Source organism: Streptomyces sp. NPDC001858, from assembly GCF_053594615.1.
The window spans coordinates 223895-281565 of sequence record NZ_JBSFEV010000011.1; the positions used below are offsets into that span (position 1 = coordinate 223895).

General features: G+C 73.6%; 42 protein-coding genes (2 of these 42 running past the window's edge). 18 read left to right on the top strand and 24 right to left on the bottom strand.

The window, feature by feature from the left end; all coding sequences use genetic code 11:
- Nucleotides 1-851: the final stretch of an acyl-CoA dehydrogenase family protein gene (locus tag ACWCPF_RS18990; protein WP_451046178.1), read on the top strand. The gene continues 877 nt to the left of window position 1, outside the view; the window shows 851 of its 1728 coding nt (coding positions 878-1728); the start codon falls outside the window, past its left edge; its stop codon occupies nucleotides 849-851.
- A 196-nt stretch (nucleotides 852-1047) separates the two neighbouring features.
- Here ACWCPF_RS18990 and ACWCPF_RS18995 read toward each other — a convergent pair whose 3' ends face one another.
- A complete protein-coding gene (locus ACWCPF_RS18995) occupies nucleotides 1048-1629 on the bottom strand; it encodes an Rv1733c family protein (protein ID WP_451046179.1) in 582 nt (193 codons plus the stop codon).
- A 223-nt stretch (nucleotides 1630-1852) separates the two neighbouring features.
- On the opposite strand from ACWCPF_RS18995, the gene ACWCPF_RS19000 reads away from it, so the two are divergent.
- From ACWCPF_RS19000 to ACWCPF_RS19015, 4 genes are all read left to right on the top strand, one after another.
- Nucleotides 1853-3004: a WD40/YVTN/BNR-like repeat-containing protein gene (locus ACWCPF_RS19000; protein ID WP_451046180.1), complete on the top strand. Its 1152-nt coding sequence runs from the start codon at nucleotides 1853-1855 to the stop codon at nucleotides 3002-3004.
- Nucleotides 3005-3145: 141 nt separating this feature from the next.
- Nucleotides 3146-3823, top strand: coding sequence for a uracil-DNA glycosylase (locus ACWCPF_RS19005; RefSeq protein WP_451046181.1), 678 nt, complete (start codon nucleotides 3146-3148; stop codon nucleotides 3821-3823).
- Nucleotides 3820-4827 (top strand): N-acetylglucosamine kinase, encoded by a 1008-nt coding sequence (locus ACWCPF_RS19010; protein WP_451046182.1) that lies wholly within the window; start codon nucleotides 3820-3822, stop codon nucleotides 4825-4827. The genes ACWCPF_RS19005 and ACWCPF_RS19010 overlap by 4 nt, the downstream gene beginning before the upstream one ends.
- A 208-nt stretch (nucleotides 4828-5035) precedes the next feature.
- Nucleotides 5036-5959 (top strand): sirohydrochlorin chelatase, encoded by a 924-nt coding sequence (locus tag ACWCPF_RS19015; protein WP_451046183.1) that lies wholly within the window; start codon nucleotides 5036-5038, stop codon nucleotides 5957-5959.
- A 118-nt stretch (nucleotides 5960-6077) separates the two neighbouring features.
- Here ACWCPF_RS19015 and ACWCPF_RS19020 read toward each other — a convergent pair whose 3' ends face one another.
- The 16 genes from ACWCPF_RS19020 to ACWCPF_RS19095 all read right to left on the bottom strand — a co-directional run bounded on the left by ACWCPF_RS19020 (nucleotide 6078) and on the right by ACWCPF_RS19095 (nucleotide 24645).
- Nucleotides 6078-7124, bottom strand: coding sequence for a lactonase family protein (locus ACWCPF_RS19020; RefSeq protein WP_451046184.1), 1047 nt, complete (start codon nucleotides 7122-7124; stop codon nucleotides 6078-6080).
- Nucleotides 7125-7266: 142 nt separating this feature from the next.
- A complete protein-coding gene (locus ACWCPF_RS19025) occupies nucleotides 7267-9582 on the bottom strand; it encodes an FUSC family protein (RefSeq protein ID WP_451046239.1) in 2316 nt (771 codons plus the stop codon).
- Nucleotides 9583-9793: 211 nt separating this feature from the next.
- Entirely contained in the window at nucleotides 9794-10528 is a 735-nt protein-coding gene (gene fabG, locus ACWCPF_RS19030; protein ID WP_451046185.1) for a 3-oxoacyl-ACP reductase FabG, read from the bottom strand.
- A 1-nt stretch (nucleotide 10529) separates the two neighbouring features.
- The gene (locus ACWCPF_RS19035; protein ID WP_451046186.1) at nucleotides 10530-12110 is read right to left on the bottom strand and encodes an MFS transporter; all 1581 of its coding nucleotides are present in this window, start codon (nucleotides 12108-12110) and stop codon (nucleotides 10530-10532) included.
- A complete protein-coding gene (locus tag ACWCPF_RS19040; RefSeq protein ID WP_451046187.1) occupies nucleotides 12107-13543 on the bottom strand; it encodes a class-II fumarase/aspartase family protein in 1437 nt (478 codons plus the stop codon). The genes ACWCPF_RS19035 and ACWCPF_RS19040 overlap by 4 nt, the downstream gene beginning before the upstream one ends.
- Before the next feature lie 56 nt (nucleotides 13544-13599).
- A complete protein-coding gene (locus ACWCPF_RS19045; RefSeq protein WP_451046188.1) occupies nucleotides 13600-15480 on the bottom strand; it encodes an FAD/NAD(P)-binding protein in 1881 nt (626 codons plus the stop codon).
- Nucleotides 15477-16394 (bottom strand): NAD-dependent epimerase/dehydratase family protein, encoded by a 918-nt coding sequence (locus ACWCPF_RS19050; RefSeq protein ID WP_451046189.1) that lies wholly within the window; start codon nucleotides 16392-16394, stop codon nucleotides 15477-15479. The genes ACWCPF_RS19045 and ACWCPF_RS19050 overlap by 4 nt, the downstream gene beginning before the upstream one ends.
- 3 nt (nucleotides 16395-16397) lie before the next feature.
- The gene (locus tag ACWCPF_RS19055; protein WP_451046190.1) at nucleotides 16398-16958 is read right to left on the bottom strand and encodes a hypothetical protein; all 561 of its coding nucleotides are present in this window, start codon (nucleotides 16956-16958) and stop codon (nucleotides 16398-16400) included.
- A complete protein-coding gene (locus ACWCPF_RS19060) occupies nucleotides 16955-18655 on the bottom strand; it encodes a class I adenylate-forming enzyme family protein (RefSeq protein ID WP_451046191.1) in 1701 nt (566 codons plus the stop codon). The genes ACWCPF_RS19055 and ACWCPF_RS19060 overlap by 4 nt, the downstream gene beginning before the upstream one ends.
- Nucleotides 18642-19490 carry a hypothetical protein gene (locus ACWCPF_RS19065; protein ID WP_451046192.1) on the bottom strand — a complete coding sequence of 283 codons (849 nt, stop codon included), beginning with the start codon at nucleotides 19488-19490 and terminating at the stop codon, nucleotides 18642-18644. Before ACWCPF_RS19065 ends, ACWCPF_RS19060 begins: the two co-directional genes overlap by 14 nt.
- A complete protein-coding gene (locus tag ACWCPF_RS19070; RefSeq protein ID WP_451046193.1) occupies nucleotides 19487-20662 on the bottom strand; it encodes a beta-ketoacyl-[acyl-carrier-protein] synthase family protein in 1176 nt (391 codons plus the stop codon). The genes ACWCPF_RS19065 and ACWCPF_RS19070 overlap by 4 nt, the downstream gene beginning before the upstream one ends.
- Nucleotides 20652-20930 (bottom strand): acyl carrier protein, encoded by a 279-nt coding sequence (locus tag ACWCPF_RS19075; protein WP_451046194.1) that lies wholly within the window; start codon nucleotides 20928-20930, stop codon nucleotides 20652-20654. The genes ACWCPF_RS19070 and ACWCPF_RS19075 overlap by 11 nt, the downstream gene beginning before the upstream one ends.
- Nucleotides 20927-21202 (bottom strand): acyl carrier protein, encoded by a 276-nt coding sequence (locus tag ACWCPF_RS19080; protein WP_451046195.1) that lies wholly within the window; start codon nucleotides 21200-21202, stop codon nucleotides 20927-20929. The genes ACWCPF_RS19075 and ACWCPF_RS19080 overlap by 4 nt, the downstream gene beginning before the upstream one ends.
- A gap of 57 nt (nucleotides 21203-21259) precedes the next feature.
- Nucleotides 21260-22642, bottom strand: coding sequence for a class I adenylate-forming enzyme family protein (locus ACWCPF_RS19085; protein ID WP_451046196.1), 1383 nt, complete (start codon nucleotides 22640-22642; stop codon nucleotides 21260-21262).
- A gap of 6 nt (nucleotides 22643-22648) precedes the next feature.
- Nucleotides 22649-23833 carry a 3-dehydroquinate synthase II family protein gene (locus tag ACWCPF_RS19090; RefSeq protein ID WP_451046197.1) on the bottom strand — a complete coding sequence of 395 codons (1185 nt, stop codon included), beginning with the start codon at nucleotides 23831-23833 and terminating at the stop codon, nucleotides 22649-22651.
- Nucleotides 23830-24645 (bottom strand): 2-amino-3,7-dideoxy-D-threo-hept-6-ulosonate synthase, encoded by an 816-nt coding sequence (locus ACWCPF_RS19095; protein WP_451046198.1) that lies wholly within the window; start codon nucleotides 24643-24645, stop codon nucleotides 23830-23832. Before ACWCPF_RS19095 ends, ACWCPF_RS19090 begins: the two co-directional genes overlap by 4 nt.
- 495 nt (nucleotides 24646-25140) lie before the next feature.
- On the opposite strand from ACWCPF_RS19095, the gene ACWCPF_RS19100 reads away from it, so the two are divergent.
- From ACWCPF_RS19100 to ACWCPF_RS19110, 3 genes are all read left to right on the top strand, one after another.
- Entirely contained in the window at nucleotides 25141-26544 is a 1404-nt protein-coding gene (locus ACWCPF_RS19100) for an MFS transporter (protein ID WP_451046199.1), read from the top strand.
- A gap of 104 nt (nucleotides 26545-26648) precedes the next feature.
- Nucleotides 26649-27125, top strand: a complete 477-nt coding sequence (locus ACWCPF_RS19105) for an Lrp/AsnC family transcriptional regulator (protein WP_450951755.1) — start codon at nucleotides 26649-26651, stop codon at nucleotides 27123-27125.
- A 127-nt stretch (nucleotides 27126-27252) separates the two neighbouring features.
- Nucleotides 27253-30057, top strand: a complete 2805-nt coding sequence (locus ACWCPF_RS19110) for a beta-L-arabinofuranosidase domain-containing protein (protein ID WP_451046200.1) — start codon at nucleotides 27253-27255, stop codon at nucleotides 30055-30057.
- A gap of 38 nt (nucleotides 30058-30095) precedes the next feature.
- Here the strand turns inward: ACWCPF_RS19110 and ACWCPF_RS19115 are convergent, their stop codons facing one another.
- Complete coding sequence (locus ACWCPF_RS19115; RefSeq protein WP_451046201.1) at nucleotides 30096-30914, bottom strand: LysR family substrate-binding domain-containing protein; 819 nt, start codon at nucleotides 30912-30914, stop codon at nucleotides 30096-30098.
- 58 nt (nucleotides 30915-30972) lie between these two features.
- Between ACWCPF_RS19115 and ACWCPF_RS19120 the strand changes: the two genes are divergently transcribed.
- Nucleotides 30973-31362: a DUF5997 family protein gene (locus ACWCPF_RS19120; RefSeq protein WP_451046202.1), complete on the top strand. Its 390-nt coding sequence runs from the start codon at nucleotides 30973-30975 to the stop codon at nucleotides 31360-31362.
- Between the two features lie 48 nt (nucleotides 31363-31410).
- Here ACWCPF_RS19120 and ACWCPF_RS19125 read toward each other — a convergent pair whose 3' ends face one another.
- A complete protein-coding gene (locus ACWCPF_RS19125) occupies nucleotides 31411-32214 on the bottom strand; it encodes an EamA family transporter (RefSeq protein ID WP_451046240.1) in 804 nt (267 codons plus the stop codon).
- Between the two features lie 206 nt (nucleotides 32215-32420).
- Between ACWCPF_RS19125 and ACWCPF_RS19130 the strand changes: the two genes are divergently transcribed.
- The 8 genes from ACWCPF_RS19130 to ACWCPF_RS19165 all read left to right on the top strand — a co-directional run bounded on the left by ACWCPF_RS19130 (nucleotide 32421) and on the right by ACWCPF_RS19165 (nucleotide 46961).
- The gene (locus ACWCPF_RS19130) at nucleotides 32421-33284 is read left to right on the top strand and encodes a LysR family transcriptional regulator (protein ID WP_451046203.1); all 864 of its coding nucleotides are present in this window, start codon (nucleotides 32421-32423) and stop codon (nucleotides 33282-33284) included.
- 88 nt (nucleotides 33285-33372) lie between these two features.
- Nucleotides 33373-33762 (top strand): cold-shock protein, encoded by a 390-nt coding sequence (locus tag ACWCPF_RS19135; RefSeq protein ID WP_450947492.1) that lies wholly within the window; start codon nucleotides 33373-33375, stop codon nucleotides 33760-33762.
- 100 nt (nucleotides 33763-33862) lie between these two features.
- The gene (locus ACWCPF_RS19140; RefSeq protein WP_451046204.1) at nucleotides 33863-34717 is read left to right on the top strand and encodes a DUF4132 domain-containing protein; all 855 of its coding nucleotides are present in this window, start codon (nucleotides 33863-33865) and stop codon (nucleotides 34715-34717) included.
- Nucleotides 34714-39726: a hypothetical protein gene (locus tag ACWCPF_RS19145; protein WP_451046205.1), complete on the top strand. Its 5013-nt coding sequence runs from the start codon at nucleotides 34714-34716 to the stop codon at nucleotides 39724-39726. The genes ACWCPF_RS19140 and ACWCPF_RS19145 overlap by 4 nt, the downstream gene beginning before the upstream one ends.
- A gap of 35 nt (nucleotides 39727-39761) precedes the next feature.
- A complete protein-coding gene (locus tag ACWCPF_RS19150) occupies nucleotides 39762-40931 on the top strand; it encodes an ATP-binding protein (protein WP_451046206.1) in 1170 nt (389 codons plus the stop codon).
- A gap of 5 nt (nucleotides 40932-40936) precedes the next feature.
- Nucleotides 40937-44527, top strand: a complete 3591-nt coding sequence (locus ACWCPF_RS19155; RefSeq protein ID WP_451046207.1) for a vWA domain-containing protein — start codon at nucleotides 40937-40939, stop codon at nucleotides 44525-44527.
- A complete protein-coding gene (locus ACWCPF_RS19160; protein ID WP_451046208.1) occupies nucleotides 44524-46341 on the top strand; it encodes a hypothetical protein in 1818 nt (605 codons plus the stop codon). The genes ACWCPF_RS19155 and ACWCPF_RS19160 overlap by 4 nt, the downstream gene beginning before the upstream one ends.
- 92 nt (nucleotides 46342-46433) lie before the next feature.
- Nucleotides 46434-46961 (top strand): DinB family protein, encoded by a 528-nt coding sequence (locus ACWCPF_RS19165; RefSeq protein ID WP_451046209.1) that lies wholly within the window; start codon nucleotides 46434-46436, stop codon nucleotides 46959-46961.
- 3 nt (nucleotides 46962-46964) lie between these two features.
- Here ACWCPF_RS19165 and ACWCPF_RS19170 read toward each other — a convergent pair whose 3' ends face one another.
- Complete coding sequence (locus tag ACWCPF_RS19170) at nucleotides 46965-48413, bottom strand: alpha-amylase (RefSeq protein WP_451046210.1); 1449 nt, start codon at nucleotides 48411-48413, stop codon at nucleotides 46965-46967.
- Nucleotides 48410-51145 carry an MGH1-like glycoside hydrolase domain-containing protein gene (locus ACWCPF_RS19175; protein WP_451046211.1) on the bottom strand — a complete coding sequence of 912 codons (2736 nt, stop codon included), beginning with the start codon at nucleotides 51143-51145 and terminating at the stop codon, nucleotides 48410-48412. The genes ACWCPF_RS19170 and ACWCPF_RS19175 overlap by 4 nt, the downstream gene beginning before the upstream one ends.
- A gap of 272 nt (nucleotides 51146-51417) precedes the next feature.
- Between ACWCPF_RS19175 and ACWCPF_RS19180 the strand changes: the two genes are divergently transcribed.
- Nucleotides 51418-53859: a CBM35 domain-containing protein gene (locus tag ACWCPF_RS19180; protein ID WP_451046212.1), complete on the top strand. Its 2442-nt coding sequence runs from the start codon at nucleotides 51418-51420 to the stop codon at nucleotides 53857-53859.
- A 76-nt stretch (nucleotides 53860-53935) separates the two neighbouring features.
- Here the strand turns inward: ACWCPF_RS19180 and ACWCPF_RS19185 are convergent, their stop codons facing one another.
- The 3 genes from ACWCPF_RS19185 to ACWCPF_RS19195 form a co-directional block, all read right to left on the bottom strand.
- Nucleotides 53936-55387, bottom strand: a complete 1452-nt coding sequence (locus tag ACWCPF_RS19185; RefSeq protein ID WP_451046213.1) for a cytochrome — start codon at nucleotides 55385-55387, stop codon at nucleotides 53936-53938.
- Nucleotides 55388-55531: 144 nt separating this feature from the next.
- Complete coding sequence (locus ACWCPF_RS19190; protein WP_451046214.1) at nucleotides 55532-57451, bottom strand: BTAD domain-containing putative transcriptional regulator; 1920 nt, start codon at nucleotides 57449-57451, stop codon at nucleotides 55532-55534.
- Nucleotides 57452-57520: 69 nt separating this feature from the next.
- Nucleotides 57521-57671: the 3' portion of a hypothetical protein gene (locus tag ACWCPF_RS19195; RefSeq protein ID WP_451046215.1), read on the bottom strand. 32 nt of this gene lie beyond the right edge of the window; only the last 151 of its 183 coding nucleotides appear in the window; its start codon lies off the right edge, out of view; its stop codon occupies nucleotides 57521-57523.

The window sequence follows — 57671 nt, forward strand, 5'->3', positions numbered from 1 at the left end:
GCTCCAACGCGTCCTCCGAGCCCGAGTTCGACGGGACCGTGGCCTGGCTGGTCGGGCCCGAGGGACAGGGTGTGAAGACCATCATCGAGATGGTCAACTGCACCCGCCTGGACTGCGTGATGATGTCGGCGACGCTGATGCGCAAGACGCTCGTCGAGGCGGGCCATCACGTATGGCACCGCAGCGCGTTCGGCGCGCGGCTGCTGGACCAGCCGCTGATGCGCAACGTGCTGGCCGACCTGGCGCTGGAGTCGGAGGCCGCCACCACGCTCACGCTGCGGCTGGCCGGGGCGGCCGACCGGGCGGTGCGCGGGGACGCCGGCGAGCAGGCCTTCCGGCGGATCGCGACCGCTGTCGGCAAGTACTGGGTGACGAAGCGGGGTCCGGCTTTCACGGCGGAGGCCCTGGAGTGCCTGGGCGGCAACGGGTACGTGGAGGACTCCGGGATGCCCCGGCACTACCGCGAGGCGCCGCTGCTGTCGATCTGGGAGGGCTCGGGCAACGTCAACGCCCTCGACGTGCTGCGGGCGTTGAGCCGCGAGCCGGCCACCGCGGACGCCCTCTTCGGCGAACTCGCCCTGGCGCAGGGGGCGGACGCCCGCCTCGACGCGGCGGTCGTACGGCTGAAGGCCCGGCTGGGCGAGGCGACGCCGGCCGGGGCCCGCCGTCTGGTGGAGCAGATGGCTCTCACCCTCCAGGCCTCCCTCCTGGTCCGGCACGCCCCGCCGGCCGTCGCCGACGCCTTCTGCGCGACCCGGCTGGCCGGCGACTGGGGCCACGGCTTCGGCACCCTCCCGGACGGCGCCGGCCTCGGCACGATCCTGGAACGGAGCCTTCCCGCGATGAACTGACCCGCGGGCGCAGAGCTGGGGCACGGAAGCGCTCCGCTGGAAGTGCCGCGATGTGTCGTCGTTCTGCTGCGGCGCCGTCGTGGCTGGTCGCGCAGTTCCCCGCGCCCCTAAAGAGGCGCTGCCGAACCGCTGCCGACTTCGCCCGGCCCGCTCCCAGGCCCGGCGGGCGCGGCCCTCGGGCTACGACTCGGCCGGGTCAGCCCGTCGGGCGGCCCCAGAGGGCTGCGAAGCGGGCCCAGTCGGTGTCCCACTGGTCGACGCGTCGGCGCTCCAGGCGGCCCCGCAGGACCCGGCCGCCCGCGAGGGGCAGCGCGGCCGCGCCGACGCCTGCCAGGCCGCCGACGAGGGACGCGCGCAGTCTGGCCTGGGCCGCGGTGGCCGGTTGGGTCACCAGGCGGCCCTGCCGGTCCGTCCAGACCGTGACCGGGGTGCCGACGGCGCTGCCGGGGCCGACCCGGACCTGGCCGGTGTGCCCGGAGCCGTCCGGGCCGGTCCAGCCGACCTTGGCCCACACCCGATCGCCGCTGGAGGAACCGCTCGCCGAGGCCTTGCCCGGGGCCTGCTCGGTCAGTCGCCCCACCAGGGGCCGCCACTCGACGCGTTCGCGCGCGAGGCCGTTCTCGACGGACCCCGCGGTCGCCCACCCCGCCAGCACCCCGGCGAGAAGGGTCAGCGCCCACACGCCGAGCACCACCCAGGACTCCACCGTGTCGGCGCGACGCTTGAGCGGATTGCGTCGCCAGCGCCACAGCCACACCTTCGGACCACGGAACGCCATCGAAGGCTTCCTCCTCATGAACACCTGAACATCCCGGCTGCCCTCCCATACGCGGCGGGCGGGCCCGATGCTCAGCGAGCGCCTGGTCCGGACGGTCCCACGCACGTCCCAGGCGCCTCGGCGGCCGCGCGGACAGACCGGCGAAAGCGGGTGATCTACGGCGGTCGCAGCCCGCCGTGACCGCTGTGACCTGCGGCGACGGTGTTTCCAGAGGTGACTGTCAGTGGCGGGGTGCAGACTGGCCGGTGTCTGGGACGAAGACGTCGAAGACGCAGCGGAGGTGATCGGCATGACCGAGGTACTGCTCGCCGTGGGCACGCGCAAGGGCCTGTTCATCGGGCGTCGGCGAGGTGGCGCCTGGGAGTTCGACGAAAGCCCCTACTTCAACGCGCAGGCGATCTACTCGGTCGCCGTCGACACCCGCGGCGACCGCCCGCGGCTGCTGGCCGGCGGCGACAGCGCGCACTGGGGCCCATCGGTGTTCCACTCCGACGACCTCGGCCGGACGTGGACCGAACCGGCCAGACAGGCTGTCAGGTTCCCGCAGGACACGGAGGCCTCGCTGGAGCGGGTCTGGCAGCTGCACCCGTCGGCCGCCGAGCCGGACGTGGTGTACGCGGGCACGGAACCGGCCGCGCTGTACCGCTCGGAGGACCGGGGCGAGAGCTTCGAGCTGGTCCGCCCGCTGTGGGAGCATCCGACCCGCTCGCAGTGGGTGCCGGGCGGTGGCGGGGAGGGCCTGCACACGGTCCTCACCGACGAGCGTGACCCGAAGTCCGTGACCGTGGCCGTGTCGACCGCGGGCGTGTTCCGCACGACCGACGGCGGCGCGAGCTGGGAGCCCTCCAACTCCGGTGTCTCCGCGGTGTTCCTGCCGGATCCGAACCCGGAGTTCGGCCAGTGCGTGCACAAGGTCGCACGGGACGCGGCGAACCCGGACCGTCTCTACCTCCAGAACCACTGGGGCGTCTACCGGAGCGACGACGCGGGCGGGCGGTGGACGGACATCGGCGCGGGCCTGCCCTCCACGTTCGGCTTCGCCGTCGCCACGCACCCCCGCCGCGGGGACACGGCGTACGTGTTCCCGATCAACGCCGACGCGGACCGGGTCCCCGCCGAGCGCCGGTGCCGGGTCTTCCGTACGGCGGACGCGGGGCGCAGTTGGGAGCCGCTCACGGCCGGGCTGCCGCAGGAGGCCCACTACGGCACGGTCCTGCGGGACGCGCTCCGCACGGACGACGCGGATCCGGCCGGGGTGTACTTCGGCAACCGCAACGGCGAGGTGTTCGCCTCCGCCGACGACGGCGACAGCTGGCGGCAGTTGGCCGCGCATCTGCCGGACGTGCTGTGCGTCCGGGCCGCGGTGGTCGGATGAGGCCAACGGGATCGGCAGGTTGGGCAAGTTCGGCGGGATCGACGGGATCGGCGGGATCATGGACCGGGTCCGGGTGGGGGCGGGCGTCCGGCCTTGGCCACTGGTTGATCACCGCCGTGTGTACGGCAGTAGGGTGACGCCGTGGCACCACGACCCTTGAATGAGATCGTCGAACCGGGCTGGGCGAAGGCCCTCGAACCCGTCGCCGGAAAGATCGCCGAGATGGGCGACTTCCTGCGCGCGGAGATCGCCGCGGGACGCACCTACCTCCCTGCCGGACAGAACGTCCTACGGGCCTTCCAGCAGCCCTTCGACGACGTCCGCGTCCTGATCGTCGGACAGGATCCGTATCCGACGCCCGGGCACGCGGTGGGACTGTCGTTCTCGGTCGCCGCGGAGGTCCGGCCGCTGCCCGGCAGCCTGATCAACATCTACCGGGAGCTGAACACCGACCTGGGCCTGCCCCAGCCGTCCAACGGCGACCTGACGCCGTGGACGCAGCAGGGGGTGCTGCTGCTCAACAGGGCGCTCACCACCGCCCCGCGCAAGCCGGCCGCGCATCGCGGCAAGGGCTGGGAAGAGGTCACCGAACAGGCGATACGGGCGCTGGCGGCCCGCGGCAAGCCTCTGGTGTCCATCCTGTGGGGGCGCGACGCCCGCAATCTGCGTCCGCTGCTGGGGGAGCTGCCCGCGGTGGAGTCCGCGCACCCCTCCCCCATGTCGGCGGACCGCGGTTTCTTCGGCTCTCGGCCGTTCAACAGGGCCAACGACCTGCTGGTCCGGCAGGGAGGCCAACCGGTGGACTGGCGCCTGCCGTGACCAGCGGCTCCCGCGCCCGGTCCCGCCCCGCCCCGGATTCCCATCGCGGCATCCTGGCCGTGGATTCCGGCGGGTCCGGTCTGCGGGTCGCCCTGGGAACCGCCGGGCGGGGCGCACTCGCCCGGCGAGCGTCCGAGGTGCCGGTGGGCATGGGCGCGCGGGGCATCGACCCGGATGAGCTGATGACTCAACTGGTGCCGCTGGTACGGGCATTGAGGGAAGAGACCGGGGCGCCGCCGCCGACCACGGCCGTCGTGGGCGCGGCGGGGCTCGGCACGCTGGGCGAGGCCCTGCGCGCCGAGCTTCCCGGCGCGCTGGCCCGGGAGTTCGGCGTCCGGACGACCGCGCTCGCGGCCGACGCCGTCACCGCCTACGTCGGCGCGCTCGGGTCGCGGCCGGGCGCCGTGGTGGCGGCCGGCACCGGCCTGATCGCGATCGGCACCGACCTGACGGCATGGCAGCGGGCGGACGGCTGGGGCCACCTGCTGGGCGACTGCGGGAGCGGCGCGTGGATCGGACGGGCCGGACTGGAAGCCGCGCTGCGCGCCCACGACGGGCGTCCCGGCGGGTCGGCTGCTCTCCTGGCCTGCGCCGAACAACAGTTCGGGCCGATGGCCGGGCTGCCCGGTCAGCTCTACCCCCGCGCGGACCGTGCTGCCGCGCTCGCCGCGTTCGCGCCGCAGGTCGCGGCGTGCGCCCAGGACGACCCGGTCGCCGCCGGCATCCTGCGCGCGGCGGCCCGGCATCTCGCGGAGTCGGCCGCCGCGGTGTGTCCGCCCGGCGGAGCGTCCCGGATCGCCCTGACCGGGGGCCTGTTCCGGATCGGCGAGGCCCTGCTCGGCCCCGTGGCGGAGGAACTCGCGAGACGGTTGCCGCACGCCGTGCGGGTGCCGCCCGAGGGCGATCCGCTGGACGGCGCCGTGCGCATCGCCACCGCGCTGGCGACGGACACGCTCACGCTGCCGAGCGAGAACACGCTGCTGACGGTGGTGCGGAGGGCGTGACGCATCGTGATGCATCGCGCGTAGGGGCCGTACGTCATGGCCCAAATGGGGGATTGGCTCGGATTACCTCCTTCGAGGGCAAGTCGCCCGGAAAACACTCTGATCACTTCTGATCCGCACGTAACTCATCAGACAAAACCGGACGGATACCGCTCACGTGCACCCTCCCCGAACAGGGGAGCCCAAGAAGCCAGTAACATGCGTCGCCATGAGCTCCCCCACTGGGCCCGCGTCCGGCCTGCCAGTACGAATGCCGCGACCTCGCCAGCCCGGGCGGCACCGCCGACCCGAGCCTTTGGCGGCTCCCGAGGGCGCGCCCGCGCTCGTGCTCGCGGTGCCGGGCACGCCCAGCACGGCCACGCGCGGCCTCGCCGAGGAGATCGTGAGCATCGCCCGCTCCGAGCTTCCCGGCCTCGACGCGCGCATCGGATACCTCGACGGGGACGACAGCGAGTTCCCCACGCTCCAGGCCGTGCTCGCGTACGCCGCCGAAGAGCGCACCGCCCGCTTCGAGCAGGCCCGTGCCGCCGGTCTGGACGTCAAGGAGCCCGACGGCCCCGTGGCCGTCGTCGTGCCGCTGCTGGCCGGCCCCGACAGCGCGCTGCTGCGCCAGGTCCGCCAGGCCGTCATGGAGAGCCGGATCGCGGCCGAGCTGACCGATGTGCTCGGCCCGCACCCGCTGCTCGCCGAGGCGCTGCACGTGCGGCTGTCCGAGGCCGGGCTGGCCCGCGCGGACCGCGCCCGGCTGTTCACCGTGGCGACGGCCGCGGACGGCATCGTCCTGGCCTCCGTCGGCGGCGAGGAGGCCGTGCAGGCCGCCGGGATCACCGGCATGCTGCTCGCCGCGCGGCTCGCCGTGCCGGTGATGGCCGCGGCGCTCGACCAGGAGGGCTCCATCGCCTCCGTCGCCGAGCAGCTGCGCTCGTCGGGCTCGCAGCAGCTGGCGCTGGCGCCGTACCTGATCGGCCCGGAGATCGACGCCACGCTGGTCCAGGAGGCGGCCAAGGAGGTCGGCTGCGCGGCGGCCGAGGCACTCGGCCCGTACCCGGCCATCGGCAAGCTGGCGCTGGCCAAGTACACGACCGCCCTCGGCATCGCCCCGCCGCAGCCGCAGGGCGCGCCGGTGCGCTGAAGCCGGAAGCGTTCGTCGGAACGCCGTACCACGCGAGGGGCCCGCTCCATCAGGAGCGGGCCCCTCGCGTGCTCGGCCCTGCCGCCGCACCCGGCGGGCGGGGCTCAGGGCTCGGGGCTCAGCCGAGGACCACGCAGGACGCTGCCGGGACCGGGATCGAGCCGCCGCGGCGGGGCAGTCCGGTCGCCCGGTCCACGCTGAACCAGGTGACGTCGCCGGAGCGCTCGTTCGCGACGTAGAGGAAGTCGCCGGACCCGGAGACCGCGAGGGCGCGCGGCCAGTGCCCGGCGCAGGGCACGGTGCCGACCAGCCGCAGCGTCTCCCCGTCGTCCGCGACGGCGAACACGGACAGGACGTCCTCGCCGCGGGTGGCCGTCCAGGCGAACCGGCCGTCGGGCGAGACGACGAGGCCCGAGGGATAGGCGTCCCCGGCCGGTGCGCCGGGCAGCACGGCGGTCTCGGCCAGCGGCTTCAGCGAGCCGTCCGAGGCTTCCCAGCGGCACACGGTGACCGTCGGGGTGAGTTCGTTGACGACGTAGGCGTACCGGCCGCCCGGGTGGAACGCCAGATGGCGCGGCCCGGAGCCGGGGCGCAGCGCGTGCTCGCGGTGCAGGACGGGGCTGCCCTCGCGCAGGGCGCACACCCGCACGGAGTCCGTCCCCAGGTCCACGCTGACCGCCCAGCGCCCGCTCGGGTCGGGCTGCACCTGGTGGGCGTGCGGGGCCTGCTGGCGCCGGGTGTGCGGGCCGGAGCCGGTGTGCCGCAGGACGCCGGAGGCGACGCGGGCGAGGGTGCCGTCGGCGTGGACCGGGACGGCGCTGACGCTGCCGGAGCCGTAGTTGGCGGTGAGGACGTGTCCGTCGAACACGGCGAGGTGGGTGGGGCCGCTGCCGTCCACCGGCACGGGCGGTCCGGCCGGTTCGGGCACGTCGCCGGTGACCCGGTAGGCGGCCACCGCGCCGTCCGCCGTCTCGCTGACCGCGTAGAGCGTGTCCCCGGTGGCCGACAGGGCCAGATAGGAGGGGTCCGGTACGCCGTTCACGCTGCTCAACGGGGTCAGTGCGCCATTGGCCGGGTCCACGGCGGCGGCCACGATCCCGGGCCCTCCAGCCGCCGTGAACGAGCCGATGAACGCCCGCCGTCGCCTTCCGCCGAGGTCTGCCACCGCTGTCCCCTCCCGGGTCGCCGCTGTCGCTGCTGACGCTGTTGCTCGGGGTGACCGTAGCAGTCGATCACGAGCGGTCTAGACCAGGCACGCGATCCCGCCCGCCGCGACTCGCCACACCCAGGCAACCGGCCGACGCCACTCAGGCACCCATCGGAACCCGACCGGAACGGCGAAGCGGCCCGGCAAGTTCGAGGAGAGCCAGCTCCAGGGCGTGCAAGTGGGACAGGGCATGCGCGTGGGGAAGGACGTGCGGCTGGGGAAGAGCGTGCGCGTGGAGCTGGGCCAGACCGTGAGGGTGGGCTAGGACGTGCGGGTGGGCCGTGCTCGGCCCGGCCGAAGCACCGCGCAGCGGCTCGGCGGCGGTCTGCGCGGCGCGCCACCGTCCGTCAGCCGACCCGGCGACGGGCTGCGCCGAACGGAACCATCCCTCGGCCGGCCCGGCGGCGGCGGTCTGCGCCGGGCGAAACCGTCCGTCGACCGGCCCGGCGGCAGGCTGCGCGGGGCGGAACTGTCCGTCAGCCGACCCGGCGGCGGCGGTCTGCGCCAGGCGGAACCGTCCCTCGGCCGGCCGGGCGAAGGCGGGCGGCACGGGGCGGAACCCTCCGTCAACCGGCCCAGCGAAGGCGGTCTGCGCCGGACGGGACCCCTCATCGACCGGCCCGGCGCCGGTCTGCGCGGCGCGGAACCGTCCGTCAGCCAGCCCCGCAGCGGCGGTCTGCACGGCGCAGAACCCTCCGTCGACCGGCCCAGGAGCGGCGGTCTGCGCCGGACGGGACCCTCCGTCGACCGGCCCGGCGGCGGGCTGCGTGGCGCGGAACCGTCCGTCAGCCGGCCCAGCGGCAGCGGTCCGCGCCGGGCGGACCCGTCCCTCGGCCGGCCCCGCGGCGGCGGCCCGCGCCAGGCGGGACCGTCCCTCGGCCAGCCCCGCAGCGGCGGTCTGCGCCGGACAAAACCCTCCGTCGACCGGCCCGGCGGCGGGCTGCGTGGCGCGGAACCGTCCGTCAGCCAGCCCCGCGGCGGCGGTCTGCGCCAGGCGGAACCGTCCCTCGGCCGGCCCCGCGGCGGTGGCCCGCGTCGGGCGGGACCGTCCCTCGGCTGGGTCGGCCGTCAGTGCCTCGACTGTGGACTCGACGCGGCGGCAGGCGGTGGCGAGGCGGGTGTCGTGTGAGGCCTCGGGGTCCGCGGCAACGCCGGCCAGGGCGCGCACCTCGCGGGCGCAGTCGTCGAGCAGGGCGAGCACGTGCCGGGCCCGCGCCCCGCGCGCCCGCAGGGGGCTGAGCGGATGCACCAGCGGGGCCAGCGACAGCCGGACCCGGGCGAGGATCTGCTCCAGCTCGGCCACGCGCCGGGCCGGGTCCGCCGTCGGAGAGCCGGCGAGCCGGGCGCCGGCCTCGGCGGTGCAGGCGTGCACACAGCGCAGCGCCCGTTCCACCCAGGCGTCGGTGACGGAGTGCGTGGTCACCGGGAGCACCAGCAGCACCGCCAGCACCGCGCCCAGCGCCCCGACGGCCGTCTCGGTCACCCGCAGGGCGAGCAGGGCCGGATCGAGCAGACCGAGCAGTCCGTAGAGGGCGCTGGCCAGGACCGTGACGGCGAGCATCATCCAGGTGTAGGAGACGGCGGCGGAGTAGAAGATGCCGAAGACGCTGATCGCGACGATCACCGCGGTCGCCACCGGATCCCCGTGCAGGGGCACGGCCACCAGCAGGCCCAGGGCGATCCCGATGACGGTCCCGAGGAATCGCCGGAACCCCCGCACCAGCGTCTCACCGCGCGAGGTGGTGTTCACGAACACCCACCAGGTCGCGCCCACCGCCCAGTACCACCGCTGGTCCGACAGCGCCTGTCCGACGACGAGGGCGATCCCGGCCGCGACCGTCGCCTGCATCGCCTGCCGTGTCGTGATCCGCGCCAGGCCCGTGCCGCCGGTCGGCGGGACGACGGCCGGCGGCACGGGTGAGCGGCGCTCGTAGCACCACAGGCCGAAGCGCACCGCCGAAGCCGCCCCCAGCGACATCAGCACCGCCGCGTACAGCTCGGGCAGCTGGGCGGGGACGGTCTGCAGGAACTGGGCGGCGAAGAAGGTCATGAACGCGAACACGCCGAGCGAGTGCCCGCGCGGCCCCCAGCGCCGCACGTACGCCCCGGCCCCGACGACGGCGAGGAAGGCCAGGTCACGGGCGACGGGCGTGTCGTGCAGGACGGCCGCGAGAGCGAGCACCGGCAGTCCGACGACGGGGAGCAGCGCGGTCGTGACGGCCTGCCCCCGCACCGTCGGGTCGGTCACCGTGAACAGGGCGAGCAGCGCGGCCAGACCGCCGGTGACGGCGGCTGCCAGCGAATGCCCGGCCAGGCCGCACAGCGCGACGGCGAGCCCGATGCCGAGCACCGCCCGGGAGGCGAACCGCAGCCGCGCGCGCCCCGGATCCGGTGCGACGAACGCCCTCTTCAGCACACTGCCCCGCCCTTTCCCCATCTGATGCACGCTGTTGCACCCTGCCCTGACCCACGGCATGAGAAAGGCGCCGCGGGGTCCGCAGCGCCATCGACGGGGACATCTCAGCATCAGGAGGGCTGATGGTTCAACCGGTGGGAAATCCACTGGGCCAATGGCTCAGTGCGGACGGGACTTCCCGCGCCGTCGGTCGACCAACGGCCCACTCGGTTCAGTGCCCGAGTCCGGCGCCTCCGTCGACCGGTATGACCGCGCCGCGCACGTACCCGGCGCCGATGCCGGCCAGGAACGCGACCGCGTCGGCGACCTCGTCGGGGTGGGTCAGGCGGCCCGCCGGGGTCCGGCTGAGCAGGTTGCGGCGCTGCTCCTCGGTGAGCGCGCGGCTCATGTCCGTCTCGGTCAGTCCGGGGGCGACCACGTTGCAGGTGATGTCCCGGGCGCCGAGTTCATGGGTCAGTGAGCGGGCGAACCCGACCAGCCCCGCCTTCGCCGCCGCGTAGTCGGTCTGTCCGGCGGCCCCGTGCAGGGCCGCGGTGGAGGACATCAGCACGATCCGGCCGTGGCCCTGCCCGAGCATCCCGCGCAGCGCGCGCCTGACCACCCGGAAGGCTCCGGTGAGGTTGGTGTCGATCACCGAGGTGAAGTCCTCCTCGCTCATCCGCACCAGCAGTCGGTCGCCGGTGACGCCCGCGTTGGCGACCAGCACCGTGACCGGGCCGTGGGCGGCCTCGGCCTCCTCGAAGGCCCGGTCGACCTGCGAGCCGTCCGTCACATCGCAGCGGACGGCGAGGAGACCGGCGTCCGGGGGCGGCCGCTCGCCGCGGCAGGTGACCGCGACCCGGTCTCCCGCCGCGGCGAAACGGCGGGCTACGGCCAACCCGATGCCCCGGTTCCCGCCGGTCACGAGGACCGACCGAGCGGCCGTGCGCGCGTCGCCCCCGGTCATCTCAGTTCCCTCCGTTCCCTTCACTCGCGCCGTGCGCGGCCCCGCGCGGGCGCAGGCCGACAGCGGCCACGACGCATCCGACGAAGGCCAGGACCGCGATCCAGAAAGTGGCCGCGTACATCGCGTCGAGGAAGGCGCGGTCGGCCGTGGCGGCCAGCTCCGGCAGCCGCAGCGAACCGGCCAGCGAGCGGGCCGCCTCGGCCGAGGTCCGGGCCTGTTCCGCGGCCCCGGGTGACAGCCCCTGCGCAGCCGTGGGCAGGGTGGCGTCCGCCATGCGCGCCCGGTAGACGCCGGAGAGGATCGAGCCGGCCATGGCCACCCCGAGCGTCCCGCCGACCTGCCGGGTGACGCTGTTGACGGCCGATCCGGCGCCCGCGAGCCGCGCGGGCACCGCGCTCATCATCACGGCCGTGACCGGCGTGCCGACCAGTCCCATGCCGAAGCCCTGGACCCACAGCAGCGCGGCGACGACCGGGATCGGGGTCCGTCCGTCGCACCACAGATAGCCGACGTAGGTGGCGGCCGTGACGAGGACTCCGGCCGCGACCGTCCAGCGGGCGGACAGCAGTCTGCTCATCGCCGGGGAGGCCTGGCTGCCCAGGAGGATGCCGACCGCGGCGGAGATCATCACGGTTCCGGCGTGGGCCGGGGAGAGGCCGCGGGGCCCCTGGAGGTAGAAGGCCGCGTAGAACAGATGCCCGGCCAGCGCCATGAACGCGATCAGCAGCACCACGCTCCCCGCCGTGAACCCGGGCTGCCGGAAGAGCCGCAGGTCCAGGCTGGGCGCGGGGGATCTGCGCTGGCCCGCGACGAAGGCCGTCAGCAGCGCCGCGCCCAGGACGAGGGGCACCAGGACGTGTGCCCCGTGCCAGCTCCGGCCGTTGCCGAGCTCGATGATGCCGTAGACGACACCGCCGAGGCCGAGCACCGACAGCGCGAGGCCGGGCAGGTCGAGCACCCTGCGCACCGGGCTCTTCAGCGCGGGCACCACGGCCACCACCCCGGCCAGGCACAGGGCCACGATCGGCACGTTGACCAGGAAGACCGAACCCCACCAGAAGTGGCTGAGCAGGGCCCCGCCCGCGACCGGGCCGACGGCCACGCCCAGGGCGCTGGAGGAGCTCCAGATCGCGATGGCGCGGGTGCGCTTCTCCGCCGGGGTGCTCTGCACGATGACCGACAGGGTCGCGGGCATCAGCAGCGCGCTGCCCGCGCCCATGAAGGCGCGCGCCACGATCAGCCAGCCCGCGTTCCCGGCGAACGCGCCGGCTCCGGAGGCGATGCCGAAGAGGGCGAGTCCGGCGAAGAGGGTGGCCCGCGGGCCGAAGCGGTCGGCGAGCGCGCCGCCCGCGAACAGGGTGCCGGCGAACACCAGGGTGTAGGCGCTCGCGACCCACTCCAGCGCGGCGGGGCTCGCGCCGAGTCCGCGGTCCGGGTCGGCCAGGGTGGTGACCGCCACGTTGAGGATCGAGGTGTCCAGCCAGATCAGCATCTGGGCGCAGACGACGACCACGAGGACCGGCCAGGACCGGGGAGGCGCCGCCGGTTTCGTGCTCTCCTCGGTGCGGCTCGGGGCGCTCATCGGATGCCTCCGTCCGCGCGCGGGCGGGTGTCGTCGGCGTCGCCGTAGGCGCGCAGCGCGCGCTCGACGAGGGCGTCGGCCGCGCCCGTGTACCGGGTCGGGTCGAGGAGTTCGGTCAGTCGGTCCCGGGTGAGGCGGGCGATCAGTTCGGGATCGTCCGAGAGGACGTCGGCGAGGGGGCGGCCGCTGTGCTCCGCCTCGGCCGTGGCGGCGGTCAGCACCTGCTTCGACCGTGCCTTGCCGAGTGCGGGGGCCAGGGCCGCCGTGAGCCGTTCGGCGACGATCGCGCCGCCGGTCAGTTCGAGGTTGGCGCGCATCCGCCGCGGATGCACGACCAGGCCCTCGGCGAGTTCCACGGCGGTGTGCGCGGCCCCGCCCGCCAGCCGCAGGGCCTCCCGCAGCGGCTGCCATTCGGCGTGCCAGGCCCCGGCCGGCCGCTCGTCCTCGGCGAGCATGCACTGGGCCAGGACCAGGGCGTGGGCGGGTACCTGCCGGGCGGCCGACACGATCAGTGTGGCGAGCGCGGGGTTGCGTTTCTGCGGCATGGCCGACGAGCCTCCGCGTCCGGCCGCCGCCGGCTCGGACAGCTCGCCGATCTCGGTGCGCGCGAGCGTCTGCACATCGAGCGCGAACTTCCCGAGCGCCCCGGTGACCTGCTGGAGCACGGCGCCCAGTTCGGCGACGGGCGTGCGCGCGGTGTGCCACGGGAGCACCGGTTCGGCCAGCTCCAGCGCCTGTGCGAACGGCCGCAGCAGTTCCACCGCGTTCTCCGCCTCGCCGCCGTCCAGGACCGCGTACTCGCCGTATGCGGCGAGGGTGCCCGCCGCGCCGCCGAGCTGGGCCGGGAGGCCGGCCGCCACGGCTCGTACGCGGGCCAGGGCGTCGCCGACCGAGTGGAGCCAGCCGGCCGCCTTGAGGCCGAAGGTCGTCGGCACCGCGTGCTGGGTCAGGGTGCGTCCGGCCAGCACGGTGTGGCGGTGGGTGTCGGCCAGCGCGGCGAGGGCGGCGCGGACGCGGTCCAGGTCGGCGGCGATCAGCCCGAGCGCCCGGCGGGCGATCAGCATGGCCGCCGAGTCGAGGATGTCCTGGCTGGTGGAGCCGCGGTGCACGTACTCGGCGGCGGCCGGGTCCCGGGCGGCGACCGCCTCGGTGAAGGCGGCGACGAGTGCGACCACCGGGTTGGCCGCGGCCCGGGCCGCACGGGCGAGGGCGACCGGGTCCAGCGGGTCCTCGCGGGCGGCCGTGCGGATCGTCTCCACCGCGGCGGCCGGGGTGAGCCCGACGGCGGACTGGGCGCGGGCGAGCGCCACTTCGACGTCCAGCATGGCCTGCAGCCATGCCTCGTCGGTCACTTCGGCCGCGACCGGCGTGTCCGCCCAGGTGGGGGCGAGCAGGCCCGCGTCGGTACCCGCGGACAGCGCGTTCACGCTCATCGACTCCCTGCGTCTCGTATCTGATGTCTCGTCAAAAGCTTGCTGAGCACCGGCACTCACGCCTCGGGGAGCAGCAGTGCGGCGCGGGCGATCGCGTCCGAGTCCTCCAGCGTCACCGAGCCGACGCCGGGTCTGACGCCGACCGCCGTCACCCAGCGCACGCCTTCCGTCGGCACGCCGAACGCGAAGCGGCGCGGGTGGGCCCGGCCCGCCGCGTCCACCAGCCGGGCCGCGCCGCCGGTCACGGCCAGTCCGCCGGTCTCGTGGCCCCCGAGCCGGTACGGGACGCAGGCGCCGGCCGCCAGCAGCCCGCTCAGCAGGGGGTTCGCGCTGCGCCGTACGTCGACGGCGGGCAGCCGGGCCTCGATCAGCGTGCCGACCGACACCGGTGGCTCGGCGACCGGTTCGGCGTCCACGAGGAATCCGCCCGCGCGCGCCGACGGTCGTACCCGCATCCCCGGACCGAGGAGGTGGAGCGTTCCGGCCTCGATCAGCGCGATGAGCTGCTCGATGCGGAAGGCGGGCGGGCCGATCGAGGTGAAGGCGTTCAACGGCGTGTACCAGCCGTCGAGTTCGGCCTGGTAGGAGTCGCCGGGGAGCCCGCCGTGGTCGACGACGAGCCTGATCTCGTTGCGCAGGTCCCGCAGGGCGTCCAGGGCGGCCTTCAGCGGCCCGCTGACATTGCCCAGCCGGGCCTCGGCGAGATCCCGGCGCAGATACTCCAGCAGCCAGTGCCGGAATTCGTCGCGGCCGGCGAAGGTCCGCTCGCCGTAGGGGCGTTCGATGCGCCGCCAGTCCCAGCGCTCGCCGGGCGGCACCGCGTAGCGGTCCAGCAGCGGCTCCTGCGGGCACCGGCCGTCGAGCGTGGACCGGACGAACTCCTCGGCGGCCCGGGTCCCGTGGGCGGCGCGGATCCACGCCTCGTGGTAGACGGTGCGCACCTCGCGGTCGATCAGCGGCCAAAGCGCGTCGCGGAAGGCGACGGGACGACCGTCGTCCGCCCGCCGCCGCAGCCCGGCGATGACTTCGGGGGTGAGGAAGCGGGGATGGTGGCGGCCGAGCGCCCCCTTCTCGTTCTCGCCCCGGGCGTGGTACGGCACTCCGCGCCGCGAACCGGCGTACAGCACGGGCTCGTTGCCGCTCGGGAGGTAGACCAGGCCGGTCTCGCTCTCCTTGAACGTGCCGCCGCGGCCCTCGGTGAGCAGCGCCAGACAGTCGAAGAAGTTGAGGCCGAGGCCGCGCAGGGCGACGGGTGTGCCCGAGGCGATCCCGCTCAGCCGGATGTCGGCCGGGTTGGCGGGACCGACGTAGGTCGCGCCGTGCCGGTCGGCGAAGTCGGCCAGTGCGCGCTCTTCCCGGTCCGGGGTCAGCTCCCCGTGGCCGAGGGCCAGCACCACGGCGTCCGCCCCGGTCAGCGGGCGGCCGTCGGCCAGGGTGACCGTCTGCCGCCCGTCGGGGGTGTCGTGCAGCGCGACGGCCGTCGAGCGGTGCGGGTGGACCGTCACCTCCTCGGGTGCGGTGCGTAACAGGTGCTGGAAGACCCACTCCAGGTAGTGGCCGTGGAAGGCCCGGGTCGGGTAGGTGTCCGGGCCGAGCCGGCGCGCCTCGTCCAGGACCCGGGCCGGGTGGTCGTCGGCGCCCTGCGCGATCGTGCGCGCCCATGCGTACAGGCTGGGCCCCGGCACGATCGGTCCGGCGCAGGCCACGCTGTCGTCGGTGAACAGGGTCACCTGGGAGGCGACCGTGTTCATCAGCAGTTCGCGCGGCTGGTCGGTGCGCCACACCGCGCCCGGACCGGGCGGGTACGGGTCGACGAGATGCACCGCGACCGGCCGGCCGGTGCCCGCGGCGTTGGCGCAGATCCGCTCCAGGACCGACAACCCGCGCGGACCGGCCCCGATCACGCACACGGAGAGGGCGCCGACGGGGTCGGTCATTCCTGGCCCAGCCCGTCGCGCCAGCTCGGCCGCAGCGGCTTCCAGCCCAGCGCCGCACGGGCCCGGTCGGCGGCCGCCCCGCGTGCCGCGGTGAGCTGATGAGCCATGAACCAGCCCAGCAGCCGGGGCGCCGTCGCCGCCGGGATCGTGCGCGGGGGCGGGGCGCCGAGCGCGCGGGCGTACTGCGGCAGCCACTGCGCGGCCGGGGCCGGTTCGTCGTCGGCGATGTGGAGCACGCCGGTGGCCGCCGACTCGACGGCCGCGACGGTCGCCCCCACGGCGTCCTCGACGTGCAGGAACGAGGTGATCCCGGCCCCGCCCTCGGGCAGCGGAAGCTTCCCGGCGAGCACCCGCTGCCCGGTCCCGCCGTCGCGCGCGTACGCGGTCCCGGGGCCGTACAGCGTGCCGTAGCGCAGCACCAGGCCGCCCAGGTCCGCGCTGCTCAGCGTCAGCCGCTCCAGTGCGGCGACGGCCCGCACGGTGGCGGACCAGCCCGGATCCGGGGCGTCCGTGTACAGCGGCGCGTCCTCGTCGAGGACAGCGGGCCCGGCCGGGGCGGCGGCGAAGGCGATGGACTGGGCGACCAGTCGCCGGGCGCCGGCCGCGCGGGCCGCCTCGACCAGATGGGCGGTGCCCTCGGTGCGCAGCCGTGCGGTCTGCGCGAAGGCGGCCGGAGGGTCGTCGCGCAGCAGCCGCAACGCCGACAGCTGATGGACGACCGCCTCCGGACGGGCGGCCGAGACCGCCGACAGGACCGCCTCGCGGTCGAGGGCGTCGGCGACGAGGACCCGGTCCGCGTCCGGGGCCCGCGACCCGTCCCGGACCAGCGCGCTCACCTCGTGGCCGCGGGCCCGCAGCGCGCCGACCAGCGGGCGTCCGACCACTCCGGTCGCCCCTGCGACGAGTATCCGCATGAGTCAGCCCTCCGTCCTGGAGGCGGCCGGACCGGCCACCCGCATCAGCAGCCGGCACGCCTTGTCGCCGTCGCGCAGACAGCTCTCGGCCCGGTTCTCGGTCAGGGTCACGCCGAGCCCCTCGGACCAGCCCGCGTGGATGTCGGTGCACGGGCACCGGTAGCCGTCCAGCGAACCGGCCATCCGGACCATGGTGACGGCGAAGTTCCGCTTCAGGGTGAGGACGATCAGATCGTCGTCCTCGACCTCGGTGGAGGCGTTGCGCAGTTCCGGCGGGAACATCCGGTCGCCGCACTCGTCGTAGCGGCGGCGCACCTCCTCCAGGTCCTTGCCGGGGTCCCCGCTGTCGGGGAGCGCGCCGGCGAGCCGGGCCACCCGCTGCCCGACGTGCAGGGCGACCTTGCGCAGCGCCTCGGCGTTGAGCTCGTTCGCGGCCTGCTGTCCGAACCGCGCGGCCACGCCCTGGTACCAGTGGGCGTCGTGCTGCCACCACAGCCGGTACGCCTCGCCCGCCCGCGCGCGATGGTTGACGCCGTCTGAGCCTGTGTTCGTGTCCGTGCTCATGCGTGCTGCTCCTCGGCGGCGACGGCGGCGAACCGGTCGCGCATGACTCGTTTGAGAACCTTGCCGGTGGCGCCCTTGGCCACGTCGTCGGGCTTCATCCGCAGGGCGCGGTGCACCGGGGGGAATCCGGCCTCGGTCAGCACCGCGTTGACCCGCGCGGTCCACGCCTCGTCGTCCGCACCGCCACTCTCGGCCTGCTCTTCGGCGAGTCGGTCGTCGGCGAGTTGGAGGAGGACGTACGCCTCGGCCTCGCCGTCGCCGTCCCAGTCCGCGCGGACGCCGTCCGGGGCCACGCCGACCACCGTGCAGTCCGCCAGTTCTGGCATCGCGGCCAGCAGGAGTTCCTCGGTGCGGGTGCTGAGGACCAGGCCGGCGCGGGTGCGGATCGCGTCCGGCACCCGGTCGAGGTGGTAGAAGTTGCCGTCCTCGTCCCGCTGGGCGAGGTCCCCGGTGAGCCAGTAGCCGCCGAGCCGCAGCCGGTTCCAGGTCAGCGAGTCGTTCCAGTAACCGGGGGTGAGGGTCGGGGACTTGAGGCCGAGACGGCCGATCTCGCCGGGCGGCAGCGGGGTGCCGTCCTCGGCGAGCACGGCGGCCTCGGCGAAGCTGATCGGCTTGCCGACACAGCGCGCGTAGGCGGCGGTGTCCTTGGTGTGCCGGTTGTGGAAGACGGAGTAGCCGGCCTCCGAGGAGCCGAGCCCGTCCACGAAGACCGAGCCGTCCACCCGTACGCGGCTCAGGTCCCGGCGGATCTCCAGGTGGCTGCCGTGCCGGACGAGCGCCCGGATGTGCGCCTCGTGCGCCGCGTCGCCGGTGTTGAACCACACCTGCACACTCGACAGGTCACGCTTCGACAGGTCCTCGGCGGCCATCTCGCCGAAGGTCCCGGCGAAGGCGAGCACCGTCGTCGGCCGGAACTCCTCGACGCCGTCGAGGACTTCGGCGCCGCGCTGGCTGGAGAGAAGCTTGATGTCGGTGTGCAGCAACAGGCAGTAGAGCAGGGTCGCCACCATGGCGTTGTGGGCGCCCGGCAGGCCCACGAGGGTGCGTTCCATGTCGGTGCCGGTGGAGTAGCGCAGCCGGTGCACCTGCGCGTACATCAGGGTCCGGTGGGTGTGCGGCACGCCCTTGGGCAGGCCGGTGGTGCCGGAGGAGTGCGAGATGAGCACCGGGTCGCTCGGGTCGTGCCGGTACGGGTACGCCTGGGGCAGCGACGCGCGGTGCTCCGGGCGGATGTCGGCGGCGGTGACGCAGAAGCCGAGGCCCGGGTCGGATCCCGACAGCACCTGGTGGTGCGCCCGGTCGGTGAACGCGCCGACGGCGCCCTGTCGACGCACGTACGCGCGTGCCGTGTCCGGGGCCAGATTGCCGTTGACGAACGACGGGATCGCGCCGAGGGACGTCAACGCCAGGAAGTTCACGGCGAATTCGACGCTGGAGAAGGAGTGGACGGCGACCGGGTCGCGGGGGCGTACGCCCCGGGCCGTGTACCAGCCCGCGTACGTCTCGACGGCCTCGCACAGCCGGCCCAGCGTCAGCGCCGTGGGGCGGCTGCCGTCCGGCGCCCGCCAGGTGCCGTCCGTGCGCAGCACGGGTGCGTCGAGCGGCCGGCCGTAGGCCTTCAGGCGTTCCAGGACGTTGCCGGCGCCCAGTTCGGTGTCGGAGCAGATCCGGGCCCGCTCCTGCCTACTGATGAGCATGGGTCTTCGTCTCGTTCCTTCCGGCGGGGGCCCGCACGGGTGAGTCCGTGCCGGCGGTGAGGAGGAGTGCGGCGGGGCCGCGCCGTGCCCCGGGCCCGCTCGCGAGGTGGTGGCTGCCGCCGTCCCGCAGCAGTCGGCGATGGGCGGCGGCCAGGTCGAACAGGCCCTGGACGCTGCCGTGGTGCCGCGGCTCCCCGGTCTCGTCGGTGTCGTCGGCCGGCTCGGCCGAGCGGATGGTGACCGGGGTCCCGGGGTCGGGGCGTCCGAGGAGCAGCGCGGCGGCGAGGCCCGCGGAGGCCGGGAGGTGAGGGACCGGTCGGCCGCTGTCGGCGGCGAGTTCCCGGTGCACGGCGGCCAGGCGCGTGCCGCCGCCCAGTTCCACGCCCAGCACCAGGACGCGGTCCAGCTCCGGGTCCTCCAGGAGCAGGTCCGCCATGGCGAGCAGTTCGGTCACCGGGTCGTCGAGGGTGGAGACGCTGAACATCTGCCCGGTGATGCCGAACTCCCGACTGATGTGGCCCAGTACGGAGTTGGGGGTGGCCTGCATGAACAGCAGCGGGTTGTGGACCCGCCCGGCGACCATGCGGCTGCCGGCCAGGTCGGCGGTGGTGGTGTCGCCGGTCAGGGCGGCCAGCGCGACGGCGGTGCGTGCGCCGTCGCCGGGGCGCTCGGTGAGACAGCGGCTGCTCACCTCGTAGGCCAGCGGGCTGAAGGCGGACTCCACGAAGCCGGGCAGTTTCGGCAGTGTGATGTCGTCGTCCGCCCCGGTGCCATGGGTGGCGGTGGCGACGGCGAGGAAGCCCAGGGGGGAGCGCAGCAGAGGCTCGGTCGTCATGGCCGCTCCAGGACGAGTGCGGTGTTGGCGCCCCCGAAGGCGGCGTTGACGGTGAGGGCCCGGCGCAGATCGGCCTGGCGCGGCCGGTTCGGCACGTAGTCGAGGTCGCACTCGGGGTCCGCGGCGGTGTATCCGGCGGTCGGCGGCAGCACGCCGTCCGTCAGGGCCAGCAGCGTGATGACGAACTCCACCGCGCCGGCCGCCTCCAGGAGGTGGCCGGTGGTGCTCTTGGTGGAGCTGACCGGTATCGACTCGGCGTGCTCGGGGAAGGCGGCCCGCAGTCCGCGGGTCTCGGCCCCGTCGTTGTACTTGGTGCCGGTGCCGTGGGCGTTGACATAGCCGAGGGCCGCCCCGTCCGGGTCGCCGGCGAGCCGGGTCGCCTGCCGGGCCGCGCGGGCGAGGCCGGCGCCTTGCGGGTGCGGCTGGGCGATGTGGTGGGCGTCCGTCGCCGCGCCCCAGCCCACCACGGACGCCAGCGGCCGGGCGCCGCGCCGCCGGGCGTGCTCGGCGGACTCCAGGACGACGACGGCCACCCCGTCGCCCAGCAGCAGTCCGCTGCGGTCGGCGCTGAACGGGCGCACCCTGCCGTCCCGGGACAGCGCCCGTCCGGAGTCGAACTTCCCGAAGGTCTCCTCCTCCACGAGGTATCCGCCCGCGCAGACCGCCACGTCGGTCCGGCCGGAGGAGATCAGCCGGCAGGCGTGCACGATGGCCGCGGCGGAGGCGACGCAGGCGTTGGTGAAGGTCAGCCGCGGTCCGGTGAGTCCGAGGCCGTCGGCCAGCGCCTCGGTGAGCCGGGCGGGCACGGCGTCGGAGAGCGGTGTCTTCGTGCCGGTCGGGGAACCCGCGCGCGCCCGCCAGTAGCGGGTGACGGCGGTGTGGTCGCCGGCGATGCCGAGCAGGACCGCGGCCTCGGCGCCCGGGCGCAGGCCCGCCATGTCGAGGGCCTGGCCGCCGCACAGGTCGAGCGCGTGGCGCAGGGCCCAGTCCTCGACCGCTTCGGGTCCGTCCGGGGCGGCGGCCGCCATCGGCGTACGGTACGGGCCGGTGTCGAACCTCGTGGTGGGGGCGAAGGAGTGGACTCCCGCGAAGACCCCGCGCCGCAGGGCTTCGGCGCCGGTGCCGAACGCGGTGCGGACGCCGAATCCGGTGACCGTGACCTCAGCGGCCATCGCGATCGCCCCCTGCGGCCGGGGCCGGTGCGGCGGCGCTCAGGTAGTCGGTGAGGCGCCGCAGCGAGGTCAGTCCGGCGATGTCCTCGTCACTGGGCTCCACGACCAGGCCGTAGCGCTCCTCCACCACATGCAGGAGCCACACCAGCCCGAGGGAGTCCAGGACGAGTTCGGCGTCGTCGCCGAGGTCGTCGGGCAGTCCCGGGAAGACGTTGCGGTCCGCCAGCAGCTCCCGGACGGAAGCGGTGGTGAACAGGGCCGTCCTCATGCCTTCGCACCGCGTCGGACGACCTCGGTGACCAGCGCGCCGAGCGTCAGGGAGGCCAGCGCCTCGATGTCGGTGTCCGGGATCTCCACGCCGAACCGCGACTCCAGCCGCAGGGTGAGCTCGATCAGGCTCAGCGAGTCCACGTCCAGCCCGCCGACGGTCACCGGGCTCTCGTCCGTGATGCCGTCGCGGCTGGTCAGGATGTTCATCTCGTCGATGACCGCGGTCAGGACGAACTCGCGGATCTCGTCTTCCAGGGTCGACGTACTCATGATCAATGTCTCCAGTGAGTGATTTCGGGACGACCGGACAGCCGGTGTCACGCCGGTTCAATGCGCGGAGCGCAACGCCTCCGCCTGGCGCAGCAGCTTTCCGTTGGAGGTGCGGGGCAGGGTCTCCAGCAGCCGTACGACCCGGGGCAGCTTGTGGTCGGCCAGCCGTTCCCGGCACCAGCGCAGCAGTTCCTCCGGCGACGGCTGCCCGGCTCCGGCGGCCACCGTGACGTACGCCTCGGTGACGTCCTCGTGGACCAGGACGGCCTGTGCGACGGCCGGATGCTCCCGCAGGACGTTCTCCACCTCGACGAGGTCGACCTTGAGTCCGCCGATCACCACGAGGGAGTCGGCGCGGCCGTGCACCCGTACCGCTCCGGAGCCGTCCACGGTGGCCCGGTCCCGGGTGTGCAGCCAGCCGTCGGCGTACTGCGCGCCGCCGGAGTCGTGGAGGTAGGGCGTCTCCGCCAGGGCGACGTCCAGTTCGCCGTGGCGCACGCGCAGCACCACGCCCGGGGCGGCCCGGCCGACCGCGGGCCGCAGTGCGCCGCCGGTGTCCATGGCGACCACTCCGGACTCGGTGGTCCCGTAGGACTCGCCGACCGGCACCGCGTAGCGTTCGGCGAACCGGGCGGCGACCGGTGGGGGCATCAGCTCGCCGCCCGACACCGCGATCCGCAGCTCGGGCAGCGCGGGCGGGTCGACGGCTGCGGCGAGCAGTTCGTAGTGCATCGGCACGCCGAACAGGGCGGTGACGCGGTGGTCGACGGCGGTCCGCAGGATGTCACGGGCGGAGATCCGGGGGGCGAAGACGACCGCGACCCCGGCCGCGAGGGAGTGCAGCAGTCCGGCGACCAGCCCGAAGCTGTGCGCGGTCGAGCTGAGCAGCAGCAGCCGGTCGCCGCGGCCCGGCATGCCGGGGACCCCGGCGAACCGCTCGACCTCCTCGGTGAGCGAGCGGGCTGTTCTGCCGATCACCTTCGGCCGTCCGGTGGAGCCCGAGCTGAACTGGACCAGCCGGTGGTCGGTGGCGGCCGGCCGGCCGCCGCCCCGGCGTTCGGTGAGGACCTCGTACTCGGACCGGAATCCGAACGTCGCCCGGACGTTGACGCCCGCGCTGACCATGAACTGCGGCCGGCAGGAGGCGCAGAGCCCGGCGACCTCGGCCGGTTTGAGCCGGAAGTCGAAGAGCAGCACCTGGGCCCCGAGCCGCCACAGCGCGAGCAGTACCTCGACCTGGGTGAAGCTGGGCGGCGTCCGCAGCCCGACGGTGCTGGCGGGGCCGATGCCGTAACCGGCGAAGAGGGCGGCCTGTTTGGCCACCCGCTCGCGCAACTCGCCGCGGGTGACGGTTTCCTGGCGGTGGATCAGATACGGGAGGCCGTCGTCGTCCTGTGCGTCGAAGAGGCTCTGGACCGCCTCCTCCAGGGAGTCGTCCATGGGGCCTCAGACCTCCTTGCAGAACTCGCCGATGGGCAGGCCGACATGGCGCTTGTCCGCGGCCAGGTAGCCGAGCAGTTCGTCGCCCGCCCGCAGTTCGGTGACGTTGAGGACCTTGCCGCCGGGGCCGAGCACGCGGACGTGCCAGTCGTCCTGCACGGTCAGGCTGACCAGTCGGCCGTCCTCGGCGTGGGTGCGGATCTCCAGGAGCGGCCGGGACTCCAGTTTGGCGCGGCCGACCACCACCCTCCGGGTCCGGCCGTCGGCGCCGACCGCCAGCAGGGCGCTGCCGGAGCCGACCTCGCTGAGGTAGTTGGTGCGGTTGTCGGGGCCGAGGGTGTACGAGTGCAGGGCGCCGGCGTTGACCCGGAACGGCCTGGTCGGCATGTACGGCAGCGGGTGCGTCTCGCTGCAGCACAGTACAAACCCGGAGGAGTAGGAGCCGACGAGGATGCCCTCGTCCTCCTCGAAGTGCGAGCAGGTGTCCACGCAGACCCGGTCGCCGAGGCCGACGTGCCGGATGCTCTCCACGGTGAGCGTGGACAGCTCCAGCTGGGGTGTGGTGGCCTCCAGCAGGCGGGCCAGCGCGAACACGTCGTCGGCGCTGCGGGGTGTGAACAGGATGCCGTCCGAGCCGCGTTCGAGGACGTCGAAGACGATCGCGGCCTCTTCCAGGCCGTCGACGACGGTCACCAGCTTGCCCTCGGCGGACTCGGCCGCGGCGAGGACGATCTCCAGCGGGATCTTGGTCGGGTCGGCGAAGTGGATGACGGTGTACGGCAGCGCCATGGCGCCCGCGCAGGACAGTCGGAGGGTGCGGTCGTCCCGTACGTCGATGAAACCGGAGACCTGCTGGTCACTGGACGCGCGGTGATCGGCGGCGAGGGCGTCCAGCTCGTCCTGGGTGCCGAACTTCCGCAGGAGTACGTCGATCCCGGCACCGAGCGGTGAAGTGCCCTCGTCGGAGGGGGACTTGGTCTCCTTGTCGCCGGACTTCTTCACGGCGGCGGGCGTCGGCGCCGGCGCGTGCCCGCCGCCGACCAGCACCCGGGTGACGGTCGGCGGCAGGGTTCCCAGCAACTTGGCGTCGGAGGCGACGACTCCGGCCATCCGGGCGTGGATTGCCGCGTCGACCACCGCCTGGAGCTGCGGACGGGGAACCTCACGCAGGTCGATCCATGCGAACCTCATGCCACTCCTGCCACGATCGTCGAGTATTTAGTCATGTCCATGTCAGCAGATGGTTCGTCGCCGTGCACGACCGCCGACAGGCGGGACACCAGCGCGGCGGGCGCGGGGTGGGAGAAGATCCGGCGGCCGACGGCCAGCCCCTGACAGCCGGCGGCCATCACCGCGGCGCCGTACTCGACGAGGTCGGAGTCGTCCGGCGGACCGCCCGCCGCGAGGACGGGGATGGGGCTGCCGGCCACCACTTCGGCCATCCGCTCGATCGGCAGCGCCACGGAGGTCTTCACCATGTCCGCGCCCAGATCGGCGGCGACATTGGCCAGATGGGCGAGGAGGGCGGGGTCGCGCGGGTCCTCGATCCGGGGGCCGCGCGGATAGACCATCGCGATCAGCGGCATGCCCCAGACCTCGCAGGAACGAGCCACCGCGCCCAGATCGGCGAGCTGCCGGGACTCGGTGTCCGAGCCGATGTTCACATGGACGCTCACCGCGTCCGCACCGAGCCGCAGCGCCTCCTCGACGTCGGCGACCAGCACCTTGGCGTGGACGTCGGCGGAACAGGCGGTGCTGGCGCTCAGATGCACCACCAGCGCGCAGCGCTTGAGGACGTCCGGCGCGAAGGAGCGGGCCCGTCCCTTGTGGACGATGATCCCGTCGGCCCCGCCGTCCACCAGCGCGCGCAACAGGTCGTCCCACTTGTCGGCGGGGACGATCGGACCGTCCGAAACACTGTGGTCGAGAGGCACGAAGAGATGCCGGCCGTCCCCCGCCAGCGAAAGTCTTCTCAGGCGTAATAACTTGCCGGTTTTCAGCATGGGTAATGCGCCTTCCCAGCTCGGAGGCCGCATTCAGGAATGTCGGACCGGTGCAGTCTGATGCGGTCGCCATGTCCGAAAAACGATGGTCATAGAACTTTCAAGTTCCCCTGGATCAGCATTCCGTGAGTGATCAGCCGTTGGCAAGGCGTAATCGCTCCCAAATATTCATGCCCTCGGCCGCATGACTATTTGACAGCGTTCTGACAGCTGAGACGGGTTGACGCCGTCCACGGGTGCTGTTCGGGTGGCTTCCATGCACCTTGGGCCGGTCTGCCCGGACGCATGGCCGCATCGCAGGCTTTACAGCGGTGTCACGTGTAATTTGGCCCGCTTTTCCGGTGAGAACCCCGAAGGACCGAAGACAATCGCGGAGCTGAAATTCAATTCGGAGATTGGGGTGACAAGGGCGCTCCGGTTCGTGTTACATGCTAGGCCCCCTCTCCCCATTCGGCCCCGGCCCCCACACACCGGGCGTACCGGAAGTGACTCCCCATGCCTGAATTGCCGTCCAATACCGCCGCCGACGCCGTTTCCGCCCCGACAGACCCGAGACCGTCCGCGTCCCCGCCGCCGCCGTCGCCGGCCGTTCGGCCCGCCGAGACCAAGGCGTCGCGGGTCGCCGCCGCGAGCCTGGTCGGCACGACGATCGAGTACTACGACTTCGCGGTCTACGGCACCGCCAGCGCGCTCGTCCTCGGCCCCGCCTTCTTCCCCTCCGACAACGCCACCGTCTCCTCCCTGGCGGCGTTCCTCACCTTCGCGGCGGCCTTCCTCGCCCGTCCGCTCGGCGTCGTGCTGTTCGGGACCATCGGCGACCGGCTCGGCCGACGGCGGGCCCTGGTCGTCTCGCTCCTCCTGATGGGCGTGGCCACGGTCGGCGTCGGCCTGCTCCCGACGTACGAGACCGCCGGGCTGCTCGCCCCCGTGCTGCTGGTGACGCTCCGGCTGCTGCAGGGCGTGAGCCTGGGCGGCGAGTGGGGCGGGGCGGTGCTGCTCGCCGCGGAGCACGCGCCGCCCGGCCGCCGCGCGCTGTACGCGTCGATCCCGAACGCCGGCCCCTCGCTCGGCTTCCTGCTGTCCAGCGCCGTCATCCTGCCCACCCTGAACCTCGCGGGCCGGGACGCGTTCGCCGACTGGGCCTGGCGGATCCCGTTCCTGCTCAGCACGGTGCTGGTCGTGGTGGGCCTGTGGGTGCGCTCGACGATCTCCGAGTCACCGGTGTTCGCGTCGGCCCCCGACGGCAAGCCCGACGCGCTCGCCGAGACGCCGCCGGCCGCCGGGTCCCGCTTCCCGCTCGGCACGCTGCTCGCCCGGCACCCGCGCCGGCTGTTCCTCGGCATCGGCGCGGGCCTCGGCGGCTCGGCCGTCTACTACCTGACGATCGTCTACAGCCTGTCGTACGGGCCGAAGGAACTCGGCATCGACCGGAACACGATGCTGATCGCCGCGAGCGTCGGCTCAGCCGCCGGCGTCGCCCTCATCCTCCCGGCCGCCCGGCTGGCCGACCGGATCGGCCGCCGCCCGGTGCTGCTGACCGGCACCGTCGGCAGCGTGCTCTGGGCGATGCCCATGTACGCGTCGCTGAACTCCGGCGACGTATGGGTGATCACCGGGGCCTACACCGTCGGGCTGATGCTGCTCGCGCTGACGCTCTCGCCGATGGCGGCCTTCCTGCCCGAGCTGTTCCCGGCCCGGCTGCGCTACACCGGCGCCTCGGCGACCTTCGTCCTCGCCAACACCTTCGGCGGCGGCTTCGCGCCGCTCGTCGCCACCTGGCTGAACAGCCAGTGGGAGTCCCCGCTCGTCCTCGGCTTCTACACGGGCGGACTCTGCCTGCTGAGCCTGCTGTGCATGCTGGCCCTGCCGGAGACCCGCGACCACGAGTTCGCCGTCTGACGCTTCCCCGACGCAGCTCGGCCGGACGGCTCGGTGGACGCCGGTTCCGCCGGGCCGTCGGTACAGTCGGCGCTGATCAGGTACCGGCGAGAAGGGCCGACGGCATGGCCGTGGACGAGTTGGACACCCGCATCCTGCGCCTGCTGCTGGAGCAGCCGCGCACGAGCGTGCGGGAGTACGCCCGACTGCTCGGCGTCGCGCGCGGCACCCTGCAGGCCCGCCTCGACCGGCTGGAGCGGGACGGCGTGATCACCGGCGCGGCCCCCTCCCTCTCCCCCGCCGCGCTGGGCCACCCGGTGCTCGCGTTCGTGCACATCGAGGTCACCCAGGGCCACCTCGACGACGTGGGCGAGGCGCTGGCCGCCGTCCCGGAGATCGTCGAGGCGTTCTCCATCACCGGCGGCGGCGACCTCGTCACCCGGGTGGTGGCCCGCGACAACGCGCATCTGGAGGACGTGATCCAGAAGCTCATCAGCCTGCCCGGAGTAGTCCGCACCCGCACCGAGGTCGCACTGCGGGAGCGGGTGCCGCACCGGTTGCTGCCGCTCGTCGAGTCGATCGGGCGGGCCGCCGCGAAGTAGCGCGCTTTCGCAACTTTCCGTCCCGTCAGGACCGTTGACGCTCCCTCGTCCCGCCTCTAACGTCTGGTCGACCATTCGTACATCGTTCGTGATATCGAACATATTCGGTGGACCAGAGGAGCAGTTCATGGCACCGCCCCTCAGCAGACGCACCCTTCTCCAGAGCGCGGTCCTCGCCGCCGCCGTCCCCGGAGCCGGCGCGGCCCTGGCTCCCGCGGCCTCGGCGGCAGCGCTCCCGCCCCCGGCCTCCTGGACGCTTCAGCCCTTCGCGCTGAAGGACGTCGCCCTCGGCCCCGGAGTCTTCGCCGCCAAGCGGCAGTTGCTGCTCGACCACGCCCGCGGCTACGACGTGAACCGGCTGCTCCAGGTCTTCCGCGCCAACGCCGGCCTCGCCACCGGCGGCGCGGTCGCCCCGGGCGGCTGGGAGGGCCTGGACGGCGAGGCCAACGGCAATCTGCGCGGCCACTACACCGGACACTTCCTCAGCATGTTGTCGCAGGCGTACGCGAGCACCGGGGAGCAGGCCTACGCCGACAAGATCGCGACGATGGTCGGCGCGCTGACCGACGTACGCGCCGCGCTGCGCACCGACCCGCGCATGCTCACCGTCACCGGCAGGTGGGGCGGCGCGCACGAGAACGTCCGGGGCTCCTACCAGTACGTGGACCTCCCGGCGGCCGTCCTGAACGGCTCGGCGGCGATCACCCTGTCGATCTGGGTCAAGCCCACGCACGACGCCAACTGGCAGCGGGTGTTCGACTTCGGCAACAACACCACCCGGTACATGTACCTGGCCACGCGCAACGCGAGCGGCGTGCCGCGCTTCGCCATCACCACCAACGGCGCCGGCGGCGAACAGGGCCTCAACGGCACCGCCGCACTCCCGCTGAACCAGTGGAGCCACCTCGCGGTGACCGTCTCCGGCACCACGGGCACCCTCTACGTCAACGGCGCCGCCGTCGCCACGAACACCGCGATGACGCTCAACCCGTCCGTCCTGGGCACCCTGACGAACAACTGGCTCGGCCGCTCCAACTACTCCGGCGACCCGGTCTACGCGGGCGCGTTCGACGAGTTCAACGTCTACTCTCGCGCCCTCACCGCCGCCGACATCACCTCGCTGCAGAGCAATGAGGCCAAGAACTCCTCCGCAGGGCTCGGCAACCTCGCCTCGTACTACTTCTCCGCCACCAGCGGCGGCACCTTCGGCGACGCCTCCGGACGCGGACTGACCGCCACCCTGCGCCGCACCTGGGGCGGCCCGAGCCACCAGGGCTTCCTCGCCGCCTACCCGGAGACGCAGTTCATCGCCCTGGAGTCGATGACGAGCGGCGACTACACGAGGGTGTGGGCGCCCTACTACACGGCGCACAAGATCCTCAAAGGGCTGCTGGACGCCTATCTGGCGACGGACGACGCCCGGGCGCTGGACGTCGCGTCGGGCATGTGCGACTGGATGTACTCCCGGCTGTCCCAGCTGCCCGACGCCATTCTCCAGCGGATGTGGGGCATCTTCTCCAGCGGTGAGTTCGGCGGGATCGTCGAGACCGTCGTCGACCTGTACACGATCACCGGAAAGGCCGAACACCTCGCCCTGGCCCGGCTGTTCGACCTCGACTCGCTCATCGACGCGTGCGCGGCGGACAACGACATCCTGGGCGGCCTGCACGCCAACCAGCACATCCCGATCTTCACCGGCTACGCACGGCTGTACGACGCGACGGGCGAGACGCGCTATCTGACCGCCGCGAAGAACTTCTGGGGCATGGTGATCCCGCAGCGCATGTACGGGATCGGCGGCACCAGCACCGCGGAGTTCTGGAAGGCGCGCGGGGTGATCGCCGGCACGATCAGCGACACGACCGCGGAGACCTGCTGCGCCTACAACCTGCTCAAGCTGAGCCGGATGCTGTTCTTCCACGAGCAGGACCCGAAGTACATGGACTACTACGAGCGGGCGCTCTACAACCAGGTGCTCGGCTCCAAGCAGGACAAGGCCGACGCCGAGAAGCCGCTCGTCACCTACTTCATCGGGCTCACGCCCGGCCATGTGCGCGACTACACGCCCAAGCAGGGCACCACCTGCTGCGAGGGCACCGGCATGGAGAGCGCCACCAAGTACCAGGACTCGGTGTACTTCAAGTCGGCCGACGGCGCCTCGCTGTACGTCAATCTGTACAGCCCCTCGACCCTGGACTGGGCCGAGAAGGGCGTCACGGTCACGCAGACCACCGAGTACCCGAAGGAACAGGGCACCACGCTCACGATCGGGGGCGCCGGCGCGGCCTTCGGGCTGAAGCTGCGGGTGCCGTCCTGGGCGACCGCCGGCTTCCGGGTGACGGTCAACGGCCAGGCGGTGAGCGGCACCCCGGTCGCCGGCAGCTACTTCACGGTGTCGCGTACCTGGAGTCCCGGCGACGTCGTGCGCATCGCCGTCCCCTTCCGGCTGCGGGTCGAAAAGGCCCTGGACGACCCGTCGTTGCAGACGCTCTTCTACGGCCCGGTGAACCTGGTGGCCCGCAACTCCGTTACGTCCTACCTGCAGTTCGGGCTGTACGCCAACGCGGCCCTCTCCGGTGACCTGCTGCCCACCCTGACCGCCGTCAGCGGCAAACCGCTCCACTACACCCTGAACGGCACCGAGTTCGCCCCCTTCCACGAGGGCACCGAGGATCCGACGCACGCGTACTGGCGGCGCGCGGAGCCCCGGATCGTCTTCGGGAACAGCGACTCGGGCGTGGCCGACCCCGCGAGGGCGGACGGGACCACACTGCTCGACGAGGTGTGGGCGGGGGCGCCGTTCGCGTCCAAGGCGGCGCTGGTCGCACAGGTGCAGACCGTGGTGAACGCGTGGGTGGCGGCCGGGCTGCTCACCCAGACCGACGGGGCGAAGGCGGTGGGCACCGCGAGCGCGGCGACCTTCGTGCCCTGAACGGACCGGCAAGCGACCACGACCGGCGAGCGAGGCGGCTACGACCGGCGGCGGGGCTTTCCGCCGCCGGTTCCGCGCCGACCGCCGCCCTTCGTGCCCGCGCTCTTCGTCCCCCCGCTCTTCTGCGCGCCGCTGCCCTTGTGGCCACCGCTCTTCTGCGCACCGCTCTTCCGCGCCGCACCGCCGGACTGCGGCTTGCCGCGCTCGCGCTCGCCCTTCCGCTCCGCCGCCGCAGGAGGCTGCTGGGCGCGGCCCCGGGTGCTGTTGACGGTGCGACCGCGGACGATGCCGATGAAGTCCTCGACGAGGTCGGTCGTCGCGTCCTCCGGCCAGGAGAGGGCGATGTCCGACCGAGGAGCGTCGACGACCGTGCGGTAGGTGAGGTCGCGGCGGTGGTGGAGCCGGGCCAGGGACTGGGGCACGACCAGGACGCCGACGTTCGCCGCGACGAGCTCGATCGCGTCCTCGGTGGTCGCGGGGCGCTCGAAGGCGGCCTCGCCGGGGGGCCGCTCCCAGCCGAGGACGTCGTCCAGGGGGTGCAGGACCACCTCGTCGGCGAGGTCCTCCAGGGTGATCTCCTCGGCCGCGGTGATCACATGGTCCTTGGGGACCACGACGACGGTCGTCTCGGTGTAGAGGGGGATCGCGCTGAACACCGTACGGTCGACCGGAAGGCGTACGAGAGCCGCGTCGGCGGTGCCGTCGCGCAAGGCGGCGGAGGCCTCGGCGGGGGTCGTCTGGAGGAGGGCGAGGGGGGTGTCGGGCAGGCGCTCCGCCCAGATCCGCACCCACTTGGCGGGCGTCACTCCGGGGACGTACGCGAGCCGGAACGAGGGGGAATCCGCCGAGTCGGTCATCCCGCCAGGCTACCGGCTGTGGTCGGACGTCTTGTCGGGGGCCGATACCCTGGGGTGTATGAAGTCGCAGCAGAGCACCCAGACGATGAAGCCCGCCACCGCGGCGAAGAAGCTGGGTGTGTACCTCCCCGCCACGCCCGCCGAGTTCCAGGAGGGCGTCGTCTCGCGCGCCGAGCTGACCGAGCTCCAGGCGAACCCGCCCGAGTGGCTGCGGACGCTGCGCGAGACCGGCCCGCACCCCCGTCCGGTGATCGCGGCCAAGCTGGGCGTCTCGATCGCGGGCCTGGCCCGCGGCGGGGTGACCGAGGCGCTCACCACCGAGCAGATCGAGGCCGTCAAGGACGCGAAGCCCGAGTGGCTGGAGAAGGAGCGCGCCACGCAGGCCGAGGTCCGCAAGGAGACGGTCCGCATCAAGAAGCGCAACGCGGAGCGCGAGCAGCAGGCCTGACCCCGGCCGGCTGCCCCAGGTAGGCCGGGCGCGGGTCTGCGGCGCAGGTCAGCGGCGCGGCACGAGGATGCTGAGGGCGTTGGCGCAGACGACCGCGGTGATGGCCGACCAGTCGACGAGACCGAGGCCCTGCCCGAGCCCGATCCAGCCGACGAGCGCGGCGAGGACCGGGTTGACGCTCATGAACAGGCCGAACGCGGCCGCGGGCACATGCCGCAGCGTGAAGAGATCGGCCAGGTAGGGCACCGCGGAGGAGAGCACCCCGGCGGCGACGGCATAGCCGAGGGCCTGGGCGGTCGGCGGCTCGCGCAGCGCCAGGACGACGCCGACCGGCAGGAACAGCACGGCGGAGACGGCCGCGGCCGCCGCCGAGCCCTGCGCGCCGGGGATGCGTCGGCCGACCGTGCGGTTGAGCAGGATGTACGCCGCCCAGCACCCGGCGGCCAGCAGGCCGAGCCCCATCCCCAGGTAGTCGGTGGACGGCTGCGGGCGCATCAGGGTGATCGCGCCCGCCGCGGCGATCAGGGCGCAGCAGGCGTCGACCCGGCGGCGCGCTGCGGCCAGCGCGATGGTGAGCGGGCCGAGGAATTCAAGGGTCACCGCGAGGCCGAGTCCGATGCGGTCGATGGCGGTGTAGAGGGACAGGTTCATCGTGCCGAAGACCAGGGCCAGCAGCAGGACGGGGGCCCACTGACTCCGGGTGAAGGACCGCAGCCGGGGGCGGCCGACGGCCAGCAGGACGAACGCGGCGACGTACTGGCGGACCGCGACGACTCCCGTGGGGCCGAGCACGGGGAAGGCGAGCGAGCCGATCGCGGCGCCGGTCTGGTTGGACAGACCGCTGCCGAGCATGGTGGCCGCGCCGACGAGTCCCCGTCGCCGGTTCCGGCTCTCCTCGGCGGGAGGCGGTGCGGAGACGGTGGCCGAAGACGAGGACGAGGGCGAGGACACGGGTACAGGTACGGGCGCGGACGCGGACGCGGCTGGCATACGCCGATGGTCCTCCCGGTCCGGCATTGCGCAAAATGCATGCAGCGCCCGATCTATACGCTGGAGTCATGGATTCTTCGGGCGTGGAGCTGCGGCAGTTGCGGTGTCTGGTCGCGATCATCGACGAGGGCGGCTTCACCGACGCCGCCGCGGCGCTCGGCGTCTCCCAGGCGGCCGTGTCCCGGACCCTCGCCGCGCTCGAACGGGCACTGGGCGTGCGGCTGCTCAGGCGTACCTCGCGGGTGGTGACGCCGACCGCGACCGGGCTGCGGGTGGCCGCGCACGCGCGGCGGGTGCTCGGCGAGGTGCACACCCTGGTGCAGGAGGCGACCTCGGGCCACACCCGGCTGCGGATCGGCTACGCCTGGTCCGCGCTCGGCCGCCACACCCTCGCCTTCCAGCGGCGCTGGGCCGCCGAGCGGCCGGAGACGGACCTGCGGCTGGTGCGCGTGAACTCCGCCAGCGCCGGTCTCGCGGAGGGCGCGTGCGACCTGGCGGTGCTGCGCAGGGAGCCGACGGACCGGCGGTTCGACTCGGCGATCGTCGGCCTGGAGCGGCGGCTGTGCGCGCTGGCGGCCGACGATCCGCTGGCCCGGCGGCGCTCGGTGCGGCTGGCCGATCTCGGCGGGCGGACGCTCCTGATCGACCGCCGGACCGGCACCACCACCCCCGAGCTGTGGCCGCCCGACGCGCGTCCGGCCACGGAGGAGACCCATGACGTCGACGACTGGCTGACGGTGATCGCGACCGGCCGCAGCATCGGGATGACCGCGGAGTCGACCGCCAACCAGTACCCGCGGCCCGGCGTCGTCTACCGGCCGGTGCGCGACGCCGAACCCGTCGCGGTGCGTCTGGTGTGGTGGCGCGACGATCCGCACCCCGCGACGCAGGCCGTGCTGGAACTGCTCACCGCGCTGTATCGCGCACAGTGAACATCCCGGTGTCGCCCGCAGCCGTCGCTTTGACTACCATCTGGGCAGGTTCACCGACGTGGGTGTTTCGAGGTTGTTGGGGGTTGGGATGGTTGCTGGTCGTGTGGTGCGCTTCGACAGCCAGCGAGGCTACGGGTTCATTGCGCCCGACGACGGCGGGGAGGATGTCTTCCTGCACGTCAACGACATGCTGATGCCGGAGTCGCAGGTACGCCGGGGCATCGTCGTGGAGTTTGAGATCGAGGACGGCGAGCGGGGCCCGAAGGCGTCCGGGGTCCGGCTCGCGCGGGGCGAGGACGGCAAGCCCCTCGCCGCCGACGACGACGTCCTGTGCGATGTGCTCAGCACGGAGGAGTTCACCCGGGACGTCACCGAGGCGCTGCTGACGGCGGCGCCCTCGCTGACCGGTGAGCAGATCCTCCAGGTGCGGGCCGGACTCGCGCAGTTCGCGAAGAACCACGGCTGGGTGGAGGGCTGATCCGACCGGTACACCCTGGTTTCCCCGCCTCCCGGGCCCGTTGTCAGTGGCCTGTCCTACAGTTCCCGTCACTTGATCGGTGCGGGTGCGGGAGGCACACATGGGGTGGGTGTCGGCCGGCGACTACGAAGTCGCCCTCGACGACGGCAAGGTGGTGTGCCGCAACGCGGCCGGACGGCGGTTGAAGTCCGTACCGTCCAAGATCACCGACGAGCCGGCGGTGGTGGGCCTGCGGCAGCTCACCGAGTGGCTGGAACGGCACGATCGCGAGTGCCTGTCCACCGTGGAGCGGTGGATGGTGCGCTCGCTGCCGGTGCCGTTCGCCGTGATCGCGCGGGTGTGGCCCGACCCCGCCTGGCAGTCCGCCCTGCGCGACCTCGTCGTCACCGGGGCCGAGGGCGAGGTGGCCGGATTCCTGCGGGACGCCGACGCCGAACGCGGCCTCGGCCTGGTCAACCTGGACGGCGACACCGTCCGCATCGCGCCCGACCTCGTCCGCCTTCCGCACCCCGTGCTCCTCGACGAGCTCGAAGACCTGCGGGAGTTCGCCGTCGAGCTCGGCGTCGCACAGCGTGCCCAGCAGCTCTTCCGCGAGGTGTGGCGGCGGCCCGCCACGCTCGACGCGGAGGGCTCCTCGGTCGAGGAGTACGCGGGCGGCGCCTTCAAGGAGCAGCGGTTCCTGCACGGCCGGGTCACCCAGCTCGGCTACCGCGTGCGCGGCGGCCACGCCGTCTGCGCCGTCCTGGAGGACGGCCGCACGGTCGAGGCCCGGGTGTGGGTCGGCGACTACGAGGGCTACGAGCAGGCCGAGACCGGTTCCCTGCAGTTCACCGACTCCGCAGGCCGGGCGCTGAAGCTCGGTCAGGTCGGGCCGGTGGCCTGGTCGGAGGGCATGCGCATGGCGGCGGCGCTGTATGCGGGGCGCGACATCGAGGACGAGGAGCGGGCGGCATGACGACCTACGACGAGACCACCGCGGCCGCGCTGCTCGACGCGGGCGCCGTCCTGCCCGCGGGCAGCACCGCCCGCGAGGACGCCGACACGCTCACCGTCCGCACCTACGGTCACCCCGCGCTGGACGACCGGCGGATCGTGCGGCTGGTGCCGGGCACCCTCGGCGAGGCCGAGGACCTGGCGCTGGAGTTCCTCGGGCTGGCCCGGGAGCCGGAGGTCCCCGAGGTCGGTCAGGTGCGCCGGGAGACGCTCGGCTTCCCCGCCTGGGCGCTGGTCAACGACCCGGCGAACGGCCACCACGCGCTGGCGCTGGTCAAGGACGTGGAGCGGCTCGCGCGGCAGGCCAAGTCCCGCCCCGGCACCGCCAAGGACGGCTTCGAGGAGCTCGGCGCCCGGCTCGGCCGGGCCGTGCCGCACTTCCTGCCCACCTTCTACGAGCAGGCCGCCCGCGTCTTCCTCCAGCACGAGAACACGACGTACGCCTCCGCCTTCTTCGGCAAGGCCCGCGAGGCCGAGCGGGTGCACGCGCTGACGGTGGACGAGGAGCGGCAGCGGGCCGTGTTCCTGGAATTCGCCTTCGCCGGGGCGCTGACGGTCAAGGCGCTCAAGGAGCATGTCAAGGCGCTCGCCACGCGTCTCGACCCGGCCGAGGCCTGGGCGCAGTTCCGGCAGCTGACCGTGGAGCGCTGTGCGGCCGGCATGCCGCCGTACGCCTCCTTGCCGCAGGACGCGCGCGGGCTGATCAAGGCGGCCGGTCTGGACCGGGTCGCCGAGGAGTGCGCGCTGGTCGGCGATCTGCTGGCCTCGCCCGCCGCGATCCGGGCCCCCGCCTCCTTCTGGAACTCCTACCGGTCGACGCTCGCCGTTCTCGCCGAGCAGCGACCCGAGGTGCGCGGGCGGCTGTTGGAGATCATGCCGGCCGGCCTGGCCCGTTCCGTCGAGGACGACGAGTTCTGGCTGGCGCTGCTCGCGGACTGCAAGGCGGATCGGCTCCTTACGGGGGAGACGGAAGCCGACGTCGACGCGGCGGACTGGCTGGGCCGGTGGGCGCTGTACCGCAAGCACGGGGCGAGTTTCAGCGATCGTTCCCCGGCCACGCTCGCGCTGGTGGAGCGGATGGCTCCGCGGCTGCGCGCCGAGGGCCGTCCGGTCGACCTGTGCACGGGCCGCTGGCACGCCGGAGCCGACCTCGACCTGCTGGACCTGTGCGTGGCCCACGGCGTGCCCCTGAAGCTGCCCGCCGCCGACCAGGTCGTGTACCTGTCCCTGGACCGCTGGCTGCGCGAGCCGCGGGCCGGGCGGCGCGATCTGACGGCGACCGCGGCGGACCCGCGCTACCGGCGGCTGCTGTACGCCGCCGTCGGCGCCCTCAGCGGCGTCCGTCCCGGGTCCGAGGTGCTGACGGGCCTGGCCGGGCACCCGGTGCTCGGCGATGTGCTGCGGGAGTGGCTGGAGAACGCGGCCGGGGATCTGACCTCGGCGGTCGGTCTGCCCGCCGCGCGGGCGGCGCTGGAGCGGTTGCGGCCGTTCCGGGCGGTGGCCGCCCGCGTGAGCCCCGAGGCCGTCGCCCAGGCCGCCGCTCGCGACGTCGCGCCGCTGCTCGGGCACACGCTGCGCGCCGGCATCCTGGACGAGCTGGGCTGGCCCGCACTCGAAGAGGCGCTGCGCAGGCTCGACGCCGAGGCCCGGCGCAACCGTGACGACACGCTGAACGTCAGCGAGGCCTGGCCCGCGCTGATCCTCGCCCGCGCGCACAAGGTGATCGTCGTCGGCCCCGAGGACATCCTGCTGGAGCACGACCTGCGGCTGCCCGACGGCCTGGACAGCTGGCAGCGCCCGCAGTACCGGTTCACGGACGGTGAACTGCTCGTCATGTGGCGGCAGGAGGGCAAGCAGTTCGGCTACTGGTCCGCCCGCCCGGCCGACGTGTTCCCGCTCGGCGGTGAGCAGATCCCGTACTGGTCCAACGGCAGCGACGCGGGCGAGCCGTCCCTTCCGCTGCCCGACGGCGGTCGCGCGACCGGCGGACGCACGCTGCACGCCGGTGACACCGTGGTGCCCGTGAGCCGCCGCATCCTCGGGGACGGCACTTCGCTCTGGCGTCAGGGCAGGCAGGGCCGGCAGCAGGTGTGGCTGGAGTACGACCCGGCCACCGGCACGCACGGGCGTGCCTCGTTGCCCGCGTTCGTCCGGTCCGGCATCCGTGAGGACGCGCGTCTGCTGCAGGGCGACTGCCAGGTGCTGCCCCTGCGACCGGGGCTGGAGCAGAGCCCGTTCGGCACGGACGGCACGGTGCTCGGCCGCTGGGTGCGCACGGAGGGCGAGGGCGCCGAGAGCCGTACCGTCGCCGGCACGCCGGACGGCCGGACCGTCACCCTGCCGTGGGCCGACGGGCGCGCGCCGGGCGACCTGCTCGGCCCGCTGCGGCTGCCGGGCGGCGCCGAGCCCGTCGCCGTCCGCGTCCACCGGCAGATCGCCCTGTACGCGGGCGACGACACGTCGGCCGCCGGGGAACTGGGGCAGGTGACGCCGATGGAGCGGGGCGGCGAGTTCGCCGCGGGCACCCGGTTCGTCCCGCCGGTCGACTTCTGGCACGCCCTGCGCCCGCGCGACGAACGCGCGTCGGCCGTGCTGCGCGCGCTGACCGACGAGCGGGCCGCCGAGCTGGTGCGGGCCGGAGCCGAGGCGCTGGCGGAGCGGCAGGCGAAGCTGGACGCGGCGAAGGCGGTCGACGGAACTCCGGAGAGCAAGGAGGTCGTGCCGACCGCCGACGAGGTGCTCCAGGAGGTCGTGACCCGCGCGCTGCCCGGACTCGGCGATCCGAGGCTCGGCACGGGCGTCGCCGCGCTCGTGCGCGCGGTGCTGCGGTTCGCCGCGTCGACCGCCTCCTTCGTGACGCCTCCGGTCGAGCGGCCGAAGGCGGAACGCAGCCGCGTCGACGGCATGTTCGCCGACCTCAAGCCCGAGCACGGCGACGACGAGACGCTGAGCGAGGCCGCCAGGGGCCTGGCCGATGTGCACGGCTGGTGGGGCGGCGGGCGGACCTGGAGCTCGCTGCGGCAGATCCGCGCCGTGAACCAGGTGCTGGCCGGGCGGCCGGCCGACGGCAAGGCCCTGGCCAAGGCCTCCCGGTCGACCGAGGCCGCCGACGGGTGGCACAGCGACGAGTTCACCGTTCCCGGCATCGGCCTGGTGTGGACTCCGGTGCTGGACGTGCTGCGCCCCCTCGCGTACCGGGCCGCCTCCCCTACGGTGACCGACGCACACCGCGAGGCGCTGCTCCTGCTGTTCGAGGCGATCGCGGAGGGGCCGCTGGCCGCCGCCGGGGGCGCGCTGCGCGAGATCGTGCTGAGCGAGCCGCACGAGAAGCAGGAGCGGCTGGGCCAGGTGCTGCGCCGGGACGGCCGTACCGTCGTCGTCCTCGGCTGCCAGAGCGTCGACCGGCAGAGCGGGCTGGTGTACTGGCTCGCCCTGGACCACGACCCGACCGGCCGGTTCGGCGCGATCGCCCACTTCACCCTGGACCGGGAGACCGCGCACCCGGCGGTGTTCCCCGCCGACGCGCTGAGCGCCGTCACCGCGCTCGTCCGGGACAAGGGCCCGGCGCCCTGGCAGCCGGAGGCGCCCGCCGTCCTCGCCGCCGCGACGCGCGGCGGGCTCGGGCCCCTCCAGGCGAGCCTGCTGCTCGCGGGCCGGCCGGCGCAGCTCACCGACGAGGTGATCGCGGCGACCGGGCTGAAGCCGCGTCAGAAGGAACTCGGCGACGCCCTGCTGTCCACGGTCGGCAACAGCGACCGGACGGCGCTGGTCGGGGCGCTGCTGCCGCAGAGCCCCGGCGACCTGTGGACGGCCGGGCCGGACATCGGGGCCGCAGGCGAGGTGTGGACCGAGCGGCTCGGCGACGTCGTCCGGCTGCCCGAGGAGCTGGCCGGGGAGCTGTCCCTCGGCGGCCTGCCCACCGGCACCGCGGAGGAGCTCCTCAACCCGGGGCGCACTCCCTGGCTCAGCCGCACCACGGTCCAACGGCCCGACAAGAACGGCAACCTGGTTGCGCGGGATCCCTCGGCGCTGCCCGGCCTGCAGCAGCTGACGCGTGCCGTGGCCGCCCTGGCCGGGCTCGCCTACTCCCTCCCGTACGGGCACCCGCTGCGCGCCCGGCTGCCGGAGAGCCTCGCCGCGCTGCGCCGCCGGATCGCCGATCCGGGACTGCTGATCGACCCGGGCATCGCCTGGACGGACAAGGGCTCCTCGACCGCCGTCGAGCTGCGCAAGGCGTACGGGATGCCCGCCGCCGGGGGCGCCGACGCCGACGGGCTGATCCGGGTGGGCGAGGCTCTGGTGCTGCGTCCTTGGTACGGCGACCAGGAGACCGTCCTGGTCCGGCCGGGCACGCTGAGCGCTCCGGACGACCCGGTGTTCGGGCTCGTCGAAGGCCTCGTGGGGTCGGTGCGCAGCCAGGGCATGTGGGCCCTGCGCACGATCCTCGACACGGAACTCGCCCGCGCGCTCGCCGCCGGCCCCGATCCCCTCACCGGCGTCGAAGGGACCGCCGGATACGCCCAGGACCCTTCCCTCAGCGTGCCCGAACTGGTCGCGGAGGTCGCCGCCGAGCACGGCCTCGGTGCGGACGCGGCGACGCTCTACCTCCAGTTGCTCGCCCTCCCGGACCCCACGGACCGCAACTGCGTGCGCTGGACCGGCTGGAAGCCCGCGCGGACGAAGAAGGCCCGCGCCGAACTCGCGGCGACCGACCTGGTCGTCGAGGCCAAGCGGCCGCGCGCCGGGCGCACCCTGTTCCTGCCCTGCGGCTGGCTCGACCTCAAGTCCCCCGTGCTGCCGATGGAGGTCTGGAAGGAAGGCCTCTACCCGGTGCGCGGCAACGCCCGCGCGGTGCCGCTGGTGCCGGTGCCCGAGCTGTTCACCCGCGCGTGGGACCGCGTCCGCGCGGGCGACGCCCCCGCCTACGAGAAGCTCACCACCCGGGCCACCCGCAAGGGCCGCCGCCGATGACCACCGTCCCGCCCCCTCTGGAAGAGCGCGCACCGATGACCACCACCGTGTCCCCCGCCCCCGTCCGGCAGATCGTCCCGCCCGAGGACCTGTACGCCGCCGAACTGGCCTTCCTCGCCGCCTATGACGAGGGGCCGCGCCCGCCCGCCTGGGTGCTCACCCCGCGTGCCGTCGTCACGTTCGTGATGGGCAGCGACGGCCGGGCCCTGAAGCTGCCCGACGGCGCGGAGGCGGCGGACGGGGTGCCGCGTCGGCTGGTCGTGCAGGGCAAGTTCGTCGGCGACCGGGCGCTGGTCGAGCGGTGTGTGGTCACGCTCGCGGGTGAGCGCGGTCTGCTGCTCGTCGGCGAGCCCGGCACCGCCAAGTCGATGCTGTCCGAGCTGCTGTCCACCGCCGTGTGCGGCACCAGCGGCCTGGTCGTGCAGGGCACGGCCGGCACCACGGAGGACCAGCTCAAGTACGGCTGGAACTACGCCCTGTTGCTGGCGCAGGGGCCGAGCCGGCAGGCGCTGGTGCCCTCGCCGGTGCTGACCGCCATGTCCCGGGGCGCCATCGCCCGGGTCGAGGAGGTCACCCGCTGTCTGCCCGAGGTGCAGGACTCCCTGGTGTCGCTGTTGTCCGAGCGGCGCATCGCCGTGCCCGAACTGGCCGGCGGCGAGGACGCGTTGGCCCATGCCGCGCCGGGCTTCAACCTGATCGCCACGGCCAACCTGCGGGACAGGGGCGTCTCGGAGATGTCCGCAGCCCTCAAGCGCCGCTTCAACTTCGAGACCGTCGGCCCGATCCCGGACCTCGACGCGGAGACGGCACTGGTGCGCAGCCAGGCACGGGCCTCGGTGGAACGGGCCGGGGCGCCCTTCCAGGTCGACGACGCCGTGCTGGAGGCGCTGGTCACCGCCTTCCGCGATCTGCGCGAGGGACGGTCGGCGGAGGGCTGGGAGGTGGAGCGGCCGTCCACGGTGATGAGCACCGCGGAGGCGGTGTCCGTCGCGGGCGCGCTGGCGCTCGCGGCGGCCTACTTCCCCGGCGACCGTGATGTGCTGGGGCTGCTCCCGGGCCATCTGCTGGGCGTGGTCCGCAAGGACGACCCCGCCGACGCGGCCCGGCTGCGCGGCTACTGGGACGGCCCGGTCCGCCGCCGCGCCGAACAGGGCTCCGCCACCTGGCGCACCCTGTGGGACCTGCGCACCGTGCTGGAGGGCTGACGGCCGTGTCGCTTCCCTTCGCCGCCCCCGACGAGGCCCTCGCCGCGCTCACCGATCCGGCCGCGGCCTACCTGATCGGCGTCCGGCATCACGCGCCCTCGCTGGCCGCCGCCGTGCCCGCGCTGCTGGCCGAGGCGAAGCCGGACGTGCTGCTCGTCGAGCTGCCGGCCGAGCTGCAGGAGTGGCTGCCGTGGCTCGGGCACGAGGAGACCCGGGCCCCGGTCGCCCTCGCCGCGGCGCCCGCCGACACGCGGGGCGGCGACGGACGAGGCGGGGGCGGACCGGCGTTCTATCCGTTCGCGGACTTCTCGCCCGAGCTGGCCGCCGTGCGCTGGGCCGCCCGGCACGGCGTCCCGGTCGTCGCCTGCGATCTGCCGCTGGCGGACCGGGCGTGGGGCGAGGGACGCGACGGCGCTGCGCAGGGCGGGCCCCTCGGGCTCACCGGCGCGCTGCGGGCCCGGCTCACCGGCCGTCCCGGGGACGACCTGTGGGACCGGCTCGTGGAGGCCACCGCCCCGGGCTCCCCGCCCGAGGCGCTGCGCCGAGCGGCCCTGCTGACGGGGTGGGCGCTGCGCGAGGACGCGGCCGCCGCCGACGGCGTGCCCGAGCTGGACCTGCGGCGCGAGCGGTGGATGCGCTCCCGGATCGCCGAGGCCACGGCCCACGGCGAACGCGCCGCCGTGCTCGTCGGAGCCTTCCACGCCCCCGCCCTGACCGGAACGGGCGCCACGACAGCGACGGCGGAAAGGACCGGAGCGGCTGTCGACGGGCCCGGCGACTCCGTTGCTCCTGGCCGGACGTCGTGGATCACCTCGTTGATTCCGTATGCCTACGCGCTGCTCGACGAGCGGTCCGGTTATCCGGCCGGGATCCGGGACCCGGAGTGGCAGGACACGGTGTTCCGGGCGGCGGGGGATCCGGCGGCGTTGGAGGAGGCGCTGACGCGGGCCGCCGTGCGGGTGTGCGCGGAGCTGCGGGGGCTCGGGCATCCGTCCGGGCCCGCCGACGCGCGCGAGATCACCCGGCTCGCCTCGGATCTCGCCCGGCTGCGCGGCCTGCCCGCCGCGGGCCGCGGCGAGCTGGTGGAGGCGGTGCAGACGGTCCTCGCGCAGGGTGAGCCGTACGGGAGGGGGCGGGCTGTCGCGCGGGCGATGGAGCGGGTGCTCGTCGGCACGCGCACCGGCCGGCCCGCGCCGGACGCGCCGCGCAGCGGTCTCGCCCCGGCGGTCGAGGCCGAGCTCGGGACGCTCGGCCTGCCGGGCCCGGAGAGCGCCTCGGACGCGACCCGCGATCTACGGCTCGACCCGCTGCGCTCCGACCTGGACCGCCGCCGTGAACTGCTGCTGCGCCGGCTGACGGTGTGCGGGGTGCCGTACGGGGAGCCCAAGGAGGTCGTCGGCGCGGGCGGCGCCGAGGCGCTCACCTCCCGCTGGGAGGTGCGGTGGACGCCGGCGACGGCGGCCATGCTGACCGCGGCCGGCGTGCGCGGGGTCACCCCTGCCCAGGCGGCCGAGGGGGTGCTGCGGGAGCGGCGGCGCGGGGAGCGGGACGCGGGCGGGTCGACGGCCGCGCAGGTCCTGCAAGGACTCGCGGAAGCCGCGGAGTGCGGGCTGCCCGCGCTCACGCGGGAGCGGCTGGAGGACGTCGCCGAGGTACTGCCCCGGGCCGGCACGCTGCCCGAGCTCCTCGCCGCACTGGCCCTGTCGGACCGGCTGCGGGCCGGTCATGTGCCGGGGCTCGGCCCCGACGAGGACCGTGCGACGCGGGCCGCCGCCGTCGCCGAGCTGCTCACCTCGGCCGCGGTACGGCAGGTGGACGGCCTGGCCGGCGCCGAGGATCCGGCCGACGCCCATGCCCTGCTCGAACTCGCCCACCGGGCCGACCTGTTGGGCGGCGTCCGGCTCACCGAGGCGCTCGCCCGGCTGGCCGCCGAGGGCTCACCGCTGATGCGCGGCGCCGCCGGAGCCGTCCGGGTGCTGCTCGGGCAGGAGGACGCCCGGGCCTTCGGCGACCGGGTCGCGTCCTGGGTGGACGGCGCCGTCGATCCCGACTCGCGATCGGCGCTGACGGCCCGGCTGAGCGGGCTGCTGACCGCCGCGGGTCCGCTGCTGGAGGCCGCGGCGCCCGCGCTGGAGCCGCTGCTGGGCCGGGTGTCGGAGCTGCCCGACCGGGAGTTCCTCGACCGGCTGCCCGCGCTGCGGGGCGGGTTCGAGACGCTGAGCCCCGCGGCCCGCGACCGTCTCCTCGCGTCCGTCGAGGAACGCCTCGACGCCGGGCGCGTGACCGACACCGACGGCCTCGATCCGGCCGCGCTCGCCGCATGGGCCGGTGCGGACCTCGCGGCCCGCGCGATGCTGCGGTCGCTCGCACTGCTGCCCACCACACCGGGCGACTCCCACCGAGACCTCGTCGGCGAGGACCTCCCCGCAGCGGTCGTGCCGCCTGGGTTCCCTGGGGGCGCAGGACCCGAGGGAGAGGGAGAGGAGCGGCTCCTCGCTCCCGCCGACCGCTGGCGGCTCGTGCTCGGCCGCCGTCGCGATCAACTCCCATCGTCCGCCCGCCCGTTGGCCACGGCTCTGGACGAGCTGTACGGCAGCGGACGCGGCGAGGGCAGCCGAGGGGAGCTGACGGGCCCAGGGGCCGGGGGCGGCCGGGAGGCGTCGTATCCCGGGGCGCGGGAGTGGTCGCAGGAGCTGGCCGCGCTGTTCGGCCCGGGCATCCGGGAGGAGGTGCTCGCGGCGGCAGCCGCTTCGGGCCGCAAGGACGTGCTCGCGGAACTCGACGCGGACAGCGTGCGCCCGTCGGTCGATCTGCTGCGCACGGTGCTGCGGCACGCGGGCGGGCTGCCCGAGGCCCGGCTGGCCGCGCTGCGACCGCTCGTACGGCGGCTGGTCGAGGCGCTGACCCGGCAGTTGGCCACCCGGCTGCGGCCCGCCCTGCACGGCACGGCGCTGCCCCGCCCGAGCCGACGGCCCGGCGGCGGCCTCGACCTGCCCCGCACACTGCGCGCCAACCTGGCGACCGCACGGCGCGGGCCGGACGGCACGGTCCGGGTCGTCCCCGAGCGCCCGGTGTTCCGCACCCGGGCGCGGCGGGCGGCCGACTGGCGGCTGATCCTGGTCACAGACGTGTCCGGGTCCATGGAGGCGTCGACGGTGTGGGCCGCGCTGACCGCCTCGGTGCTGGCCGGGGTGCCGACCCTGTCCACCCACTTCCTGGCGTTCTCCACGGAGGTCATCGACCTCACCGGCCATGTCGAGGATCCGCTGTCGCTGCTGCTGGAGGTCAGCGTGGGCGGCGGCACGCACATCGCGGCGGGTCTGCGGCACGCGCGCGAGCTCGTCACCGTGCCGTCGCGGACCCTCGTCGTGGTCGTCAGCGACTTCGAGGAGGGCTATCCGCTCGGCGGGCTGCTCGCCGAGGTGCGGGCGCTGGTCGGCGCGGGCTGCCATGTGCTGGGCTGCGCCAGCCTCGACGACACGGGTCGGCCGCGCTACTCCACGGGCGTCGCCGGTCAGCTCGTCGCCGCGGGCATGCCCGTCGCCGCTCTCAGTCCGCTCGAACTGGCCCGCTGGGTAGGGGAGAAGATCGCATGAGCCCGGACCTGTTGCCTCCGGTCGCCCCGGCCGTCACCGCCGAACTCGTCGAGGCGCTCTCGCCCCGGCTGCGCAAGCGGCTGGACGCGGGCATCGCCAAGCTGGCGACTCGTCCGGTCGTCCGCGAGGGCGACACCGTGCGGATCGCCGTGGACGACGACACCGACCTCGAACTGCACGCCCCGGGCGGCACGGTGACCGAGGCGGACGCGATCCGCTGCGGCTGTCTGCTCGCGCCCGACTGTCTGCACCGCGCGGCGGCGGCCTCGGCCGCACCGGTCGCCGACGACACCCCGGACGCGTCGCCCGCGCCTTCTACGAGAGACACGGCCGCGGACGGAGAAGCCTCGCAGCCGTCGGACGTCGAGACCGCCTCCCCCGACCAACTCGCCGCCGCACGGGCCGTGTTCGACACCGCGGCCGCCGTGCTCGCGGCCGGTACGGACGGCTCCGGCGCCGTGCTCCAGGCGGAGCTGCTGCGGGCCGCGCACAGCGCGCGGCTCGCGGGTCTCCCCCGGGCCGCCGCCTCGGCGGTCTCCGTCGTCACCGGGGTACGCGCGGCGCGCTCCGCCGATCCCGCGTATCGGCTGCCCGATCTCGTCGACGCCCTCCGCGGCGTCCTCGGCGTGGCCCACCGGCTGCCGTTCGCGACCGGGCGGGACCTGGCCGAACTGCGCGGCTCCGTACGGCAGCCGTACACCCCGGACGGCTCCCTGCGGCTGTACGGGCTCTTCTCCGAGCCGATCCTGACGGCGAGCGGGTACGCGGGCGCGGTCACCTGGACCGCCGACGCCGAGGGCCGCCTCTACACGGTCTCCGACGTGGCCCCGGGCGGCCCGGGTCGGGCGATCGGCGCCGCCGACCGTGCGGTGCGGATCGGCGACGCCTCCCTGACCCACCGTGAGCTGTCGCGCGCGGGGCTCGCGGTCTCCGGTGCGACCGTCTCGCCGACGGGTCGGCTCGGCGCGGGGGCGGGGGTGCGGGCGGTGCGGGCGGCCGGCGCGGCCTGGCGCGAGGCGCCGCTGGACCGGTTGTGGGCGGCGCCCGCCGCCGAGCAGGTCGCCCGGGCCCTGAGCGGCGGCCTCGGGGGCGCCGGCCACGGACTGCTCTTCCTCGACGTCACGCTGGCGGGCACGGTCCGTGAGGCGACGGGCGACTGTCTGCTGGCCGACTGCGACGGCCTCGCGCTCCGGCTCGCCATGGCGCACGACGACCCGGCGCTCCCGTACCGCGACAATCTCCGGCTGCTGGCCGCCGCCCGGGGCAGTCGGCTGCGGATCGTCGCCCGGCTCGCGCCGGGGCCGGTGCCGCGCGCGTTGCTGCTCGCCGCCGAACACCCGGCGCGGCTCGACACCCCTGACGCTCCTGGCGCCCGTGACACCCCGGACGCCCGGGTGGACCTGGGGCTGGACCGCCTGCAACGCGCGGACCTGCCCGCGGCGACGGCCCCACCCGTCTCCGCTCCCCCGGTGGACGAGGCTCCGCTGCACCTCCTGGGTCGTCGGGTGCAGCAGACGGTGTCGGGGGGCCGCCGGGTGCTGTCGTTCCCCGGCGGCGGGACGGGGGACGGCGGGCGGCTGCGCCGGGTGGGTCTCGCCACCGCCGCCGATCTCCTGGACGAACTTCAGGCCGCCGCCGCGGACCGCTCCCGCGACGCCTTCGGCCGGCTGCTGCCGACCGACACCGACCGCTTCGCCCGTGCCTGGCTGGCCTCGGCCGTGTACACCGCCGAGGTCGAACGGGCGCTGTGCGCGGCGGCGTGGGGAGCGCACGGGCGAGCGGCGGAGACTTCAGGGCAAGGCGTGCCCATCTAGGTCAGGATCTGACCTCTATCGGTCCTAACGTGTTGTTCACCGCGGGATCACCGCGAGACCGCCCCGGAACAGCAATACAGGAGACGAAGACGATGAACGAGCAGACCACCGTCAGCCGCGAGCGTGCCGACCTGCTGGAGACGCTCGCCGAGCACCGGCAGTTCCTGCGCTTCACCACGCGGGACCTCACCGACGAGCAGGCCGGGCAGCGGTCCACCGTGAGCGAGCTGTGTCTCGGCGGGCTGATCAAGCACGTCGCCTCCGTGGAGCGCAGCTGGGTGAAGTTCATCCTGGAGGGCCCGTCGGGGATGCCCGACTTCAACCGGATGACGGAGGAGGACTTCGCCGCGCGGGCCGCCGAGTTCCGGATGTTGCCCGGCGAGACGCTGGCCGGGGTGCTGAAGGAGTACGAGGAGGTGGCCCGTCGTACCGACGAGCTGGTCGTGTCCCTGCCCGACCTGGACGCGGATCACGAGCTGCCGGCGGCCCCGTGGAACAAGCCGGGCGCCCGGCAGTCGGCCCGCCGGGTCCTGATGCACATCGTCGGCGAGACGGCGCAGCACGCCGGTCACGCCGACATCATCCGCGAGGCCATCGACGGCGCGAAGACCATGGGCTGACCCTCACCCGACTTCGAGGACGTGCGCCTGCCAGGCGTCCAGGGCCACGAACAGGCCCTGGTCGGCCAGTTCGTCGCCGGCGCGGTCGTACGACTGCGAGGTGAGCAGGTCGGTCAGGCGGTGATCGGCTCCCCGCAGATCGGCCCAGGGCAGGGGCAGTCGGGCCTGGGCCGGGCGGTCGGAGTGGTTGACGACGACCAGATGGCGGGCGTCCGGGTGGGTCCAGGTCCAGGCCAGCAGGTTGCGGCAGGTGTCGTTGTCCGGCCAGCCCGTCGGGGTGAGCGGTCGCCATTCGCCCCGGCGGACGGCGGCCGCGGCCGGCAGCAGCCGGTGGTGGAAGTCGCGTGCGGACTCGTCGACGGGCTCGGGCGGCCTGCGCGCGAGGAACACCGGCGGCCGTACCCGGCGGCCCTCGAACTGGCCCTCGTGCCAGAGGGTCGCGCCAGGCAGGGTCGCCACGGTGACGGCGGCCGCCCGGCCGCGCGCACCGGGCAGGGTGGCGGCGGCCCGAGGCTCGTCGTGGTTCTCCAGGAAGCGGACCAGGCCCCGCTGATAGGCCACATCGGCCCCGAGATGGACGCGGACGGAGTCGGCGTTCTCGTGGACCAGCCGGTCGTGGAGCCGTTTGTCGTAGCAGTGGTCGAAGCCCTGCTGTTGGAGCGCCGCTTCGAGGTCCCAGTACGCCTCCGCGACGAACAGCAGGTCGGGGTGGCGCTCACGGACCCGCGGGAGGACGTACGGCCAGAAGTCCTCGGTGGGCGCCGGTCCCGCCCGGTCGCCCCAGGTCTTCGCGAAGACGTCGTTCATCAGCAGCATCGCCATGTCGCAGCGCACGCCGTCCGCCTGGTCGCCGATGGACACCAGCGTGTCCACGGTCGCCGCGCGCAGGCCGGCGCTGAAGGCGTTCAGCTGGACGACGTCCGGCCAGGGCGGGAAGAACGGGTCACGGCCGCGGGCGTAGACGCGGTCGGCGGCCTCGACGAAGTCTCCCGGCGCCCGCGCCAGGTCGTCCGCGGCGCCCTGGATCAGGCGGTCGGGGTGCGCGGTGAGCCAGGGGTGGTCGGGGGCCACATGGTTGGGGACGTGGTCGAGGATCAACCGCAGTCCGCGTACGGCCAGTTGGAGCCGGGCGGCGGCCAGTCCGTCCGGTCCACCCAGGGCCGCGTCGACGACGTAGTCCCGTACGCAGTACGGGGATCCGACGATGTCCGCGTCGGTGAGGTCGGGCAGGGCCGCGCGGAACGAGGCCAGCAGGCCTTCGTCCCGGAGCGCGATCCGCAGACCGGCCGGGCTGCGCTCCCAGACGCCCATCAGCCAGACCGTGTCCACGCCGGGCACGGCGATCTCGTCCCAGGCCTCGCCGGGCACGTCCCCGAGGGTGACGCGGCGCCCGTATCGGACGCTCAACTCCCCCAGCCAGACAGCGGTGTTGATCTCGTAGAGCACCGTCATGACAGCGGCTCCTCACGGTTGTCGTCGGAGCCGCCCTCGCGCTTCGGCCGCAGGGAATCCCGGCCGCCGCGCTGCCATTCGTCGGCGGTGAGGGTGTGGAACAGCGTGGTGGTGGCGGCCACCAGTCCGGTCCAGCCGGTCTGATGGGAGGCGCCGAGGCCCGTGCCGTCGTCGCCGTGGAAGTACTCGTAGAACAGGATCAGGTCCCTCCAGTGCGGGTCCTTGGCGAACTGGGGCTGCGCGCCGTGCACCGGGCGGTGGCCGTCGGCGTCCCGCAGGAAGGTGGCGGTGAGCCGGTCGGAGATCTCGCGGGCGACCTCGTAGAGGTTCAGCAGGCGTCCGGAGCCGGTCGGGCACTCCACCCGGAAGTCGGGGCCGTGGTAGCCGTGCAGGTTGAGCAGTGCCCTGATCAGGAGCAGGTTGATCGGGAACCACACGGGTCCGCGCCAGTTGGAGTTGCCGCCGAACATCCCCGAGTCGGACTCGGCCGGCAGATAGCCGACGCCGTAGGTCCGGCCGTGCACCTCGAAGGTGTACGGGTGGTCGGCGTGGTGGCGGGAGAGGGAGCGGATGCCGTGCGGGCCGAGGAACTCGTCCTCGTCGAGCATCCGCGCCAGGATGCGGCGCAGTCGGTCCTCGCCGAACAGGGCGAAGAGATAGCGGCCGTCGGCATTGGGGTCCGCGGTGACGTGCTGGGACACGAAGGCCTCGACGGCCGGGTGCCGTTCGATGAACTCCTTCGCCCCCTGGACCAGTTGGGGGAACCGCTGGTCCGCCCGGCCGCCGATCACGCTGGTCGCCGCCAGCGGGATCAACCCGACCAGCGAGCGCACCTTCAGCGGGGTGGCGGTGCCGTCGGGCAGGCGCAGGACGTCGTAGAAGAAGCCGTCCTCCTCGTCCCAGAGGCTGGCGTTGTCCTTGCCGACGCGGTTCATGGCGACGGCGATCCACGCGAAGTGCTCGAACAGGGTCTGCGCCTGCTCGACGTACACCGGGTTGTCGACGGCCAGTTCGATCGCGATGTCCAGGAGGTTCTGGCAGTACAGCGCCATCCAGGCGGTGCCGTCGGCCTGGTCGAGGTGGCCGCCGGTGGGCAGCGGGGCGCTGCGGTCGAAGACGCCGATGTTGTCGAGACCGAGGAAGCCGCCCTGGAAGACGTTGTTGCCGTCGACGTCCTTGCGGTTGAGCCACCAGGAGAAGTTCTTCATCAGCTTGTGGAAGGCGTTCTCCAGGAAGGCGCGGTCGGCGCGTCCGGTGCGGTGCTTCTCCAGTTCGTAGACGAAGAGCGTGGCCCAGGCGTGCACGGGCGGGTTGACGTCGCCGAAGTTCCATTCGTACGCGGGGATCTGGCCGTTGGGGTGCAAGTAGAGGCGGCGCAGCAGCAGTTCGAGCTGGCTCTTGGCGAAGCCGATGTCGACCATGGCCAGGGCGAGGGTGTGGAAGGCGAGGTCCCAGGCGGCGAACCACGGGTACTCCCAGGTGTCCGGCATCGACATGATCTCGTCGTTGACCATGTGGTACCAGGCGCTGTTGCGGATCCGGGGGTCGGCGGCGAGCGGGTCGACGCCGTGCTCGGCGAGCCAGCGCGCGACGTCCAGGCAGTAGTACTGCTTGCTCCACAGCATGCCGGCCAGCGCCTGCCGGACGAGGTGTCGTTCCTCCTCGGCCATGCCGTCCGGGGTGAGGCCGGCGTAGAAGGCGTCGGCCTCGCTCCGGCGCAGTTCCATTGTCGCGTCGAACTCCCGCCAGGGGTCGGTGAGTTCGGTGTCGGTCAGACGCAGCCGTAGGGTCCTGCTGCCGCCGCCGGGGACGGTGAGCGTCTGGTGGACCGCCGCCTTGGTGCCGGTGCGCGCGGGGTCGACGGCGGCGCTCTCTCCGTGGACGACGTAGCGGCCGATGCCGTCCTTCACATAGGGGGTGGTGTTCGGGCTCCCGAAGATCCGCTCGTTGTCGGTCTCGTTGCCGGTGAACAGGAGTTCCGCCGTGCCGTCGTGGTAGAGCCAGCGCGGGCCGAGTTCCTCGTGGTCGGCGCGGATGCCGTCGTCCGTGGCGTGCAGGGCGGGCACCGCCGTGCCGCCCGCCCAGGACCAGGTGTGCCGGAACCACAGGGTCGGCAGCAGGTGGAGCGCAGCGTCGTCGGGGCCGCGGTTGTGCGCCGTGATCTCGATCAGCAGATCCTCGGGTCCCGCCTTCGCGTACTCGACGAACACGTCGAAGTAGCGGTTCTCGTCGAAGACTCCGGTGTCGAGGAGCTCGTACTCGGCGTCGCGGCGGCCGCGCGCCCGGTTGGCTTCGACGAGGTCGGCGTAGGGGAACTCGCCCTGCGGGTACTTGTAGAGGTACTTCATGTACGAGTGCGTGGGCGTGTTGTCGAGGTAGAAGTAGTACTCCTTGACGTCCTCGCCGTGGTTGCCCTCGCCGTTGGTCAGCCCGAACATCCGCTCCTTGAGGATCGGGTCGCGGCCGTTCCACAGGGCGAGGGCGAAGCAGAGCCGCTGCTTGTCGTCGCTGACGCCGGCGATGCCGTCCTCGCCCCAGCGGTAGGCGCGTGAGCGGGCCTGGTCGTGGGTGAAGTACGACCAGGCGTCGCCGTCGGTGCTGTAGTCCTCGCGGACCGTCCCCCACTGACGCTCGCTCAGGTACGGTCCCCAGCGCCGCCAGGGCGCCACGCCCCCGTCGGCCTCCGCCAGCCGCCGCCGCTCGGCGTCCACCCCGCCGTCCCCGTCCGTCATCGCCCGTCCACCCCGCCGTCGCAGTCCGTCATCGCCCGTCCTCCTCGCCACCCGCCCGGCGTCGCCCGGCGCCGTACGTCCACCCTCGGCCGTCCGGCACCGGGCCGCAACGACATGGCCCGGGCCTGGGCTCCAGTTGGGCCGAACGGATGACGGACGCCAACGCCTGGACCTGACGCCCCGACAGTCCTGGACGCTCCCCGATGCCCTTGGCGTCTTTGACGACCTTGACGACCTTGACGACCCGTATGTGACCGGTCACAATTCCTGGCATGAGAACCCGCATCGCCGTCGACCTCACCGCCTCCGAGGGGCCGGTGCTCCTCGGCGCGAACGGCGCGCTCTACGGGCTGAGCGACGACGGCGTGCCCAGCGACGCCGTGCTGGCGCCGTTGAAGATCACCAGCGTCTCGCAGAAGCCGGAGGGCGGCGCCCAGCACCCCAACGGGGACGCGCTGTCGGTCTCCCGGTCGTTCTTCCGCAACGGCGGCGGCGAGATCAACGTGCTGATGCAGGACGTCTACGCCCAGTGGCCGTACGAGGATCTCGGCATCGACGACTACCTCCCCAAGGTCGACGAAATCGTCAAGGAGGTGTCGGCCGACCCGAGCGGCGACCGCTTCGTGTACATCCCGTTCAACGAGCCCGACCAGATCTGGTACGACCTCGACGTCGCCGACCAGCAGCAGTACGAGGCCAACCGCGACCGCTTCTTCCAGGACTGGAAGACGGTGTACGAGCGCATCCGCGCGGTCGACCCCGCCGCGAGGATCGCCGGGCCCAACGAAGCCGCCTACCACGCCCGCCTGTTGACCGACTTCCTCGCCTTCGCGAAGCGGGAGAACGTCCTGCCCGAGGTGATGACCTGGCACGAGTTGGACTCGGGCTCGCTGCGGGACTTCCAGGAACACTACGACAACTATCGTTCGATAGAGCGCGAGTTGGGCATCTCTCCCCTGAGGGTCAGCATCGACGAGTACGCCAACCGCCGCGACCTGTCCGTGCCGGGGCAACTCGTGCAGTGGGTCTCGATGTTCGAGCGGAACAAGGTGTACGCCAACCAGGCCTACTGGGACGCCGCCGGCAACCTGGACGGCAATGTGGTGCGGACGAACATCCCCAACGGCGGCTGGTGGCTGTTCCGTTGGTACGCCGGGCTCACCGGCGACACCGTCGCCGTCACCCCGCCGCAGCCGAACACCGTGGACACCCTCCAGGGTCTCGCCTCCTTCGACCCCGCACGCCGCCAGGCGCAGGTGCTGCTCGGCGGCTCGGACGGCGACGCGGACGTCGTGGTGCACAACCTCCCCGGGTCGGTCTTCGGCCCCGCGGTCGGTGTGACCGTCGCCGAGGCCGCCTGGTCGGGCTACGAGGGGCAGCACGCCGCTCCGCGCGTCCTCACACGGACCAAGCTCCAGGTGGCGGAGGACGGTTCGGTGACCGTCCCGCTGCGCGGGCTGCGCCGGATGTCCGCGTACCGGATCGTCCTCACCCCGGGCGGCGCGGGTACCCCGACCCCCGCCGCCGTCCCCTGGTCGGCGTCGTACGAGGCCGAGGACGCGGACATCACGGGCGGCCGGATCCGGACCCACGGAACGGTCAGCGACGCCAACGGCTACGCGGCCTCCGGCACGAAGGACGTCGGCTCCCTCGACACCGCTGCAAGCAGGGTCGACTTCACGGTGACCGTCCCGGCGGACGGGACGTACGAGCTGGCGATCCTGTACGGCAACCAGTCCGGCGCCCCGGCCACGCAGCTGTTGTCGATCGACGGCGCGGAACCGGTCACGGTGACGTATCCCTCCACGCAGAACTGGAACTACCGCGCCAGGAGCGACCTCCGTGTGGAGCTGTCCGCCGGTGTCCATGTGCTGACGCTCGCCAAGGGCGACGCCGAGGGCGACGCCGAGGTCACCCTCGACCGGATCGACCTGACCGCGCGCGCCGGGGCGCCGTCGGCGTCGTACGAGGCGACGCTCGCGGACATCGGCGGGAACCCGTCGTACGACTACTCCTCGTCCGCCGGAGTGGGCACGGGCGCCCTCGTGCTGCGCAAGGGCGACCAGGCCGTCTTCGACGTGTACGCCCCGCGCGACGGCTACTACACGGTGGTGCCGCGCAGCTCGGCGGCGGTGCGACTCACCGTGCACGGCGAGCAGGTGACCGCGGCGCCGAGCCGGCCGCTGCGGCTCTACCTGGTCGCGGGCAACAACCGTGTCGCGCTGACCGCCGATCACGCGGCGGTCCGGTCCCTCGACGTCTCGGGCCAGGGCTCGACCACCGGCGTCCTCTCCTACGAGGCCGCGTCCGCCGTCCTCACGGGAGGAGCCAGGCTCGTCGACTCCGTCCACGCCTCCGGGGGCTTCCACATCGGGGAGCTCGGCAACAGCGCGGCCAGTACAGCCGAGTTCACCGTGCACGCGCCCACCGCCGGCCGTTACCTGCTGGTCGTCCACTACGCGCACAACGACCGCCGCGACAACGGCCACGCCTACAACACGGACATCGTGTCCCGTACGGCGGACATCACGATCGGCGCGAGCGCGGCGCGGAGGGTCGTCTTCAAGAACACCTGGAGCTCGGACGACTACTGGACGCTGGGCGTCCCCGTCGATCTGGAGAAGGGCTCCAACCGTGTGACCTTCGGGAACGCGAGCGGCTGGGCCCCGAACATCGACCGCATCGAACTGGGGCGGGTCGTCCGCCAGTCGTAGTCCGCCGCTTCCGAGAGCCGGACCACGACCGACGGACGGGCCGTCGACGACCGATCACCGGCCGGTCATCGACCGGTCAGCGGCCGACGCCGATCAGGCCCGTCAGATAGCTCCACAGCGACGAGCGCTGCTGGACGGACGAGTCCGGCAACGACGCCGTCTCGGCCGAGTCCGACTCCGATCCCGAATCCGACTCAGACTCCGAGGTCGGCTGCGAGGCCGATGCCGGGGCGGGTGCCGACGGCGGTTGCGGCAGGGCGGCGAGTTCGTACCGTACGGGCAGTGAGCGCAGGCCCCGCATGAACGGCGAGGAACGCCAAGGCAGTTGGTCGGCGGGGAGGGCGAGGTCCAGGTGGGTGAACCGCTCGAACAGCCGGCCCACGCCGACCGCCGCGACCGTCGAGGCGAGCTCGCGCGCCGGGCACTGGCGCCGGCCCGCTCCCCATGACAGGTGTGCCCGGGTGCTGACCGTGGTGCTCGGACATACGTTGCCGGCGAAGAGCGGGTCCGCGTGGGCCGCCGCGGCGGAGACCCACACCGGGTCGCCCGCGCGGATGGTGTAGTTCCCGAGCTCGGTGTCCTCGGCCGCGAACCGCGGAACGAAGTTCACCAGCGGCGGCTTGCGCATGACCACCCGGTTCATGCTCTCCCTGACCATCCCCGCGGACAGGCTGGCGCGCACGCCGCCCTCGCCCGAGACGACCTCGACCACCGTGTTGGAGATGAGGATCCCGACGTGATCGGAGGTCATGCCCAGCAGCATGAACAGCTCACGGGCCAGTTCGTCGAGGGAGAGTTCGGGGTGGGCCGCGATCAGGTACGAGGGGAAGTCCTCCCCCGGCGTCTTCAGCTTCACCTCCGCGAGTTCCGCCAGGGCCCCCAGCAGCCGCTCCAGTGCGGGCTCCGCGTCGGGGCCCGCGTCCAGTACCCGCCACATGTCCATCAGCGCGTCGTCGCCCTGTGAACCGGGGAAGCCGAGCAGGTGGCTGGCGACCATCAGGGGCAGCGGACGGGCGAACTGGGCGGACAGGTCCGCCAGGCCCGTGCCGCCCGCCTGGCCCACGAGGCTGATGAGTTCGTCGGCGTAGACCGTGACCGCCGTCTTCAGCCGCTTCGCCTGGGGGTGACGCGGGTCCTGGAACGGTTTGAGCGCCGCGTCCCAGGCCGTCCTGAGCGGCCGGTAGCCGGGGCCGCCCTGGATCAGCACATGGTTGACCTCCAGGGACGGTCCGAGCGGCCAGTCGGCGGGTACCCGGCCCTCCGAGCGGGCCCGCCAGTTCTCCAGCCCCTTCGGCCACCCGGCGTCGTCCTGGAGGACTTCGAGCGCCTCGCGGTAGCCGAGGACCAGCCAGGCGGGCACGCCGAGCAGATCGACCGGGGCGACCGGGCCGTGACGCTGGCGCAGTCTCTCGTAGACGAGCGAGGGGCGCGTCTCGTAGTCCCTGGTCAGCAGCGGTTCGGGGGACAACGTCTCTAACGTCGCTCCCTCGAGGTGCACGGATCCGCCGTCGCCCACCTGGGATTCCATCAATCTGCCCGCCCCTCAGACACTCCCCGTACCGGCACCTCCCCATTCGGTGACCGGAACCGGGGGGACCCTATCCCAGGGCCCGCCCGGGGTGAACTCCCGGGGCACGGCTCGCGGCGGGCTCCGGACGCCGCCACGAAGGGGTCAATGGACGTCCGGAGGCCACTCGATGGCCACCGCGAATCGCCTTCGAAGGTCCTCCGGGCCGGCGATCCTGCTCCGCATTCCGGTGGCAGCGGCGATCTCATAGGCGTGGACGGCAACGAGTACAGGTATGCGGTAAGTGCCCTGTGCGCCGCCGCTCCCGCTCAGGCTCTCCACGAGATGAACGTCCGCGAGGTCCTCGAGTATCTCGGCCGCCACGCCCCTGTCGAGGTTCAGCGCGGTCGCCGCCGTCCTGGCCGGGAACGGAACGGCGGTGTTCCGGGTGTTCCGGGACAGTACGAACAGGAGCGCGCGGTGGGCCGCCGGCAGCGACCGGAATGCGGCCCCTATGCCGTCACGGACGCCGAGTTCGCCGTGCACCAGTTCATCGAGCCGCTGCCTGGGATCGGCCAGCCGTGCCACCATGGTCCGCAGCGACCAGTGCGGACGGGTCGCCATTCGGGCGCCGACGATCCTGATCGCCAGCGGAAGCCCGCCGGTGAGTTCCACGATCCTGCGCGCGGCCGCCGGTTCGGCCTCGACCCGATGCGCACCGATGATCACGCCGAGCAGTTGCACGGCCTCGGCCTCGTCGAACATCCCGAGTTCCACGAGTTTCGCACCCGGTGGGGTGACCACCCGCGACCGTGAGGTCATCAGCACCGCGCACAGCGAGGTACCCGGCAGCAGGGGCCGCACCTGGGCCTGTGTGGCGACGTCGTCGAGCACCAGCAGGATCCGTCGGCCGGCCAGCAGACTCCGGTAGAGCTCGGCACGCTCGTCGACGGCCTCGGGAATGCCGGGAGCGGGGACTCCCAGCGCGCGAAGGCAGCGCCTCAGCACGTGCTCCGGTGCGACGGGGTCGCCGCTGCCGCCGAGATCCGCATACAGCTGTCCGTCCGGGAAGAGATCCGCTGCCAGGCCGTGCGCCGCATGCACGGCTGTCACGGTCTTGCCCACTCCGGACGCTCCGGTGAGCACCGCCATCGGCACTCGGCCCCCGGTGCCCGCATGACCCGCGAGTCCCCCGGCGACGTCCGTCAGGACCCGCTGCCTTCCGGTGAAGTCACCCAGGGAGTTGGGCAGTTGCCGGGGCACAACCACCGGTTGGGCGGGAGTTCGGTGGCCCGACGGCCGCAGCAGGGGGTCGCGGGACAGGATCCGGGACTCCAGCCGCCGCAGTTCGTCGCCGGGTTCCAGCCCCAGTTGGTCGATGAACTCCCGGCGGCCGTCCCGGTAGACCTCCAGTGCTTCCGCCGTCCGCCCGCAGCAGTACAGCGCCTGGATCAACTGGCGTCGCGGTCCTTCGCGCAGCGGATGCCGAGCCACTTGCCGGGTGAGCTCACCGATGGCTTCACCGTACCGGCCGAGGGTCAGCAACCACTCGGTGTGGTTCTCCAGGGCAGCCAGGAGTTCCTCCTCCAGGTGCACCACCCTGGCTTGGATCACCTCGCTGTCGACGTCCGCGCAGGCCGGCCCCCGCCAGTAGTCGATCGCCTCGCGCACCATGAAGATCGCTGCTTCGTGACGGCCTTCGCCGGCCAGGGCGGCCGCCAGCGCCGACCGGCGCCGGAAGGCGTGCAGGTCGACCAGCTGCGGCGCGGCCCGCAGCAGGTATCCCCCGGGAACGGTGTCGATGGCGGCTGCGCCACCCAGTGTGCGGAGCAGCCGCCGGAGAGCCGACACGCAGGTCTGGACCTGGTTGCGGGCGGTTCGCGGTGCCCGCTCCGACCAGACAGCCTCGATCAGGGTGTCGTGCGAAACGGTCCGGTTGACCGACAGCACCAGGGCCGCGAGGACCACGCGTTGCCGACTGGACGTCAGGGGATGTCGCTCATCGCCCTGGATCACACCGACCGATCCCAGTATCTCGAAGAGAACGGCCTCCTCGTCCGAGGCCGTTCCGCGTTCCGTGGGCATTCGACTCTCCTGGCAAACCGATCCTCTATCGGACGGGGTCCGCACTGCGTTCGGAGGGGATGCCCACCGTCAGGAACCGGTGCTGTTCCAGTCCGTCGTAATGGGCGCACCGCCATCGGCCAGGGCCGGGGTTCCCTGGTGTTCCGTGGCGTGGGCGGTGAAGGCGGCGCCGAGGGCGAAGAGTCCTGCTGCGAGAATCGCGCCGGCCCGGGCGATCCAG

What these genes read in the sequence shown, in the direction of transcription:
- ACWCPF_RS18995 (WP_451046179.1), bottom strand. Translation starts at nt 1,629, where the DNA reads ATGGCGTTCCGTGGTCCGAAGGTGTGGCTGTGGCGCTGGCGACGCAAT.
- ACWCPF_RS19015 (WP_451046183.1), top strand. Translation starts at nt 5,036, where the DNA reads ATGAGCTCCCCCACTGGGCCCGCGTCCGGCCTGCCAGTACGAATGCCG.
- fabG (WP_451046185.1), bottom strand. Translation starts at nt 10,528, where the DNA reads ATGACCGGGGGCGACGCGCGCACGGCCGCTCGGTCGGTCCTCGTGACC.
- ACWCPF_RS19035 (WP_451046186.1), bottom strand. Translation starts at nt 12,110, where the DNA reads ATGAGCGCCCCGAGCCGCACCGAGGAGAGCACGAAACCGGCGGCGCCT.
- ACWCPF_RS19040 (WP_451046187.1), bottom strand. Translation starts at nt 13,543, where the DNA reads ATGAGCGTGAACGCGCTGTCCGCGGGTACCGACGCGGGCCTGCTCGCC.
- ACWCPF_RS19045 (WP_451046188.1), bottom strand. Translation starts at nt 15,480, where the DNA reads ATGACCGACCCCGTCGGCGCCCTCTCCGTGTGCGTGATCGGGGCCGGT.
- ACWCPF_RS19050 (WP_451046189.1), bottom strand. Translation starts at nt 16,394, where the DNA reads ATGCGGATACTCGTCGCAGGGGCGACCGGAGTGGTCGGACGCCCGCTG.
- ACWCPF_RS19055 (WP_451046190.1), bottom strand. Translation starts at nt 16,958, where the DNA reads ATGAGCACGGACACGAACACAGGCTCAGACGGCGTCAACCATCGCGCG.
- ACWCPF_RS19060 (WP_451046191.1), bottom strand. Translation starts at nt 18,655, where the DNA reads ATGCTCATCAGTAGGCAGGAGCGGGCCCGGATCTGCTCCGACACCGAA.
- ACWCPF_RS19065 (WP_451046192.1), bottom strand. Translation starts at nt 19,490, where the DNA reads ATGACGACCGAGCCTCTGCTGCGCTCCCCCCTGGGCTTCCTCGCCGTC.
- ACWCPF_RS19070 (WP_451046193.1), bottom strand. Translation starts at nt 20,662, where the DNA reads ATGGCCGCTGAGGTCACGGTCACCGGATTCGGCGTCCGCACCGCGTTC.
- ACWCPF_RS19075 (WP_451046194.1), bottom strand. Translation starts at nt 20,930, where the DNA reads ATGAGGACGGCCCTGTTCACCACCGCTTCCGTCCGGGAGCTGCTGGCG.
- ACWCPF_RS19080 (WP_451046195.1), bottom strand. Translation starts at nt 21,202, where the DNA reads ATGAGTACGTCGACCCTGGAAGACGAGATCCGCGAGTTCGTCCTGACC.
- ACWCPF_RS19085 (WP_451046196.1), bottom strand. Translation starts at nt 22,642, where the DNA reads ATGGACGACTCCCTGGAGGAGGCGGTCCAGAGCCTCTTCGACGCACAG.
- ACWCPF_RS19090 (WP_451046197.1), bottom strand. Translation starts at nt 23,833, where the DNA reads ATGAGGTTCGCATGGATCGACCTGCGTGAGGTTCCCCGTCCGCAGCTC.
- ACWCPF_RS19095 (WP_451046198.1), bottom strand. Translation starts at nt 24,645, where the DNA reads ATGCTGAAAACCGGCAAGTTATTACGCCTGAGAAGACTTTCGCTGGCG.
- ACWCPF_RS19100 (WP_451046199.1), top strand. Translation starts at nt 25,141, where the DNA reads ATGCCTGAATTGCCGTCCAATACCGCCGCCGACGCCGTTTCCGCCCCG.
- ACWCPF_RS19105 (WP_450951755.1), top strand. Translation starts at nt 26,649, where the DNA reads ATGGCCGTGGACGAGTTGGACACCCGCATCCTGCGCCTGCTGCTGGAG.
- ACWCPF_RS19110 (WP_451046200.1), top strand. Translation starts at nt 27,253, where the DNA reads ATGGCACCGCCCCTCAGCAGACGCACCCTTCTCCAGAGCGCGGTCCTC.
- ACWCPF_RS19115 (WP_451046201.1), bottom strand. Translation starts at nt 30,914, where the DNA reads ATGACCGACTCGGCGGATTCCCCCTCGTTCCGGCTCGCGTACGTCCCC.
- ACWCPF_RS19120 (WP_451046202.1), top strand. Translation starts at nt 30,973, where the DNA reads ATGAAGTCGCAGCAGAGCACCCAGACGATGAAGCCCGCCACCGCGGCG.
- ACWCPF_RS19125 (WP_451046240.1), bottom strand. Translation starts at nt 32,214, where the DNA reads ATGCTCGGCAGCGGTCTGTCCAACCAGACCGGCGCCGCGATCGGCTCG.
- ACWCPF_RS19130 (WP_451046203.1), top strand. Translation starts at nt 32,421, where the DNA reads ATGGATTCTTCGGGCGTGGAGCTGCGGCAGTTGCGGTGTCTGGTCGCG.
- ACWCPF_RS19135 (WP_450947492.1), top strand. Translation starts at nt 33,373, where the DNA reads ATGGTTGCTGGTCGTGTGGTGCGCTTCGACAGCCAGCGAGGCTACGGG.
- ACWCPF_RS19140 (WP_451046204.1), top strand. Translation starts at nt 33,863, where the DNA reads ATGGGGTGGGTGTCGGCCGGCGACTACGAAGTCGCCCTCGACGACGGC.
- ACWCPF_RS19145 (WP_451046205.1), top strand. Translation starts at nt 34,714, where the DNA reads ATGACGACCTACGACGAGACCACCGCGGCCGCGCTGCTCGACGCGGGC.
- ACWCPF_RS19150 (WP_451046206.1), top strand. Translation starts at nt 39,762, where the DNA reads ATGACCACCACCGTGTCCCCCGCCCCCGTCCGGCAGATCGTCCCGCCC.
- ACWCPF_RS19160 (WP_451046208.1), top strand. Translation starts at nt 44,524, where the DNA reads ATGAGCCCGGACCTGTTGCCTCCGGTCGCCCCGGCCGTCACCGCCGAA.
- ACWCPF_RS19165 (WP_451046209.1), top strand. Translation starts at nt 46,434, where the DNA reads ATGAACGAGCAGACCACCGTCAGCCGCGAGCGTGCCGACCTGCTGGAG.
- ACWCPF_RS19170 (WP_451046210.1), bottom strand. Translation starts at nt 48,413, where the DNA reads ATGACGGTGCTCTACGAGATCAACACCGCTGTCTGGCTGGGGGAGTTG.
- ACWCPF_RS19175 (WP_451046211.1), bottom strand. Translation starts at nt 51,145, where the DNA reads ATGACGGACGGGGACGGCGGGGTGGACGCCGAGCGGCGGCGGCTGGCG.
- ACWCPF_RS19180 (WP_451046212.1), top strand. Translation starts at nt 51,418, where the DNA reads ATGAGAACCCGCATCGCCGTCGACCTCACCGCCTCCGAGGGGCCGGTG.
- ACWCPF_RS19185 (WP_451046213.1), bottom strand. Translation starts at nt 55,387, where the DNA reads ATGGAATCCCAGGTGGGCGACGGCGGATCCGTGCACCTCGAGGGAGCG.
- ACWCPF_RS19190 (WP_451046214.1), bottom strand. Translation starts at nt 57,451, where the DNA reads ATGCCCACGGAACGCGGAACGGCCTCGGACGAGGAGGCCGTTCTCTTC.